This window comes from Leisingera sp. NJS201, assembly GCF_004535885.1.
Taxonomy (GTDB): Bacteria; Pseudomonadota; Alphaproteobacteria; order Rhodobacterales; family Rhodobacteraceae; genus Leisingera.
Map to the genome: position 1 here is coordinate 318664 of NZ_CP038234.1, position 55413 is coordinate 374076.

The window sequence follows — 55413 nt, forward strand, 5'->3', positions numbered from 1 at the left end:
GTAGCTGATGATCGCTTCATCCATGCGGTCGCCACCAACCCGGACTGAGCGGGCATAGACGATATCGCCCAAGGACAGAACCGCCACCTCGGTGGTGCCGCCGCCGATGTCGACAACCATGTTGCCGGTCGGGTCGGTGATCGGCATGCCTGCACCGATGGCTGCGGCAATCGGCTCGGCAATCAGCCCGGCGCGGCGCGCACCAGCGGACAAAACCGACTGGCGGATCGCACGCTTTTCAACCGGAGTGGCGCCATGCGGCACGCAGACGATGATCTTGGGCTTGGAGAAGGTCGAGCGTTTATGCACCTTGCGGATGAAATGCTTGATCATTTCTTCGGCAGTGTCGAAATCGGCAATCACGCCTTCGCGCATCGGGCGGATCGCCTCGATCGAGCCGGGGGTGCGGCCCAGCATCAGCTTGGCGTCTTCGCCCACGGCCAGCACCTTCTTGACGCCATCCTTGACGTGATAGGCCACCACCGACGGTTCGGAAAGGATGACACCGCGGCCCTTGACGTAAACCAGCGTGTTCGCAGTGCCGAGGTCGATGGCCATGTCCGAAGAGAACAGACCGCCCAAGTTTCCGAAAAGCGCCATATAGAAGGGATCCTGTGAGTGCTGTCATTTTTACCTTAGGCGACTCCCGGTGGGGCCGCCAGCACCAACCTTATAAGCGGCAGTGCAGTGCCGCGAAAGGGCGTATTATGGTGAAACAGCGCCTTTCCGCCAAGTCCACGGCGTCATTACAGGCCCCGTCCAAGCGGTCAGGCCAGGATGGGCGCAGAAGCCCGCCTGGGCGGGCAGCAGCGGGATCAGGTCAACTGGAGAAAATCCGCTTCATTTCAGTGTCAAAATGCGACCAGGTCAGGCTGGCGCTGTTGCCGGCATAACCCTCATAATAGGATTTGCCGCTGGAGGTCGGCAGCCCGGCCCAGATCTTGGCCAGGTTCAGCATGAAGGTCTTGCGCGGCATTTCTGCCTGCAGGAAGGCACTGTAGCCGGCTTCTTCGATCAGCTGATGCGCCAGCTGATCCTGCAGTTCGGGCGAAAAGCGGGCCTGCGGTTTCACACCCTGATGCTTGACCAGCCGCCGGAAGGTTGCGGGGATCAGCTGGTAGCGCCCGATGGCATGGGGCTGTCCCGGCGTTGCTTTGATCCAGGCGTTGATCTCGGCAACGGTCATCTGCGTGGGTTTCTTTGGCGGCTTGCGTTTGGCGCCGTGCTGCACGGCATCATAATTTGCCTTGCCCGCCTCGGCGCTGGCGATCAGCGTCAGCAGGCGGCTTACGCTTGGCGGCGCGCTGAGAAGCGGGGCGAACAGGCTGCCGCCGCTGCGGCCGCGGAACAGGCTGGCGGCTCCGGGATCAAGCGAGACCGCGCCGCGCCCGGGATCTGCACCAGGCAGCGTATCGGGTAAAATGCTGGCCAGCGCCTGAGGCGCCGGACCCGGCGCTGCGCCGGGCTGGGGGGCAGAAGCCTTGTGCAGGAAGAACTGGTTGCCAACCAGCGAATACCCCTGTGCGCTGACGGCCCCTGCGGCGCACAGCAGCATAGCCAGAAATGTAAGGAAGAGGGCAACGGCGCTCGTTCTGAGGGGCATAGGGACCTGCATTCTGCGGTATCTCGACTGGCTGCAGTCTGCCCCATCGGGGTTGAGATTCCGTTTATCCTGCGTCCGCTGCCCCTTCCGCCCTGCGGCATTTGCCGCTAGAGGGGGCCTATGCTCTCTTATCAGCACATATACCACGCCGGGAATCTGGCCGATGTCCAAAAGCATGCGCTGCTTGCCTGGATGCTGGCCTATCTCACCCGCAAGGACAAACCGCTCAGTTATATTGAGACTCATGCAGGCCGGGGTCTCTATCGGCTGGACGCGGCTGAGGCGGTCAAGACCGGCGAGGCGGAGCAGGGCATCACCCGCATTCTGGCGGACCAGGGCCTGGCAGCGGATCACCCGCTGCACCACGCCCTGACGGAAACCCGCAATCGGCATGGCGGGGCTGCCTATCCAGGGTCGCCGCTGGTTGCAGCCGCTTTGCTGCGCCCGGGCGACGCGATGCATTTTGCCGAACTGCACCCGCAGGAACATGCCGCCCTGCGCGCCGCGCTGAGACCCTGGAAAGCCAAGGTGCATCAGCAAGACGGGTTTGAGCTGGCCATGTCACTGGCGCCGCCAACACCCCGCCGCGGCCTCATGCTGATTGACCCCAGTTACGAGATCAAAACCGACTATGCCCGCATTCCCGGCATCATCGGCCAGCTGCACAAGAAGTGGAATGTGGGGATCATCGCCTTGTGGTATCCGATCCTAAAGGACGGTGCGCACCGGCAGATGCTGACAGCGCTGGAGGCGCAAGACCTGCCTGGTGCCCTTCGCCATGAGGTTTCCTTTCCGCCGGTCCGTGACGGGCACCGGATGATTGGCAGCGGCATGTTTGTGGTGAATGCTCCCTTTGGCATCGAAGAAGAAGCTGCCCGGCTGTCGGCGCTGTTTGAGGGGATTTCCCGCAAGTAACCGCGCACCACCCGATCTGTCCGGCCAGAGGTTTCGCATAGAACAAGAAAGGGCGCCGCAGCGGGCGCCCTTTGTTTGTTCTGTCCGGCCAGCAGTGGCTTAGGCGAGGTCTTTATAGGAAATCTCGCGGGTGTCAGCGCCTTCGCCAACCCGGCCACGGCGCACGATCAGGCGGTTCAGCGCGTTCACATAGGCCTTGGCAGACGCCACCACCGTATCGGTATTGGCGCTTTCGCCGGTGGCGATGATGCCGTCTTCTTCCAGCCGCACCGACACTGTTGCCTGCGCATCGGTGCCTTCGGTCACCGCATGCACCTGATAAAGCTGCAGACGGGCAGAGTTCGGGTGGATCATGCGGATCGCCTTGAAGGTCGCATCAACCGGGCCGTCGCCCTCAGCCGTCTCGGTGACGTCCTTGCCGTCGATCTCCATCTCGACTGTAGATTCTGCCGGGCCGCCGGTGCCGCAGACCACTTTCATGGAAACGATCTTGAGGTAGTCGTTCTCGGCGTCTACCCCGGTGCGCATCAGCGCGATGAGGTCGTCGTCAAACACCTCTTTCTTGCGGTCGGCCAGTTCCTTGAAGCGGACAAAGACATCCTTCAGCTGGTTGTCGCCAACTTCATAGCCAAGATGCTCCAGCTTATCACGCAGCGCGGCGCGGCCGGAATGTTTGCCAAGCGGCAGCGAAGTGCCGGAGAGGCCCACATCCTCGGGCCGCATAATTTCAAAGTTTTCGCGGTTCTTCAGCATGCCGTCCTGGTGGATGCCCGACTCGTGCGCAAAGGCGTTCTTGCCGACAATCGCCTTGTTCGGCTGCACCACAAAGCCGGAGACAGTCGAAACCCGGCGCGAGATATGCATGATCTTGGTGGTGTCGATGCCGGTGTGCCAGGGCATGATGTCATTGCGCGTCTTCAGCGCCATCACCACCTCTTCCAGCGCGGTGTTGCCGGCACGCTCGCCCAGGCCGTTGATGGTGCATTCGATCTGGCGCGCACCACCCGCAACCGCGGCCAGTGCATTGGCGGTCGCCATGCCCAGATCGTTGTGGCAATGGGTGGCAAAGATCACCTCGTCAGCACCGGGCACGGTTTCGATCAGGCGTTTGATCAGGTCGGCCGACTCCATCGGCGCGGTATAGCCCACAGTGTCGGGGATGTTGATGGTGGTGGCGCCGGCCTTGATCGCGATCTCGATCACCCGGCACAGGTAGTCCCACTCGGTCCGGGTCGCATCCATCGGCGACCACTGCACGTTGTCCACCAGATTGCGGGCGTGAGTGACTGTCTCATGGATCTTGTCGGCCATCTCATCCATTGTGAGGTTCGGGATGGCGCGGTGCAGGGCCGAGGTGCCGATAAAGGTATGGATGCGCGGCTGCGCGGCCTTGCGCACGGCCTCGGCGCAGCGGTCGATATCCTTAAAACTGGCGCGTGCCAGGCCGCAGATCACCGAATTCTTGGAGCGTTCCGCAATCTCGGACACCGCGCGGAAATCGCCCTCAGACGCAATCGGGAAGCCGGCCTCGATGATGTCCACGCCCATATCGTCCAGAAGCCCGGCAATCTCCAGCTTCTCGTCATGGGTCATGGTGGCGCCGGGGCTTTGTTCGCCGTCGCGCAGGGTTGTGTCGAAAATGACAACACGGGATTTGTCGCCGGAATTTGCGCCGGCAGTCGGGGAATTATTGGTCATGTCGGTATCTCTTGTCTCTGTCCTAAGCCCTTTGGGGCATCATAAGCCTATCGTGGCGCGCGTGCGGCAATCCTCTGAGCGGGCGCGCCGGAAGGGCACGCTCAGAGGCGGGCTAGGATCAGTAGGGCGCGCAGAGCGGCACCGCGGGACGCGGTGGCGGCAAGGGGGATATCTGCGCAAATGGTCATGCAGGGATTTATACAGAGGCAATGGTAAATGAAAAGCCCATAGGCAGAGAATTTCAGCTTTGTGCCACGATCCGGCGCAGCGCTCCAATTTGGCCGGGCAGGGCATCGGGCTGGCTTTGGCAAAATCCGATCAGCAGCCCCTGGGATTGCTTGGCCGGATCATGCGGCGACAAAGGCCGGACGGCGTAGCCCGCTTTGGCAGCATTGCGGCAGATCCGCGTGTCACTTTGTCCGTCTGCCAAGTGAAAGGCGATCTGCATCCCGGCATTGTGGCGCCGGAAGGAACCCAAATCCTCAGGCCATGCGGCCAGCGCCTCTGCCGCGGCAGCATAACGTTCGGCATAAAGCCTGCGGGCGCGGCGGATGTGGCGGTCGTACTGCCCCGAGGCCATGAACTCGGCCAGGGGCCGCTGTGCGGTGATCGCGGCGCCTGCACTGGGGTGGATGAACCGGGCGCGGAACTGCGGCACCAGCGCGGGCGGCAGGATCGCATATCCCAGCCGCAAAGCGTGGGAGAATGTCTTGGAAAAGGTGCCCGCATAGATGCAGCGCCCTTCGCGGTCGAGCGCGGCCATGGCGGGAACCGGCTGCCCGGCATAGCGGAACTCACTGTCGAAATCATCCTCGATAATCCAGCCGTCCCGGTCCTTGGCCGCTTGCAGAAAGGCCTGCCGCTGCGGAACGGGCAGGGTGCCGCCGAGGGGAAACTGATGCGACGGGGTCAGCAGCGTGACCTTGGCCATCTGCGGCGGCACTTCCGCGCCGCGTTCCCCGGCCCGCAGCCAGCGCACCTCCCAGCCGCGCGACAGGGCAAACCGCTGCGTCGGGGTGAAACCGGGTGCCTCCAGCGCGATGTCTTCGCCGCCAACCAGGAAATCCATCGTCAGCTCCAGCGCTTCGCGGGCGCCGCTGGTGACCAGAACCTGTTCGGCACTGCAGTCGATCCCGCGCCAGCGGGCGGCATATGCAGCAATCTCGCGGCGCAGCTCAGGATCGCCAAAAGCATCTTCCTGGTGACTGAGGCTAAGCGGATCCATCCTTGCCACACGTGAAACACAGCGCGCCCAGGACCGCGCCGGAAACACCGCCGGATCCGGCGCGCCGGGCAGCAGCATCCCCGGGGCCGGCGCTGTCACCGTCGGCAGAGGCCGGGACGGGGCCGCCGGCGGGCGGATCGGGGCGACATCGCAGACAAAGATCCCCGCGCCGCGCCGGGGTTCGGCGAACCCCTCGGCCACCAATTGATCATAGGCCGTCACCACAGTGGACCGTGCCACCCCCAGATCCTGCGCCAGCGCCCGCGATGACGGCAGCCGGGCGCCGATAGCCAGGCTGCCTTCACTGATCCGCCCGCGCAGTGCGGTGACGATCTGCTGATACAACGGTTCAGCATTTTCACCGGAGAGCATACCGGACAGATCAATCATAGTGGACTGCTCATTTTGCAAGGAACTGGAGCTTAATCATAGGCCAATTTGCGCATAGCTGTCGTGAAAAGACAATTAGCAACAAGAGATCAGCCGATGAGCCAGTCCGAAGTGGAAACCGCCTTGAAATCCGAACGCAGCCGTCTGCGCCGCGCGCATGAACGCGGGGTATACGACCGCGAAGCCGTGTATCAGGTGCTGGATGCCATGCCGCTTGGCCATATAGGCTATCAGATCGATGGCAGCACATCGGTTCTGCCGACGCTGCAATGGCGCGAGGGCGATCACGTCTATTGGCACGGTTCCGCAGCCAGCCGCGCCATCCGCGCGATGGAAGGGGCCGAGGTCTGCCTGACCGTCACCTGCATGGATGGTTATGTGCTGGCGCGCTCGGCCTTTCACCACTCGGTCAATTTCCGCTCTGCCATGCTGTTTGGGGTGGCTGAGAAAGTGACGGATGAAGACGCCAAGGCTGCTAGCCTCAAGACGATGGTGGACCACATCTTCCCCGGCCGCTGGGAGGCTTTGCGCCCGATGACCAGCCAGGAGCTGAAAGCAACAGCCCTGCTGCGAATGCCGATCGAGGAAGGCGCCGCCAAGGTCCGGTCCGGCCCGCCCAAGGACGACGAGGAGGATTACGCGCTGCCGATCTGGGCCGGGGTGGTGCCGATGGCATTGGAGCTGAAACCGCCGCAGCCGGACCCTGCCAATCTGGAAGGCGTGGCGATGCCCGACCACCTGAGCCGCATCCGCATCGGCTGAAACGAAAAGGCGCGCCACTTCGGCGCGCCTGAATTCCGGTCCGGAAATCCCGCCTGGCTTACTCGGTCTGCGCGGCGTCCCCGGCCTCGCGGCTCACCAGCGCGCCGTTTTCCCAGGTGCCGTCCGCCTGCTGGCCGCTGGCGTATTTCATCGTGCCCGGCCCCTGCCGCTTGCCGTTGACAAAGCTGCCCTCATAGACGTCGCCGTTGGCATAGGTCGCGACACCGTCGCCAAAGATCTTACCCTCTTGCCAGCTGCCCTCGTAGACGAAGCCGTCGGGCATTTCGATCTTGCCCTGACCGTGCCGCTGGCTGTCCGCAAACGCACCAGTATAGACCGAGCCGTCGGCATAGGTCACCTTGGCGTCGCCATGGCGCTGCCCGTTCTGCCAGCCGCCCTCATAGCGGTAACCGTCGGCATAGGTCATAACACCCTGGCCGTGGTTCTTGGCATTCTGGAAATCCCCGGTATAGGTGATGCCGTTGGGATAGGTCGCGGTGCCTTTGCCTTCGATCACGCCGGCCATCCAAGCGCCTTGGTAGGTAGAGCCGTCGGGATAGGTGATCTTGCCCTGGCCCTCAGCCAGGTCGTCCCGGAAGTCACCCTCATAAACCGACCCGTCCGGATAGACCGCTTTGCCTTTGCCTTCGATCTGTCCCTTCACCCATTCGCCGGTATAGGTGTAGCCGTCTTTCTCGGTGAAAGTGCCCATGCCGTGGCGCTGATCGTCCAGGAAATCGCCGGCGAAGACATCGCCGTTGGCATAGGTCTGCTTGCCGGTGCCATGACGGCGGCCGTTTTGCAGCTCGCCTTCGTAGATATCGCCGTTGGGCTGCATCAGGCGGCCGGTGCCATGCATTTGGCTTGCGGCCCATTCGCCCTCGTAGACCAGCCCGTCCGAGGTCTCCAGCTTGCCTTGGCCCTGCAACTGGCCGTCAGCCACAGCGCCCGCGTAAACAGTGCCCTCGCCGTAGGTGATCTTGGCCTGTCCTTGCTGGCGGCCCGCAACCCAATCGCCATCATAGGAATAGCCGTCGGGGGAGGACATTGCGCCCTTGCCGTGCCGCTTACCATCGGCAAAGCTGCCGTGATACCGCACGCCGCTGGCATAGACCGAGGTGCCGTCGCCGTGGATTTGCCCATCCTGCCAGCCGCCCTCATAGGTGCTGCCGTCGGCGCGGGTCAGTTTGCCCAGCCCGTGCGGCTTGCCTTGCGCAAACCCGCCCTCATAGACCGAGCCGTCCGGAAAGCGCGCCACGCCTTGGCCGCGCACTTCACCATCGACCCATTCACCGGTGTATTCATAACCGCTTGGCAGCTTGTAAGTGCCGGTGCCATGCTGCAGCCCGCCCCTGAAGGTGCCTTGGTAGACACCGCCGATTTCGTCCTGAGTGGTTATGACGTCACTCTCCTGGGCCAGCGCCGGTGCGGCCAGTGCCAGAAGTGTGGTAAGCGCGAATGCGGTGCCGAAACGGGTCATTGAAACCTCTGCCTGCCCAGGAATTACGGTGCTGCTGCCATAGTGGGTTGCTCGCCCGGAAACTAAGCTACCGCAGGCGGGGCCGCAATGTCTTTTACCCGGCCTCCGCGCCTTGCTCTTTTACTTGGCGGTCAATCTGGTAAATGGCTCTGAGTGAGTTTTGCAAAGGGCCCAAGCAGCATGGCAGACCGTTTCCGCGTGACACTGGCGCAGCTGAACCCAACCGTGGGCGATCTGGCGGGCAATGCCGCCAAGGCCAAAGCCGCCTGGGAGGAGGGCCGCACCGCCGGCGCCGATCTGGTGGCGCTGCCGGAAATGTTCATCACCGGCTACAACACCCAGGATCTGGTGATGAAACCGGCCTTTCATACGGCGGCCATCGCCGAAGTTGAAAGGCTGGCAGCAGACTGTGCCGATGGTCCCGCGCTGGCAATCGGCGGCCCCTGGATCGAGGGCGGGCGGCTCTATAATGCCTACCTGATCCTCAAGGGCGGCAAGATCGCATCGCGCAGCCTCAAGCACCACCTGCCCAATGAAACTGTGTTCGACGAGGTGCGGATTTTTGATGCCGGCCCCTTGGGCGGCCCCTATGCAGTCGGCAACACCCGTATCGGCTCGCCTATCTGCGAGGATGGCTGGCACGAGGATGTCGCGGAAACCCTTGCCGAAACCGGTGCCGAATTTCTGCTGATCCCCAACGGCTCGCCCTATTTCCGCAACAAGATGGAGGTGCGTTTCAACCACATGGTGGCGCGCGCGGTCGAAACCCATTTGCCGGTGATCTACCTCAACATGGTCGGCGGCCAGGACGATCAGGTGTTTGATGGCGGCTCATTTGTGCTGAACCCGGGCGGCGCCCTGGCGCTGCAGATGCCGGTGTTTGACGAGGCTTATGCCCATCTCGACCTGGAGCGCACCGAAGACGGCTGGCGCGCGGTGGAGGGCGAGAAGGCACATCTGCCGGACGCGTGGGAACAGGATTACCGGGTGATGGTCGAATCCTTGCGCGACTACATGGGCAAGACCGGCTTCAAAAAGGTGCTGCTGGGGCTGTCCGGCGGTGTCGATTCGGCGATTGTCGCGGCAATTGCGGTGGACGCGTTGGGTGCCGAGAATGTCCGCTGCGTGATGCTGCCTTCGGAATACACCAGCCGGGAATCGCTGGAGGATGCCGAAGCCGTCGCAAAGGCGCTGGGCGTTCATTACGACTACGTGCCGATCTCCGAAGGCCGCGAAGCGATCACCAGCACGCTGGCGCCGCTGTTCGCAGGCATGGAACCGGACCTGACCGAAGAAAACATCCAATCCCGCCTGCGCGGGCTGCTGCTGATGGCGATGTCCAACAAGTTCGGGGAAATGCTGCTGACCACCGGCAATAAATCCGAAGTCGCGGTGGGCTATGCCACCATCTACGGCGACATGAACGGCGGCTATAATCCGATCAAGGACATGTACAAAACCCGGGTGTTTGAGACCTGCCGCTGGCGCAACGCCAATCACCGCCCCTGGATGAAGGGCCCGGAGGGTGAGGTGATCCGCCCCAATGTGATCGACAAGCCGCCCAGTGCCGAGCTGCGCGAGGACCAGAAGGACAGCGACAGCCTGCCGGACTACCCGGAGCTGGACGCGATCCTGGATATCCTGGTCGATCAGGACGGTTCAATCTCCGATTGTGTTGCCGCCGGTTTCGACCGGGATGTCACCAAACGGGTCGAGCATCTGGTTTATATCAGCGAATACAAACGCTTCCAGTCCGCGCCCGGCGCCCGCCTGACCCCAAGCGCGTTCTGGCTGGACCGGCGCTATCCGATCGTGAACCGCTGGCGCGACCCGTCCTGATCCAAGCACTAACCCCTTGAGGGCGTAGATTTTTTTACGGTATCCAGGCCGTCGCTAGACCCTTGCCCGGCGCCGGCAACGCTCTGATATGCGGCGGAAAAATCACAATGCCGGAAACCAGCACAAGGCGCGCGCCTGCATGCTGGACCGGCGATTCCGCAGCGGGCATAGATGCCTGCATGCCCGGACCAAAGCTGCCTCATTTTCAATCCGATCTGGCCTTGCCCAAGGCCGTCGACGCCGTTGTGATCGGCGGCGGCATCATTGGCACAACGACGGCATTGGAGCTGGCTGAACGCGGACATTCCGTGCTGTTGTGCGAAAAAGGCCAGATTGCAGCAGAACAAAGCTCGCGCAACTGGGGGTGGGTGCGGATGTCCTGCCGCGATCCCCGCGAAATTCCGCTGATGGCCGAGGCGCTCAGGCTCTGGGAAGGGCTTGCAAAGCGCACCGGCAAAGACACAGGATTTACCCGCTCCGGTATCCTTTACACCGCGGAGACCGGCAAGCGAGAGGCACAGCTGGTGCGATGGCTGCGCAATCTTGACAACTGGGGGCAGGACGCCCGTATGATCCGCAGCAATCAGATCGAGAAGCTGATGCCGGGCCACCAGACCAAGACCCGCAGCGGGCTGCTGACGCCGATGGACGGGCGTGCAGAACCGCAATTGGCCACCCATGCTATCGCCACCGCAGCGCAGGCCGCCGGCGCCAGGATTATGACCGAATGCGCGGTACGCAGTGTTGAAACCGCCGCAGGCCGTATCAGCGGCGTGATGACAGAACGCGGCCGCGTGGCCTGTTCCACGGTGGTGGTGGCCGGAGGTGCCTGGTCGCGGCTGTTCCTGGGCAATGCCGGTATCAACCTGCCGCAGCTCAAGGTTCTGAACTCGGTCCTGCGCACCTCGCCGGTGCAGGGCGGGCCGGAAACAGCCATCCGTGCCGCCAACCTTGGCCTGCGCAAGCGCGCAGACGGCGGTTACACCGTGGCCGATGCCCATGAGAACATCGTCGATATCGTGCCCGACAGTTTCCGGCTGGGCTGGAAATTCCTGCCCAGCTACCGGCAGGAATGGCGGGCGCTGCAGTTCCGCCTGTCAGACCGCTGGCGCGAAGAGGCGGCGCAGGCCCGCCGCTGGCAGCCGAACCAGACCACCCCGTTTGAACTGTGCCGGGTGCTGGACCCTGCGCCGTCGCAAAAGGCGCTGAAAAGCGGCTGGGCAACGGCGCAAAGGGCATTCCCAGTGCTGCAAGGCGCCGATGTGGTGCAAAGCTGGGGCGGGCTGATCGATGTCACTCCGGATGCGATTCCAGTGATCTCGCAGGCCGATGGGCTGCCGGGGCTGTTCATTGCCACTGGTTTCTCCGGCCATGGTTTTGGCATTGGACCGGCGGCAGGCAGGCTGGCCGCCGATCTGGTGACCGGCGACGCACCTGTGGTGGATCCGCATGATTTCCGCCTGTCCCGGTTTACAGACGGCAGCAGATACGGGCCGCAAACCGGCTATTGAACCGGGCCGCTCAGCCCATCAGCTGATAACTGACCGGCACATAGCGGAAACCCTCGCCGCGCGTTTCGACAAAACCGGCGGCGGGGAAGGGCATGTGGTAGCCGATCATCGGCACCTTGTCGGCGGCCAGCATCCCCAGCACCCGGCGGCGCGACGCGCTGGCAGCCTCGGGATCGGCATCAAAACTGAACGCCCAATCCGGCCGGGCAAAGCTGTAAACATAATGGTTGGCCAGATCCGCCGTCAGCAACAGCTGCCGACCGCCGCTTTCCAGCATGAAACCCATATGTCCCGGCGTGTGGCCAAAACTTGCCATCGCAGTGACCCCCGGTGCGATACCGGCGCCATCGTCAATGAACGTGGTCTTCTCTGCCAACGGCGTCACATTGCTGGCTACCAGATCGCCAACACGGTTGCCCGCCTCCATCTTGGACCAGAAATTATACTCGGCAGATCCCATGATATAGCGGGCATTGGCAAAGGTGGGCGCACCGTCTGTCATCAGCCCGCCGATGTGGTCTGGGTGCATATGGGTGATCACAACCACATTGATCTGGTCCGGGGTAACTCCGGCTGCGGCCAGCGCTTTGGCGATGCCGCCCGCACCTAGGCCGGTATCAAACAGCACCAGCTCTGCCCCGGTATCCACCAGCGTAGGCGTGAAGTAGAATTGCAGTGTTTCGGCTGAGACAAAGTTCTCAGCCGAAACCTCGGCAAACTCCGCATCGCTGGCCGCGGCACCAAACAGCGGTTTTGGCCCGTCACGCAAGGATGAGGCATCCAGCAGCGTGGTGACCGGCATCTCGCCCAGCATGAATGTATGGGCAATGGGTGCTTCGGCGCGGCCACCGTGGGCGCCGGCCAAAAGCGGTGTTGCAGCAGCGGCAAGGGGCAGGGCGGCGGCACCGGCCAGGGCCGCACGGCGGGACAGGGGAACAGTCATTAGGGAACCTCCAAGTTGCATTGGACTGCCCGCATCCTAGCGCCGCGGCGGCAGAGGGCTGTAAACAATCCCGTGATGCGGGTTAGGATGCAGGCAGGAGGGCCCCCGCCATGAGCCAGAACAAGACCGTCCCGACCGGAGCAAGCGTTGCAGATTTCCTTGCCACGGTTGAACCAGAGCGCAAGGCGGCGGAAGCACAAGAGCTGGATGCCCTGTTCCGCCAAACCACCGGTTTTATGCCGCAGATGTGGGGGCCTTCCATCATCGGTTACGGGCGCTACCACTACCGCTATGCCACGGGACGCAAAGGAGACTTCCTCGCCACCGGCTTCTCGCCACGCAAGGCGCGCCACTCGATCTACATCATGCCGGGCTATCAGGACTATGGCACCATCCTTGCACGCCTGGGCAAGCACAAGCTGGGCAGAAGCTGCCTTTATGTGAACAAGCTGGCCGATATCGATCTGGAAGTCCTGGCTGAACTGATCCGCACCGGCCTGAAAGACCTCAACGCAATCTGGCCGGTGCAGCCAAGCTGACCCGCGCTTTCCTCTTGCCCCAAATATCCCCGCCGGAGGCACGCGCCGCGAGGCGCGTTAACCCTGCTGAAACTGGACAATCCGCCGCCCATGTGACAAGGCATCGGCAACAGGAGAACCGTGATGACCACCACCCGTTTTGCCCCGTCGCCGACCGGCTATATCCACGTCGGCAACCTGCGCACCGCGCTGATGAACTACCTGATCGCCCGCAAGGCCGGCGGCACTTTCATCCTGCGCATCGACGACACCGACCCGGAGCGGTCCAAGGAAGAATACGTCGATGCCATCAAGCAGGACCTGGAATGGCTGGGCCTGACCTGGGACAAGGTGGAGCGCCAGTCCGAGCGTCTCGACCGCTATGTCGCAGCCGCGGACAAGCTGCGCGAAATCGGCCGTTTCTATGAGGCGTTCGAGACCCCGGTCGAGCTGGACCTGAAGCGCAAGAAACAGCTGAACATGGGCAAGCCGCCGGTCTATGACCGCGCTGCGCTGGCATTGTCAGAGGACGAAAAAGCCGCATTGCGCGCCGAGCGCGGCGATGGCGTCTGGCGCTTCAAGCTGGATCATCAGCGCATCGAATGGCCTGACGGCATTCTGGGCGATATCTCCATCGACGCGGCTTCGGTCTCGGACCCGGTGCTGATCCGCGGTGACGGCCAGTTCCTGTACACGCTGGCCTCGGTTGTCGATGACACCGAAATGGGCGTGACCAATGTGGTGCGCGGCTCGGACCATGTGACCAACACTGCCACCCAGATCCAGATCATCGAAGCGTTGGGCGGTACCGTACCGTCCTTTGCCCACCACTCGCTGCTGACCGGCCCGCAGGGCGAGGCGCTGTCCAAACGTTTGGGCACGCTGGCGCTGCGCGACCTGCGTGAAGCCGGGGTGCAGCCGATGGCGCTGCTGTCCTTGATGGCCCGCCTTGGCTCTTCCGATCCGGTGGAGCTGCGTTCGGAATTGGCCGAGCTGATCGATGGCTTCGACATCAACCGCTTTGGGGCAGCCCCCACCAAATTCGATGTCGAGGATCTCTATCCGTTGACTGCCCGCTACTTGCAGTCGCTGCCGCTGGAGGCGGTGCAAAGCCATGTAGACGCGCTGGGCGTGCCTGCCGCGAAACAGGCAGCCTTTTGGGATGTGGCCAAGGAAAACATCACCACGCTGAAGGATCTGGCGGGCTGGTGGGAGCTGTGCCGCGACGGTGCCGAGCCGCTGGTAGCCGACGAGGACAAGGCGTTCATCGCCGAAGCGATGGCGCTGCTGCCGGAAGGTCCGTATGACGCGGACAGCTGGAAGAACTGGACCACCGCAGTGAAAGAGGCGACGGGCCGCAAGGGCAAAGGCCTGTTCATGCCGCTGCGCAAGGCGGTCACCGGCATGGAGCGCGGCCCGGACATGTCGGCGCTTCTGGCGTTGATGGAAACTGTCCGCGCCCGCGGCTGATTGAGGTTCGCCTGAATTTAAAAAATAGGCGGCGCTTCAGGGTGCCGCCTATTTGCTATCCGGGGCTCCCGCCCGCCGGACCGGCATCAAAGATGCCGTGCCGCCGGTTGGGCCCGGCGCCGCGCGGAGGCGCGGCGCTGCACCGCTCCCCTTGGGGAGCGGTGCCATACCCAACTGTGCAAAGCGTATATTTCATGCGCCGGAACAGACGGGAGCACACCCTTTTGCCAGTCACAAGCCGCTCAGCCCCAGCTGCCATCCTTCAGTTCCCGGCACATTTCCCTGGCGGCTTTGGCCATATCCGGGTTCGGATGCTCGCCAAGCGCGTCCAGGGATTTTCCCATCCAGCGCATGACTGATGGGGCATCACTGCCGCAGCGGGCAATCGGGGGAAAGGCGCAGGCCAGCAGATGCTGTGCGGTGACCGGCGGGATGCAGACATTGGGATAGGCAGCCTTGCGGGCGTCGCTGGTCTCATCCGCGGGCGTGTTCTCCCACAGCAACCGTTCCAGCCGGCCCATGACTTCAACCGCGGTACCGGGATCATTGACACCGGGCGACAGCGCCTTTTGCGCGGTCTCTGCCAGCAATGTCAGGCCGAAAGACGGGTCCTGATCAAAGCTGCGTACATCCCCGATGTCGATCGCAGCTGAAGCCGCCTTGCAGAAGTCATTGTCCCCGGCGGTGGCCCAGGCCACCGGCTGGCCGCGCAGAATGTATTCGCCGGGTGCGCGCGCCAGGGTGATCTGCGTGCCGGCTTCCTCAGCCAGATCGTTCAACCGGGTCAGCCCGGCAAAGCGGACAAAACCGCTCTTGGCGGCTGGGATATCAACGGCGTCGCCGGGTTTAGCCTCTTCACGTGCGCACAGCCCGCCCAGACAGGGTTTTTCCATCCGCGCGCGCAGGCTGGCGCGGGTGCGGATTTCGATCAGCCGCAGGGTGTGGTCCATGCTCCCAAGGCTCGACAGGTGATCAATCCAGCGCAGGATGGCACCGACGATCAGAATCACCACGATGATGGTCAAGCCAAAGACCACCAGCGCGCCTTCCGGCGTGTAATAGCGGGCCCGGAACAGGATCACCGCGCTCAGCGAATAGATGAATCCGCCCACAAAGGTTGCCAGAACCCGGTGGGTGACGGTGTCTTCCAGCAGCAGCCGGTAGACCCGCGGCGTCGCCATCGAGGCGGCGGTGCGGTAGGCGCTGACCATGACGTTGAGCGAAAAGGTGGTGACTGCCAGCATGCCCGACGCCAGGATCGTCAGCACCGGCAGCACTGCCTCGCGTCCGAAATCCTCGCTCAGACTGTCCGGCAGCAGCGGTTTCGCCAGCGGCGCCAGCAGCAAAGCCAACAAGGAAAAAAGGGAAATCAGAACAACTCTGAACCAGAGTTGCCGTGCAATCCGGCCGAGGTGCAGCAGCGCCTTTTCTATCATGACCCTGAGACTATCCGGCGGGAACCTGTACTGTCGATCAGTTCATCAAACAATTTACGCTCGGCCACTGAAACCGGCTGGTGGCGCGGATAGCGCGGCGCGGCGCGGTCGTTCAGAACCGGGGCGTCCCAGCCATCGGTGGTTGCAACAAAGCCGTGCAGCCCGGCCTCGCCAAAGACCTGCAAATAGCCCAGCAGCACCACATCAAGATAGCTCAGCAGGATAGGGTGCCGCGCGGTGATGCCATTTTTGTTTTCCGCGGCAACGGCATAGACTGAAATTTCCGGCGCCCCGCCCAGCCCGTGCTGCACTGCACCTGATGCAGGCAGCCGATCATAGGCGAACTCGCGTTCATCCAGTGCTGCCCAGTCTGCTCCGGGCACTTCGGCAATCAGCCCGTCAATTTCGCTGTCTGCGCAGGGCACCGCCGACAGGAAGGCGACCTCGCGCAGGGCGGTATGAACCCAGGCCCGCCGCCAGCCGCGCAGCCGTGCCGGTGCCGCCCCGCCATAGGCATGCGTTGCAGTGTTCACCAGGCTGCCGTAGCCAAAGAAATATGGGGCTGTCATCCGCTCTGCCTATCGTTCGTGTTTCCGGTTATTGATGTATGTCAAACCGCTTTTTGCCGCCATGTGCAATAAGCGATGCACCATAGCTGCGGGAGCGACCCATGCGGATTACCAAAAGGACCAACATTGCCGTGCGGCTGCTGATGTATTGCGCCGCGCACAAAGACCGTCTGGTGACCAAGGCTGAGATCGCCGAATGCTGCAATATCTCGGAAAACCACTTGGCGCAGGTGATCAACCAGCTGAGCCAGCTTGGCTATCTGGCGACCCAGCGGGGGCGCAATGGCGGTATGAACCTGGGCAAGCCCGCATTGGATATCCGGATCGGCGACGTGTTCCGCGATGTCGAAGGCGGCCTGCCGATGGTGGAATGCTTTGCCGACGCGGACAACACCTGCCCGTTGACCGATGCCTGCCGTCTCAAGCTGGCACTGGCTGATGCGGCACAGGCGTTTTACACCTCGCTTGATGACATCACGCTGGAGGCATTGGTGTGCGACAACCACGACCTGTTGCGCATTTTGCAGCCGGTCTCCTGCGGCGCCCGCTAAGACCGCCGCAGCGCCGTCTATTCCCTTGCGCGCAGGATGCGGGCGGGCTTTGCCGCCAGAGGGCGCAGGGCAAAGACCAGCCCGGCCAGCAGTGTTGTCAGCACCCCGCCTGAGATCACCATCAGCGCATTCGGCCAGATCACCGCATAGCTGGTCTCGAACACATAGGCATTGATCGCCCAGGCTCCGGCAATGCCCGCCGCCAGCGCCACCAGCCCGGCGGCGGCGCCCAGCAGGGCGGACCGCAGGGCAAAGCTCAGCAGGATCTGTTTGCGCGGCGCCCCCAGGGTTTTCAGCAGTGCCGCCTCATACCGGCGCGCAGGTTCTCCAGCCGCGGCGGTGCCCAGCAGTACCAGAAACCCGGTCAGCAGCGTTGCTGCGGCGCCATAGGCGGTGGCGGCGGCCAGCTGGCGCAGAATGTCCGCCACCCGGTCGATCGCATCACGCATCCGGATCGCGGTGATATTCGGCATTTCGCGGGCCAGATCGCGCAGGATTGCGGCCTCGGCCTGCTCTTCGGCATAGACGGTGGCGATGAAACTATGCGGCGCACCGGCCAGGGCGGACTCGTTCAGGACCATCACAAACCCCATGCCCGCGGTGGAGAAATCCACATTGCGGAAGCTGGTGATGGTGCCCGTGATGTCGCGGCCCAGGATGTTCAGCGTCAGCGTGTCGCCCAAGGACAGCCCCAGTTCCTCCGCCTCCTCGGCAGCAAAGCTGATCTGCGGCGCCCCGGCGTAATCCGCAGGCCACCATTCACCGGCGGTAACCTCGGTGCTGTCAGGCCGGGCTGCGGCATAGGTGATGCCGCGGTCGCCGCGTACCACCCAGTGGTCGCCTGCAACCTCTGTGGCGGGCTGGCCGTTGATGCGGGTCAGAACCCCGCGCAGCATCGGTGCGTTCTCTACCCGGGTCACAGCCGGGTCATTCTCGACCCGCTCCAGAAACCCGGGCATCTGGCTGCGCTGGATGTCGACAAAGAAGTAACTGGGCGCCACATCCGGCAGGTTGCCCGCAATAGCGCGGCGCATGTTGCCGTCGATCTGGCCGATGGCGGCCAGCACTGTCAGGCCAAGACCCAGTGCCAGCACCGCAGGCACCGCACCGTCCCGCGCGCTGCCAATGGACGACAGCGCCCAGCGAAGGGCAGGCCGCCCCCGCGACGCGCCGGAACCGCGGCGGGCGAGAAAACCAATCCCCAGCGCCGCAACCAGCAGCACCATAAGCGCCCCCATCAGCCCGCCCGCTGTCCACAAGGTCAGCTGAGCCGAGCCGCTGAACCAGGCAGCCATCCCCACCAGTGCCCCCAATGCCAGCGCGGTCGCCAGCAGATAACGGGGCGCAGGCAGCCGGGTTTGGCTGGCAAAAGCATCCCGGAACAGCGAGGCGGCGCGGATGCGCTCGGCCCGGGCCAGCGGCCACAGGGCAAAGATGAAGGCGGTCAGCACGCCATAAATCGCCGCCTCGGCCAGTGCGGACGGATAGATTGAAAACACTGCCGGGAACGGCAGCTGCGCGGCAATCAGCGGCCCCAGCAGCATTGGCCCCAAGCCGCCCAAAACCAGGCCGATCCCCACCCCGATCAGCGTCAGCGCGCCGATCTGCAGGAAATAGGTCAGGAAAATTGTCTGCCGCTCCGCCCCCAATGTGCGCAGGGTGGCGATGGTGGCGGTCTTGGTTGCCAGATAGGCGCGCACCGCAGCAGACACGCCAACCCCGCCCACCGCCAGGCCGGACAGGCCCACCAGCACCAGAAACCCGCCGAGACGTTCCACAAATGAGGATATCCCCGGCGCGCCATTTCTTGCATCGCGCCAGCGCATGCCGGTGGTCTCAAACAGGCCCTCTGCCTCTGCCTGCAGTGCGTTCAAGTCACGGCCTGTCGGCAGTTCCATGCGGTATTTGGTGTCAAACAGTGTGCCCGGCTCCAACAGCCCGGAACCCGCCAGATCCGCTGTCCGCACCATAGTGCGCGGGCCCAGTTCAAAGCCCGAGGCCGCGGCGTCCGGCTCCAGCACGATCAGCGCCATCAGCCTGAAATCCTGCGTGCCCAGCCGGAACGTATCGCCCGGCTGCAATCCCAGCCGGTCCGCCAGTACCCGGTCCATAACACCGCCCGGCAGGCCCTTTGCGCCTGCCAAAGCGGTCTCCAAGGGTATCGGTGGCGAAAGCTGCATCGCTCCCTTCAACGGGTACAGCCCGTCCACCGCCTTCACCTGGGTCAGCCCGCGCTCCTCGCCTACAGTTGCCATCGAGCGGAACTCGGCAATCTCGGAATAGCGGACCGCATTCCGGTCCAGCCAGCCGCGCTCGTCCTCATTGGCAAAGCGGTAGGTGAAGTTCAGCTCGGCGTCGCCGCCCAGGATGGTCGCGCCTTCGCGCGACAGCCCGGTTTCAATCGACGTCCGGATTGAGCCGATGGCAGCAATCACCCCGACCCCCAGCGCCAGACAGGCCAGAAAAATGCGGAAACCTTTCAGGCCGCCGCGCAGCTCGCGCAGGGCAAAGCGCCAGGCGAGGCGGAAGGCGGCAGCATTCATTCCGCGGCCTCGCGCGCGGCGGCGTCATCCACCCGTCCGTCGCGCAGCCGGACCACCCGGTCGCAGCGGGCCGCCAGTTCCGGCGCGTGGGTCACCATCACCAGCGTGGCGCCGTACCGGTCGCGCAGACCAAACAGCAGATCCATCACTGCCTCGCCGTTGGTCTCGTCCAGATTGCCGGTGGGTTCATCAGCCAACAGGATCGCAGGCCGCGGCGCCAGTGCACGGGCCAAGGCAACGCGCTGCTGCTCACCGCCCGACATCTGCGCCGGGAAGTGGCCGGCGCGATGGCCAAGGCCAACTGCCTCCAGTTCCGCCTGGGCGCGGTCAAAAGCATCCTTGACGCCCGCCAGCTCCAGCGGCGTGGCGACATTTTCCAGCGCCGTCATGGTCGGGATCAGGTGAAAGCTTTGAAACACCACCCCCATGTTGTTGCGCCGGAACCGTGCCAGCGCGTCCTCGTCCATTGCCGTCAAATCCTGGCCAAGCGCTGTGATCGTTCCGCCGGTTGCCTGCTCCAGCCCGCCCATCAGCATCAAGAGCGAGGACTTGCCGGACCCGGACGGCCCCACCAGCCCCAACGTCTCCCCCCGCCGCACATCCAGCGAGATGCCGTGCAAAATCTCTACCGGGCCGGTATTGCTATTCAGGGTCAAAGACGCATCTAACAGATGCAGAACGGGGCTGTTATCGTTGGTCATCGGGCCTGCCTGTTGGATCCACCTATCGGATATGGAGTTTTTGCGGCGATGCACAAGATACTGGCGCTGTTGAGTTTGCTGCTTTTTTCAAACACCGCCTGGGCTGAGCCGCTGCGGATCACGGCATTGGGCGACAGTCTGGTGCAGGGTTACGGGCTGCCGCAGGACCAGGGTCTGGTGCCGCAGCTGGAGCATTGGCTGAATGAAAACGGCGCCGAAGTGGTGCTGCAGAATGCCGGTGTGTCCGGCGACACCACCGCCGGCGGGGCAGAGCGGGCGGAGTGGACGCTGTCGGACAATCCCGACGGTTTGATCGTGCTTTTGGGCGGCAACGACCTGCTGCGCGGCCTGGCGCCAGCGGCGGCACGGACCAATCTGGCCCACATCCTGCAGGAAGCCGAAACCTTGGGTATTGAAACCCTGCTGATCGGCATGAAGGCACCGGGCAATTACGGGCCGGACTACAAGACCGCTTTTGACGCGATATACCCGGACTTGGCTGCCGAATTCGATGCGGTGCTGCATCCGGATGCTTTTGCGGGCATTGCAGCAGAGGCGGGCGGCGACCCGGCAGCGGCGCAGGCCTATTTGCAGGATGACGGCATCCACCCGAATGCCCGGGGCGTTGCGCTGAATGTGGCTGCGATCGGACCGGCAGCCCTGCAGCTGGTCACGGCGATTCAACAATGAAAACAGCCCCGGCGGGCAGGGCTGTTTGAAAGCTCTCAGGCGTGATCAGAAGTTCGGATCAGGAGGCCAGTGCGATATCAACCGCGGACTCGCGGCCGTCGCGGCCAGCCTGCAGTTCGTAAGTCACTTTCTGATTGTCGGCCAGGCCGGTCAGCCCTGATCGCTCAACTGCGGAAATGTGGACAAAAATGTCCTTGCCGCCATCATCGGGTGCAATAAAGCCGTAGCCTTTGGTGGTGTTGAACCATTTGACGGTGCCAGTCGCCATCGTCGTATTCTCCTAAGTCGTCTCAATTCTCTGCCCGCGTCATGCGGCAGAACGGCAGCGGTCTGCAAAGAGTCATAACCGCGCCGGTAAGGCAACAGTGATGATACTCGCGTGACGTTGCGGTGACAGAATTGAGTAGGAATCACCCCAGGCGCAAGAAAAAATCCAAAGTGACGCCGTGTCTCCGGCAGAACCGTGCCTAAAGCACTGTCACAACCGTGCCGAGCGGAACCCGCTGATACAGATCCGTAACGTGCTCATTCATCATCCGGATGCAGCCGTTGGATACCGAGTGCCCGATGGTCTGCGGCTGGTTGGTGCCATGGATGCGGAAATAGGTGTCGATGCCGTTCTGAAACAGATACAGGGCCCGCGCTCCCAGCGGATTTTCCGGCCCGCCGGGCTGAATGTACTCATTGTCGACAAACTTGGCATAGGCCCGCGGATCGCGTTCGATCATCTCGTCGGTCGGGCGCCAGGTGGGCCAGACCTTTTTGCGTTCGATCACGGCAGTGCCGGTGAACTCCAGACCGGCCTTGCCGACACCAACGCCATAGCGCATCGCCTTGCGCTTGTCGGTGACAAAGTAAAGGTAGTAGGAGCGCGGCAGCACCAGGATCTGCCCCGGGGCAAAATCCTTGCGGATCCGGACCTCCTGCGGGGTGGGATCAAAGGGAGCGGGGTCTTTCTTGCGGGCCAGCGCAGGCAGCGGAAGCAAGGTTGCTGCGGCGGCCGCAGTACCGGTACTCAGAATTTTCCGGCGTGAAATCATGGCTAAATCTCCGGATGTCTGTTGTGTCGTCTAATCATCTTCCGGCGCGGAATGCGCTGGGTCAACGGGTTTCCGCAGACGGGCCGGCAAGTGTTGCAAGCGTAGCAGCAGCCAGGGTGCAGACGGCAATCCAGCCAAAGTACCAGAATTTCCCGGCCAACAGGTCCTCGGCGTAAGACGCGGCGAATTGCGCCTTGCCTGCTGCCGCGATGGCAAAGGCCGCGGCACCGAAGACCGCGAAACCCGCGGCTGCCAGCCAGCGTGGCAGGTGCAGCAGCCGGACGGCAAGGGCCAGCGCAAGACCGGGCAGGGCGCCCAGCCAGATCACTTTGCCCGCCCACCAGGGATGTGCCCCCAGGCCTGCGGTCAGATTCATAAAATGCGCCAGTTCGGCGGCTGCCAGAACGGCCGCAAGCGGCGGCAGGAGGCGAAGTATCTGTTGCATGCCTTTGATATTGAAGCGGCGGCCCGCAGCTTCCAGTGCTGATTACAGGTTTGTGAAGCTCCGGCGGCGTCTCTTGCGGCCTGGCAGCCGATGTCTGTATCAGGGCAGGATTGAAGCGGAGGAACCATCATGGGTGCCAAGACCCTGACCTGCCTGGCCTGTGCCCAGCTGAACCGGGTGCCGGAGGACAAGCTGGGCAAAGGCCCCAATTGCGGCAGCTGCGGCGCGGCGCTGATGCCGGGCAAGCCGGTGGACGTGGACCCGGCCACATTGCAGAAGGCGGCGCAGAATGACGATCTGCCGCTGCTGGCCGATTTCTGGGCGCCCTGGTGCGGGCCCTGCCGGACAATGGCACCGGAGTTTACCAAGGCCGCTAAGGCATTGGGCAGCAAGGCGCGGCTGGTCAAGCTGAACACCCAGGACCACCCGTCCACAGGCGCGCGATACCGCATCCGCGGCATCCCGACCCTGGTCGCCTTTGAACGCGGCAAAGAGAAAAAGCGCCAGGCCGGCGCGATGCGGCAAGGCCAGATCGTCAGCTGGCTGCGCAGCTAGGCGCGGTTGCCGTAGGCTTGTCCGATGACCGGCTGCGACTGCAGCCAGCAGCGCAGGGAAAGAACAGCGATAACCAGCACGGTCGCGCCCAGCCCGGCTGCCGGATACAGCAGCAGGCTCAGCCACAGCGGCAGCGCGGCCACAAAAAACCCAAACGCCGTGGCGCACATTCCGGTGATCATGCCTGCGAACAGTCCAGCCCAAACCATGGCAACTCCTTCTCCGGGAGCAATCTAGCCTGACCGCCCCAGTGTCTCTCAAGACTATCTTGCGGGCAATTTTGCTTAAAAAAGGTTTAAAATGTGTCAATAGGCTGGGCAGAGCTGCGCGAAAGGGTGGTGCAGGCCTATTTTGAGGTCAGCGCCACGCCGTCCTTGGCCTTGGGCATCTTGCCCTTGCCCTTCTGCAGCACATGGGTCAGCTCATGCGCCAGCAGGTCGGTATCCTTGGCGAATGCAGGCTTCATCACATAGATGTTGTTGCCGACGGTAAAGGCTTTGGCTTTCAGTTCCTTGCAGACGTCCTTGGCATTGCCGCCGACATGCACCCTGACCTTGCCCAGATTACCGCCGAAATGCGCCTCCAGCCCTTTGCGCAGATCGCCGGGCAGTTTCTTCTCGGACGTGCCTTCGGGTTCGGTCTTAAGCTTTTTGCGCTTGGCCTGCTTGCCGCCAAGCGCCTCGACCTGTGCCTTCACTTCTTCCGGTTTCAGGGCCATGGGATTCATCTCCAATGCATAAATCAACAATTGGCGCACAGAGCGCCTGAGGCGATGGTAGCGCGGAGTTGCGGAAAGACGAAACAGAGAGGAGGCCGTTGATGACGCTCCCTCATTGACGGTTCAGCCACGCATCATCAAGCATCATAATGGCTGTTCAGGGGGCGGGAGGCCAATCTCCCGGGTCCGCCCAGGCAGCCGCTGTCGCAGCTGTTTGATCCCGCGGTATGATGGTGCGGTCCTCTCGGTGGAAGGGAAGCAAGCACTAGCCCACCTGGCACTTTCCCCGTGACACAGGGTGTGCATCAAAACCCCTAAAGTGTGCAAGGTTATGCTTCATTGGCAACTAAAGGAATTGGCGATCCCTGAAGGACTCGAACCCTCAACCTGCTGATTAGAAGTCAGCTGCTCTATCCAGTTGAGCTAAGGGACCGCTTGGCGCCAGTTATGACAGGCGGGTGCCAAGGGTCAAGCCGCTGCGCGCAAGTCCAGGTGCATGAATACTGACCACGGGTCCGCTGCGTAGTCCCCAAAGGGCGCGCATTGCTTAAAACCAAGGGATTCATACAGCCTGCGCGAAGGCAGAAAATCATCGGTGGAGCCAGTCTCCAGAAAGAGGCCTGTGGCCTCTTCTTTGCGGGAAAGCTGCAGCAGGAATTCCAGCATTGCGCGTCCTGCTCCGCTGCCGCGGGCCTCGGACACCGTGTGCATGGACTTCAATTCGCGTGCGCCGCCTTCCAGCAGTTTCAGCGCCCCCATGGCAACCGGTTTGCCGCCCCGGCGCAGCAGAAAGAACTGTACATCAGGACCTTCAAGGCCGCTTGTATCCAGCGCGTGACAGCTTTCTTCCGGCGATTGTGCCGCCATTTGCGAAAGATGCCGCCGGATCAGGGCTGAAGCTTCCGGTCCGGCCGGGTCTTCCGGGCTGATCTCAAAGCGGGGCATAATGTGCTGCACCTCCTGCTCTTGGGGATGTGTATAGAATTTCTGCAATCTGTCTCAGGCACAAGACAGCTACCCTTTACCCCTCAGTGTCAAGATATGACGGCACCTTGCCATCGCATTGAAAACGGCCCGGAGGTGCGGCACGTTTGGCATGGCTGCCGGTGTTTTTCAGACGCAGAGCCGCAACAGTGCTGCGGATCAGGTGCCGGGGATAGGGAATTCGACAATCCGCCAATAGCGGTCAACCATATCGACTAGTTGCAAAAAATCACGCCCTGCTGTTTCCTTCACGATATAGCCTGCTGCATTCAATTCATAGGCAGCTTCGATGTCCTGCTCGTGGCTTGAGGTCGTCAGGAAGAATACCACTGACCTGCTGAGTTCAGGATCTGCGCGCAATTCCTGGACCAGCTCGATGCCGCTCATCCGCGGCATCTTGATATCAACCAGCAGCACATAGGGCTGTTGGACCTTGTCCTTGCCGCCCGTCCCGCGGAGGTAATCCAGCGCCTCAAGCCCGTCGATCGCGCGTGTGATCTCATTTGCGATTTTGACTTTCTTGAATGCCCGCTCAACGGCCTTGGCGTCCCCGTGGTCATCATCCACCAGAATGATGTTCAGATCCTTATGAGAGGTCTGCCCGCCGCTGTTCATTCTCATCATACTTTGGCTATCCTTTGTTTGGGCAGGCCGGCTTGGGCCAAGTGAACCGGAATGCGCAGCCTTCGCCCGGCGAAGACTGCAAAGAGATTTTGCCGCCCGCATTTTCCACGTGTTTCTTGACGATCGCCAGGCCGATACCGCTGCCTTCGACCACGTCGCGCGACTTCAGTGTTTGAAACATCTTGAAAATCTGCTCGTGAAACTGCGGATCAATACCGGGACCGTCATCGGCGACCGTAATGGCATACATGCCGGCGTCGTGTTCCAGCAGCACGTCAACCACGCCTGTGCTGGTTTCGTTGTGCTTGATCGCGTTGGAGATCAGGTTGGCCAAGATCTGCTTCAACGGCATGTTCGGAAGCTGGATGGCGGCGAAACCGGGGTCGGTATTGATGGTGACCCCCTTTGGCTGGTCGACCAGCATCAGTACTTCATCCATCAAATCGCTGCCTGGCATCAGCTGTAGATATCTGGCGTCCGTCTTGCGCCCGGCACGGGAATACTCGTGCAAGTCGTCCAGCAGTTGTTCCATCCTCGAAATCCGGGACTGGATGAGCTGCAGGTTTTCCCGGCTCTCATCGTCCAAGGCGTCGGCGAGATCCTCCTCCAGCCAGCTGGAGGCGTTTCCGATAACCCGCAGAGGCGCCCGCAGATCATGGGAGGCAATATAGGCGAAATCGTCCAGATCCTGGTTCGAACGGGACAAATCACTGATGAACTGCTCGCGCTCCGCTTCTGTTCGGATATGTCGCGGACAATACCGCTGAACAGATGGTGGCCGCCGACCCGGACTTCGCTGACAGACAATTCTAGCGGGAAGACACTGCCGTCTTTGCGTTGTCCCTGAACCTCACGGATAGTGCCAATGATTTTCCTTTGTCCGGTCCTGAGGTAGTTGCGGAGGTAGCTATCATGCTCGGAATGGTAAGGATCCGGCATCAGACATTTGATGTTCCGGCCAATGACGTCACCGGCCGCATATCCGAAAATACACTCGCAGGCGCGGTTGTAGCTCAAAATTGCCCCTTCGGTGCTGATGCTTATCATCCCTTCGACTGTGTTGTCCTGGATGGCGGCAAGCTCAGTCGTTTTCTGCACCAGCGAAAGCTGGGCTGCTTTCTGCTGGCGAACGATGAAGGCAAGCGCCCAAAGCGCCAATACAGTTAGTGCCCGGTTGGTCAGGACGATCCATTCATTGACCCCGACACGCGGAAACAGCAGATAGCCAAGAATCGTCAGCACAGTGGTAGCTGCCGCATACTTGTAGGCCGTGTTCGGATTATCATCCCAAAGAGCGCACAGGACAACGGCCACATAGATAAGGCCGCCCGCAATCCCAAGCGGCGTCAGCAGATCGAAGATAAAACCGGCGCCAACGAGCAGGGCTGCAGTGCCGTGCGTCAGGTACCGGATGCGATTGCCACGGAGTGGCTGGGAGGCGTCCATTTGTCTTGAAAATGTCATCCTTGGGGCTTTCTGCTGCTGCGCAAGCGGACCAAAGCCTGCTTACTGATCGCTGGTATTCCCTGCTGCGCGCTGCATACGGGCCGGCATTTTTGACCAGATTACACTCTTTAGAGATTTCAGCAATAGGTGCGCAACTCTAAGTTGCTGATTGCAGACAGGCTGCTTGCTGGGCGCTTCTTAGGCTCTGGCACATAACCAAAAAGTAACCGTTGCAGCCGGGTCGATGGCAAAGAGGACACGGGCTGCTCCCCGATGCCTGGGCAGTTTCGAGCACAAATTTGGCTACTCTCTGCTCTTGCCGATCGGGCAGCGCTTGAACTTTTGCCGCTTTGGTTTGCCACCCTCGGCGTCCGGCAGTCTGGATATCCCGCGCCGCTGCAAGCAACGATGCTATGAATGAGACTGCCAGCGCCGCCGGTTCGAGAGAGCATTTGAATCGCGGCAGGTGCGGGATCGCGGGCTGTAGAGCGCAGCCGTATCATCAGAGCCGTGGCGCCTCACCCGATTGATCTCTCCGGGAAATTATGTGCATCAAGGCTGTCATGGTTTGCAAGCTGCCGCATATCCGCCCGGGCCAAAGCGTCGGGCTTCTGGGAGGGTCCTTTGATCCGCCGCACCGCGGCCATGCGGCGATTTCCCATGCGGCCCTGCGGCGGTTCGGACTGGATCACCTGTTCTGGCTGGTGTCCCCGGGCAACCCATTGAAAGCGCGCCAGCCGGCCGCCCTGCGGCGGCGGATCGCAGCGTCGCAAGACCTGATCCAGCACCCGCGCATCCACATCAGCGGCATCGAGGCGGATCTCGGCACCCGCTACACCGCCCAGACTTTGCGCCACCTGCGCCGCCGCCATCCGGGCGTGCGCTTTGTTTGGCTGATGGGGGCGGACAACCTGACCCATTTCCATCGCTGGAAAGACTGGCAGCAGATCCTGGACACAGTGCCGGTGGGGGTGCTGGCACGGCCGAACGACCGGATCTCAGCGCGGTTTTCCCCCGCAGCGCGCTTTGCCCGGCAGTCAATGCTGAAAGGCTGCCAGAGCCATTTGCTGGCGCGGGCAACGGCTCCGGCCTGGTGTTTTGTCAACGTGCCGATGGTGGATGTCAGCTCAACCGAAATCCGGGCCCGCGGCGAATGGTCAGCGGCGGAGCACGGCTGAGGCCAGACCGGCGGACAGCACCACCGCCAGCCCGGCCCAGGTCCAGGCATCGGGCAGCTGGCTGAAGACGGCCCAGCCGAGGCTGACAGCGGCGACCAGCTGGAAATAGACCATTGGCGCCAGTTTCACCGCCTGCACCCGGCCATAGGCAAACAGCAGCAGCAGATTGCCGGTCATTGAAAACGCCGCGCTGCCCACCGTCAGTGCGGCGGTCGAGGGCGAAAACTCCGGCAGGCTGCCGAGGCCCAGAGGCAGCATCAGGATGGCGGAAAGCAGCAGCTGGGTCAGGCTCAGCTCCAACGGCGACCCCAGATGCGCCAGCCAGCGCGAACTGGTCAGGAAACCGCCATAGAAACATCCTGCCAGCACCGCCCACAGCAGGTTGATGGAGCCTCCCAGGCCAGGCCGCACCACCATCAGCACGCCGAGGAATCCAAGTCCCATCAGCAGGCTGCGCAGCAATGTCGCCTGTTCCCGCAAAAGCAGGACCGACAGCACATAGCTGATTACCGGACCGACAAAGAAGGCGGCAAAGACATTGGCCAGCGGCTCGGTCGCGAGCGCCAGCTGGATCGAAAAGATGCCGCCGGTCAGCAGTCCGGCCCGCAGCCACAGCCGCCAATCGCCCAGCAGCGCATAGGCCCGGCGCGGCACAAACGGCAGGATCAGCGCGGTGCCGATGGCAAACCGCGACCAGGCGACAAACGCCGGTGTGGCCAGCCCGCCGCCCGTCAGCAGCTTCCCGCACAGATCGCCCGCAGGGATCATTGACATGGCCACGAACATAAGGATGACTGCTTGCAACATGCTGCCAGCGGTAGCAGGACTTCCCACCGGGAAAAACCCCGGATCCTGCGGCGGATTGCCGTGGAAACGGGATTGAAGAAGAGCAGGTCCTGACACTAAAAATGAATAAGATGACTTCACGCCGGACATTCCTCCTTTCCGGGCTTGCCGCTTTGGCGGGTTCCTCAGCGCTGGCCAATGCGCCGGCGGTATCGCTGCGGCCCGTGGCGCGCCGCGTCAGCTCTCTTGCGGCCGGAGCGGACGGGCTCAAGGCGCTATTGGCGCGGGCCAATCTGCCGGGCCAGGCGGTCTGTGCGGTGGCCGATGTGAAAACCGGCAAGCTGCTGGAATCTTCGGGCCGGGCTGAAGCCCTGCCGCCTGCCAGCGTCGCCAAGGCGCTTACCGCGCTGTATGCGCTGGATGTACTGGGTGCGGATCACCGGTTCGAGACCCGCATACTGGCGACCGGCGGTGTCGCGGGCGGCGTGGTCAAGGGCGACCTGATCCTGGCCGGCGGCGGCGACCCTATGCTCAACACCGATCATCTGGCACTGCTGGCCAAGGCGTTGAAAAACGCCGGCGTGCGCGAGGTGCGGGGCAGATTCCTGGTCTGGGACAGCAGCCTGCCTGCGGTCAGAACCATCGATCCGGGCCAGCCCGACCATGTCGGCTATTCCCCGCCGTGTCCGGCATCGCGCTGAACTTCAACCGGGTGCATTTCGAATGGAAACGCGCGTCCGGCGGCGGCTGGGCGATCACCATGGACGCAAGGACAGAGAAATACCGTCCCGAAGTGGTCAATGCGCAGATGAAAATCGCCTCGCGCTCGGGGCCGGTCTATACCTATGCCGAAAAAGGGGGCGTCGATCACTGGACTGTCGCCGGCAAGGCGCTGGGCAAGGGCGGATCGCGCTGGCTGCCGGTCCGCAACCCTGCGGCCTATGCCGGCGATGTGTTCCGCACCCTGGCACGGGCAAACGGGATCAAGCTGGACAAGGCAAAACCCGCCAAATCCTTGCCCCAGTCGCAACTGCTGGCCAGGCATCACAGCCCGCCGCTGGACATGATGCTCAAGGCGATGCTGAAATACTCCAACAACCTGATGGCCGAGATGATCGGCATGTCCGCCACCGCCGCACGCGGCAGCCGGCCTGCTTCGCTCAAGGCCTCCGCCGCCGAAATGAACCGCTGGGCTGCCGGAAAATACGGCATGTCCGGCACCAGGCTGGTGGATCATTCCGGCCTTGGCGAGGCGTCGCGGATGACGCCGGGGGATCTGACCGGTGCATTGGTTGCGGCCTACAAGGCGGGCCGGCTCAAGCCGCTTTTGAAACCCTTCCGGATGCGTGATGCCAAGGGCGGTATCGTCAAGGGCCACCCGATCAAGGTTGCTGCCAAGACCGGCACGCTTAATTTTGTCTCGGGCCTGGGCGGTTTCATGACCGCTGCGGACGGGACGGTACTGGCCTTTGCCATTTTCACTGCTGACCAGAAAACGCGTGCCCGCATCCCCCGCGCACAGCGTGAACGCCCCAAGGGCGCGCGCGGCTGGAACCGCCGCGCCAAGAAGCTGCAACAGCAACTGATCGAACGATGGGGCGCGGTCTACGGCAGCTGACCCGGGTCTGGGACAGGCGGGATTGGTCTGGGCATATTGCCAAAATCTGGACGTTTTGTCCGGTCCGGTTGCATGGCAAACCTGCGCAGGACGGCGGCGCAAGCTGCCGCGGAACTGCTTAGAAAAGGATGCCTGCCATGACCGGTCTCACCAACGAACACGGCCAGCCCATCGGTGCGCCGCTGCCGGACTGGCGCGGGGCCCGGCACCCCGGCCACACCGGCATGGCTGGGCAATACTGCCGGGTTGAGCCATTGAACGCGGACCGCCACACCGCGGATCTGTTTGCGGCTTTCCAGCAGGACCGAACCGATGCGATATGGACCTATGTGCCCTATGGCCCCTTTGAGACGCCGGCTGGACTGCGGGCCTGGGTGCAGGCGGTCAGCGGCGTGGAGGCGCAGCCCTGCTTCGCGGTCATCAACGGGGACAGCGGCAAGGCCGAAGGCATTGCCAGCTATATGCGCATTCAGCCCGCCCACGGCGTGATCGAGGTTGGCGGCATCACCTTTGCCCCGGCGCTGCAGCGGACGCGGGCGGCGACCGAGGCGATCTATCTGATGATGGCACGGGTGTTTAATGATTTGGGCTGCCGCCGCTTTGAATGGAAATGCGACGCCTTGAATGCGCCGTCCTGCCGCGCGGCAGAGCGTTTCGGTTTCACCTATGAAGGTCTGTTCCGCCAGGCCATTGTGTATAAGGGCCGCAACCGCGATACCGCTTGGTATTCAGTGTTGGATGTTGAGTGGCCCAAGCTTGAAGCCGCCTATCAGGCGTGGCTTGATCCAGCAAACTTCGGTGGCCAAGGACAGCAGAAGCAAAGCCTCCGCACTTTGATCGCAGTAGCCAGACGGACGGGCTGATACCGCAGGACCCTGAGCAGCCAGTCCCGCCCGCGCTTGGCTGCTTATACTTCACCAGGTCAAAAGTCCGGAAAACCGCACGGTGGCAGCAATTTCCGCCACGCTGGCCGACCCGGCACCGGGTTCTTCTTCTGGCTGAAAATATCCGGGGGGAGGCCGCAAGGCCGGGGGCAGCGCCCCCTTCCGCCGTTCAGATCATACGTCGTTCAGACCATGTGCCGCGCCCGTGCCCCGCGTTCGATGGCCGCGGCATGCAGCCGGTCGATGTTCAGCTCATAGCGGACCTCCGCCAGGAACTCGAGCTCGGTTTCGCCCAGGATCCCGTCAGCAGCCGCCACATCGCAGGACAGCGCATAAGCGGTTTCAAACAGCCGCTCCGGCAGATCGCCGCGGATGAGGCCGAACAGCGCCGCCAGACCGTCTTCCTGTTCAAACAGGTCCAGAACCGTCTGCGAGACCCGCGTCACCCGGTCGATGTCGTAATCGGCAAACACCGGCAGCATGTTGACCGCGGACTGGATTTTCACCAGCTCGGCGGTGCGGATATTTTCGTCCGAGGCAGAAACCGCTACCATCAGCGCCACCAGACAGTCCTGCGGGGACATCGGGTGCGGGGTTTGCTCACTCATGGACGGAATCCTTCTTTGCGCAATATTGATCCGGCCACGATAGGTAGGCCTGCGGCGAGGTTCAACAACAGGCTGCGGCTGCGCGGAGTTTTTATCTGCTCTGCGGCGGCAAAAGACGGCGCTGCCCGGCCAGTGATTATTGACTCATGCTGCATCAGCACAATAGAGGAAAGGGCTGGATGCATGGGGCATCCGCACTGATCTTGCGGCCCCTGGAAAACCGGAAATGACGCCGCCGATGGAGAACACAAATGTCTGATGTGCGCGAAGAAGCTCTCAAGAGCAAAGCCTGGCCGTTTGAAGAGGCCCGCCGGGTTCTCAAACGTTACGCCAAGGGCGCGCCGGAAAAGGGCTATGTTCTTTTTGAGACCGGCTATGGCCCCTCGGGCCTGCCGCATATCGGCACCTTTGGCGAAGTCGCCCGCACCACCATGATCAAGACCGCGTTTGAACTGATCTCGGACATTCCAACCAAACTGATCTGCTTCTCGGATGACCTTGACGGGATGCGCAAGGTGCCGGGCAATGTGCCCAACGCCGACAGCCTGCATGAGCATCTGCAAAAGCCGCTGACCTCGGTGCCGGATCCGTTTGGCACCCACGAAAGCTTCGGCCACCACAACAACGCCATGCTGCGCCGCTTCCTTGATACCTTCGGATTCGAGTATGAGTTTTACTCGGCGCAGGAGTTCTACAAATCCGGCCAGTTCGACGAGGTGCTGAAACGCGCCGTCGACAAATACGACGACGTCATGGCGATCATGCTGAAGTCCCTGCGCGAAGAGCGCCGCCAAACCTATTCGATCTTCCTGCCGATCCATCCGGAAACCGGCCGCGTCCTGTACGTGCCGATGAAAAAGGTCTGCGCCGAGACCTACACCGTCACCTTTGACGACGAAGACGGCAAGGAATGGACCCTGCCGGTCACCGGCGGCAACGTGAAGCTGCAGTGGAAGCCGGACTTTGGCGCCCGCTGGGCGGCGCTGGAAGTCGATTTTGAGATGTACGGCAAGGACCATTCCACCAATACCCCTATCTATGATGGCATCTGCCGGGTGCTGGGCCACCGCGCACCGGAGCATTTCACCTATGAGCTGTTCCTGGATTCCAATGGCCAGAAAATTTCCAAGACCTCTGGCAACGGCATCTCAATCGACGAATGGCTGACCTATGCCTCGACCGAGAGTCTTGCGTATTTCATGTACCAGAAGCCGAAGACCGCCAAGCGGATGCATTTCGACGTGATCCCCAAGGCGGTCGACGAATACCACCAGCAGCTGCGCGCCTACCATGGCCAGGACCTGAAGGGTCAGCTGAACAACCCGGTCTGGCACATCCACGGCGGTGACGTGCCGCAGTCGGATATGGTGGTGCCGTTCTCGATGCTGCTGAACCTCGCTTCGGCCTCCAGCGCCGAGGACAAGGCAACGATGTGGGGCTTCATTAACAAATACGCGCCTGATGCGACCCCGGAAAGCAATCCCGCGATGGATCAGGCGGCAGGTTTTGCCGTGGCATATTTCAACGACTTCGTAAAACCCGCCAAAGTATTCCGCCTGCCCACCGACCAGGAGCGTGCAGCGCTGCAGGATCTGGCGGATGCACTAAAAACACCGGAGGCCGCCCTGGCAGCCATCGCCAAGAAAAACGAGCTGGCCGGCAATGATGATGAGCTGCCCGAGGCTGATTTCGCGGATGAGGAATTCCTGCAGTCCGTGGTTTTTGCCATCGGCAAGATCCACGGCTTCGAGCCGCTGCGCGCCTGGTTCTCGGCGATCTACGAGGTGCTGCTGGGGGCCTCCCAAGGCCCCCGTTTCGGCGGCTTCATCGCGCTTTACGGCGTCGCGGACACCATCGCGCTGATTGAGCAGGCGCTGGCGGGCGAGCTGGCGTAAGCTTTCGAGCAATCGTGATCAGCAATGGCGCGGGTTTCCGCGCCCTTTTCTTTTTCAGCCATGCGCGGCGGTCTGCGGCCTTGTCCCGCGCTATGCGTCAGCTCCGTCAAAAAACTTTTTGACGCTACGTCACTTTGCCCTAACTGGAGTCAAACGGACCGGGAGGGGCAGATGCGCAGTGTTCTGTTTGCGGGGGTAAGTGTTTTTCTTCTGGCCTTCCCGGCAATAGCTCAAAGGGAGCCGGTCACAGCTGTGATCGGCTCTCAGATTTCTGCCTTCCTGAACAATGATACCGAAACCGCTTTCTCCTACGCTTCGCCGTTGATCCGGCGCATTTTCGGCACCCCGGACCACTTTGCCGCGATGGTGCGCCAGGGCTACCCGATGGTCTGGCGGCCTGCCGAAGTGCGCTATCTGGACTTGCGCGAAGTGGCAGGCAGCCATTGGCAGCGGGTGATGATCACTGACACAAAGGGCCGCGTGCACCTCTTGGATTACCAAATGGTTAAGCCTGGAAGTGAATGGAAAATCAACGCGGTACAGTTATTGAACGGGCATGCTGAAGGCGCCTAGGCCCAGGCCTGCGCACGCACCGCTGGGCGGAATTTAACGCGGCATCTGTAAACCCTTTTCCCTGAACGCGACATGCTCAGCAGGAAAAGGAACTCTCATGAACAAGGCAATCACCGAAGGTTTGCAGCTGATGCCGCCAGCATTTGCGGATGGTCTGGACGTCTGGTCCAGCGGCGACGGCACTCCCGGATCAGACACCTATGACGGCGCCGCCAATGCAGTCTTTGTGGCGGCGGATGCTGATTTCGGCGGCTGCCTGGAGATGCAGAAGACTGAGAACACCCAGAAGCTGCGCTTCATGGGTCAGACGCCGTTGCAACCGGGCTGCTATCTGCAGATCAAGGTTCGTGTCAAAGCAGTGAGCGGCGCGCTGCCTGCGGTCCGCGTTGCAGGCTGGGCGGGGGCCAGCGGCGGCAGCCATATCGGCGGTGTGACTGAGACTGCGCCGCAGGTCTCGTTGACCGCCTATGGCCAAGTGGTGGATGTCACCGGCATTGTCGGCAGCGGTAGCCGCGGCGGCGTGGACATGCCCTGGGGGCGCAATGCGGCCTACGGCCATTTCGGCCTCGACCTGACTGGTGCCAACGGCGGCGTGGTGCGGATCGACGACATTGAGATCACCGACATCACCAGCGCCTTTGTGCGGGATATGCTAAGCGTGGTGGACGTCACCGACTATGGTGCGGTGGGCAATGGCAGCTTTGATTGCACGGCGGCCTTTGAAGCGGCGGACGCGGCAGCAGACGGGCGGCGCATCCTGGTGCCAGCAGGGGATTTCCGCCTGAGCAGCACCGTTTCACTGAACCACCAGGCCGTGTTCGAAGGCACCGTTTCCATGCCGGACAGTCAGATGCTGTTGCTGACAAAGAACTTCGATTTCCCCGCATATGCGGCGGCATTCGGCAATGAGGAGCTGGGGTTCAAAAAGGCGTTTCAGGCGCTGATCAATAACGCAGATCACGAATCCCTGGATCTGAAGGGCCGCAAGATCACCGTCACCGGGCCGATCGACATGCAAGCCGCAGTCCCGAACAAAAGCTCTTATGCGACCCGCCGGGTGATCCGCAACGGCCAATTGGAGGCCGCCAGCAATGCGGCCTGGGACACCGGTACGGTGACCTCGCAGGCAACCTACAGTGCCTCGGACTCCAAGAAGCTGACCAATGTTGCGAACATCGCGAATATTGCAGTTGGCTCGTTGGTTGAAGGCGCCGGAGTGGGCCGCGAGATTTATGTGAAATCCAAAAACACCGGTGCCGGAGAGCTGACCCTCAGCGGGGCGCTATATGATGCCGAAGGCACCCAGACGTTCACCTTCCGCGACTTCAAATACCTGGTGGATTTCAGCGGCTTCAGTTCGCTCAGCAAGTTTGGCATGGAAGGCATCGAATTCCAGTGCAATTCCCGCTGCAGCGCAGTGCGGCTGGCGCCGACCGGGTCGGTGAATTCGTTCGACAGCTGTTTCTTTTCACGCCCAAAGGACCGCGGCATCACGTCGGCCGGAACCGGCTGCCAGGGTATTCTGGTCGACAATTGCCAGTTCCTGTCAGCTGAGGACCCGCTGGACGTTCCAGACCGGGTCAGCATCGGCCTTAACGTCAATTCCAACGACGCCAAGCTGCGCAGCAACCGGGCCACAAGGTTCCGCCATTTCGCGCTGCTGGCGGGCGGCAACAATACGGTAACCGGAAATCACTTCTTTCAGGGCGACAGCATCGCCAACGGCGTGCGCACAGCAGGTCTGGTGCTGGCCTCCAACAACTGCACCTCAACCGTGTCGGACAACTACATCGACAATTGCTTTATCGAATGGACCAACGAGCGGGACGCAACACCTGATTTCACCGGCGGGTTTTCATTCAGCGCCTTGTCAGTGAGTGCCAATGTGTTCCTGTCCGGCGATGTCGCACCGTGGTTCAGCTACATCGTCGTCAAACCCTACGGCAGCGGCCATTTCCTGAACGGGCTTTCTGTCACCGGCAATAAATTCCGCTCGCTGCAGGGCAGCATTGACCGGGCGGAGCGCGTGGATACCAGTTTTTCGGATCTGGATTTTAGCCGGTCCAAAAACGTCGATTTCAGCGGCAACATGTATCATAATGTCACGGCGCAAACCGCCAATCCGCTGCGGGTGCGGCATGATCAATCTTCGGCCTCAACCTCCTGGCCGGTGCGGGCCGAAGGGCTGCTGCCGTTCCAAGGGTTCGCCCGCTATGTCGACAGCGTGGTGCCGCTGGGCGCGCTGAAAAGCAGCGGCAACAGCACCCGCTACATTGTTCCGTATACCGAAGCGCAGCAGGGCCCGGACAACGACGAGATCAGGCTGCGCTGGGGTGAAGCCGTCAAGGGCGAAGTTCAGGTCATCATGCGGATGGACAGCTAACCAGTGCCGCCGGAGTGCTGAAGATCGGTGGCGGCAAGGCGGAAGGCCTTGCCAAAGCCGCCGTTCAGATGCGCCCCCGTCACAGTAAACCGCACAAAGGTGAAATCAGCCAGTTGCAGATACAGCTTGGCCTTCGGCTGGCGGCGCAGGTAATGCGCGGCCAGCACTTCATGCTCCGGGTCCTGGCGGCTGATGAAACGCGCCCGGCACATCAGGCTCAGGCGCGGATGGGCTAGCGGATCGCCTTTGCCTCCCGGCTCTCCGACAAGCAGCGAACAGGCCGGCCGCTGACGCAGCGCAGCCGTGTGCAGCGCCAGGCCGGAGATCAGGCTGACAGGATCCCCCTGCGGATCCAGTCCGAAAGCCACCCGTGTGACCAGCGGACTGCCATCCTCCAGCAGCACGCCAAGGGCGGCAAAGCGGGCGCTTGCCATCAGGCTTTGGGCCAAAGCGCGGGCGTCGTCATCTGCGGGGCGGACCGGGTCGGGCATCGTCATTTCTGGTTTCCTTGAAAGGCTTCAGAACCTTTGCCACACCCCCATCTCCAGACCAAGGCTGCGCCGGCCTGTGTTGCGGTATTCCAGCCCCAGGATCAGCTCGCGGCTGCCGTCCAGCGGATAGCGCAGCGCCGGGGTCAGCGCATAGGAAAACCGGCCGCCGCCCGGTTTGGACGTCTCGACCTGCAGCATTGGTGCGACTTTTCCAGGCCGGTTCAGACCGATGGTGGCGTCCAGTTTCCAGGCCGCATCAAATCCGCTGTTGCGCAGCTCGTATGCGGTATCGACCGCCAGCCAGCCGGTGCTTTGGCCGGTCTCAAAACTGCGCCCGTAAGACAGTGTTGTCTTTTGCATCATTTGCCAAAGACCCTGGTAATGATTGCCGCCGACCCCTGTCTCAACCGCCAGCCGGAAACGGGGACCGGCGTGCAGCTGCGATCGGGCAAACATCAGCGCGTGGCCGGAGCCAGCCGAGCTTTGGTTCAGGTCAATGCCGAGGGTGAGCTTGGAGGTAATGCCAAATGCGCCATAATAGCTCAGCTCTTGGGCGCCTTCATCACCGGTTTGCCGGTAGGTGGCGCTGGCGGAAGCAAACCCCCTGCCTGGCTTCTCCAGCCATGCACCGCCAGCCACCGGCTGGGCCAGCGTCAGGGCAAGACAAATGGCACAGGCAGGTTTCATCCCAAAACCCTCAGAACACTGCGGTAAGAGTTTCGACTTATGGTTAAGGTTGTATTAAATTTTGACTTTACACGAAATGATTGCCGTCCCAAAAAAGGTGGTGCGCTTCATGCGCGAACGGGCGTAGGCTGGGGGAATTCAACGGAGGGGCCAATGCCGAAAATAGCAAAAACCGCTGATATCCAAACCGTTATCACCACATTTGAGATGACGCCGGGGACCTGTCAGGACCTTTTGGAGGCGCTGCAGGATGCCTACGCGGACTTCATCTCGAAACAGCCCGGCTTTGTTGCGGCGGGACTGCATGTGAATGACGCGCAGACCCGTATCGCCAATTACTCGCAATGGCGCCGCCGCGAGGATTTCATGGCAATGCTGCGCAGTCCCGAGATGCGCGAGCGCAACCGCAAGATCAATGAACTGTGCCGCAGTTTTGAGCCGGTGATGTATGACGTGGCAGAGGTGTTCGGCACCTAAGCTTTTGCCAGTTCCACCCAAAACGGCGCCTGCTTTGACCCCGGTCATGGCGGGACGCCACCGGCAGGGCTATCATTGACAGGAACATCAACCGACGGAGGTTTGCTATGTACCACAATGTCCTGGTGCCGATTTCATTCGATCCCGAACGGGACGTGACCGGGCCGCTGAAAGTGGCGCGGCTGCTGTCCGCCCCCGGCGCCAACGTGACGCTGCTGCATGTGATCGAGCAGGTCCCGGCCTATGCGATTTCCTACATTCCGGCAGATTTCATGGACGGCACCCGCAGCGCGCTGCAGGCCGAGCTGGACGGGCTGGCCAAGACCCTGCCCAATGCCCGCGGAGAACTGGTTGAGGGCCATTCCGGCCGCACCATTCTGGACTGGGCCGAGCAGAACCAGCCGGACCTGATCATCCTCGCCTCGCACCGCCCGTCAATGCAGGATCTGCTGTGGGGATCGACCTCGGGCCATGTGGTGCGCCACGCTGCTTGTGCGGTGCATGTGGTGCGCTGACGCCGCCCCGGTCAGGCCGGGACCGCCGCCTTTAGCAACCTCCAGGCCAGCCGGATCGCCGCCCCCGGCAGCAAGGCTGAGCGCAGCAGAACCTTGTTGGAATTCACCGCTTCGGCGATACGGGCATAGTGCACCTGCTTGTCCGCAGGCGAGCGCAGCAGGATGGTTTCGGCCTGCTGCATCGCCCGCTCGGTCTGCCGCTTGATCTGCGGCACAGCAGCTGGTTTTACCGCACGGTACAGATTCAACCCCTTGCGCTTTGGCTTTTGCGCCGGGTCCAGATTGCTGTTGACCGCCTGGGTCAGCGTATCCTGCACCAGGACCAGCGCCTTGGTTGCTTCGGCATAGGCATGGTTGCCGCCCAGCTGCTGAACCGCCAGTTTATAGGTGTGGCGGTAGCAGTCGTATTTGTAGACCTTCGGCAAGGTCCCGCAGCGGTCAAAACCGCGCGTCAATGTGGTGACAACGTTTTTTGTTGCCCGCGAGCTCAGCCCGCTGCGCTGGCCGCCGCCGCTGCTGCTTGCGCCGCTGTCCCGGCTGCCGCCGCCGCCGCCTTCGCCGCCAAAGGCAGGGGTGCTGGCGAGGATCAGGGTCAGAACTCCGGCCTGAATGGTTTTGCTGCTCAAGTGTGCCTCCGCGGTTTTTGCTGTGATTTTTGGTCAGCTTACCACGGGTCAGCCCCGTGTGAATGGGCGGAATCCCGCAATTATCGCGAATTTACGGCACTGTTGTCTTGTGCCGGGCTGCGGCGCTGCCCACCTGAGTTGCTGGAGTTGTTTAAGGAGACGCAGATGCAGTGCCCGATTGACGGAACCCAGCTGGTCATGAGCGACCGCGCCGGGGTGGAAATTGATTATTGCCCGAAATGCCGCGGCGTGTGGCTGGACCGGGGCGAGCTGGACAAGATCATCGAGCGCTCCGCCCAGCCAGTGCAGACCGCCCCGCAGCAGCCGCAGCGGAATGACGACCGGGGCGGCGATTATGATCCGCGCTACGGCAAGAAACCCTATAAGAAGAAAAAGAAGAATTTTCTGGAAGATCTGTTCGACTTCTGACCCGCATCAGGCGCCGCCCCGGTGACGCGGGGGCGGCAGGCCATTGGCTCAGGGGCGCTAATGCATGGTGCAGAAGGATCCGTGTTTGGCATCCTTCATCAGAGTGTCGAAATCATCCCCCTTCATTTCCACCAATGTTTTGTGGTCGCCGGCCTCGAACCAGACTTTGTCCAGGCCGCTGAGGCTGTCGTCAATGACCGTCGGCACATGATAGGCTTGGCCCACGCAGGGGGCGGCACCAGGGTCGCAATCGTCAAAGACCTGGTTCAGCTCATATTCCGGCGCCAGGCCAAGGCGGCGGTCCATCATTGATTGCAGCGCGTGCAGATCAACCGTCTGATTGGAGGGCACCACGGCAAGCACCGGGCCTTCCTCCATGTGGATAAGCACCGATTTTGCCAGATGGTCCCCGGCACATGGGCGCTTTCGGCGCATTCGGCGGACGTGGCGGTATAGGGATGGCGGACCGTGCCGAACGGCAGGCCTTGTGCCTCCAGATGATGTTTCAGGCGTGAGGCGATCATCAAAGGGTCCTCCTGTGTTAGGAAAGGCCCCCGGCCGCTGTGGCGCAGGTCTGGAATGCCGCCGGTGGGTTTGTGATCCTGGAAAGGGCGGCATCGTCAGGTCTGGGCGCAGCCAGCGGCAAGCCGGGGCGCCCCGAAGTTTCCGGTGCCATCCAGTCTGCGGCAGGAGGGGTGAGTCGGGCAAGAGGCAGGTGTTCCTGCCCCGGCGCGCACGCTGGTTCCTGCCCTCTGCATCCCTCATTGCCCCGCCGCCGCCCATCCGCTATCACACCAGCCAGCTAGAATTCCCCCATCATGGAGCAGTCACATGGCCGCCTATCAGTACGTCTACCACATGCAGGGTGTCTCCAAGACCTACCCCGGTGGCAAGAAATGCTTTGAAAACATCCACCTGTCTTTTCTCCCCGGTGTGAAAATCGGTGTGGTCGGCGTCAACGGCGCCGGTAAGTCCACCCTGATGAAGATCATGGCCGGTCTTGATACCGATTTCACCGGTGAAGCCTGGTCTGCCGAAGGTGCCAAAGTCGGCTATCTGCCGCAGGAGCCGAAGCTGGACGAGAGCCTGACTGTGCGGGAAAACGTCATGCTGGGCGTCAAGGCCAAGAAGGACAAGGTCGACCGCTTCAATCAGATCGCGGTCGAAATGGCCGAAAACTACACCGACGAGCTGATGGAAGAGATGACCGCGCTGCAAGACAGCATTGATGCGGAAAACCTCTGGGATCTGGACAGCCAGATCGACATCTCGATGGAGGCGCTGCGCTGCCCGCCGGATGATGCCGAGATTGCCAACCTGTCGGGCGGTGAACGCCGCCGCGTAGCCCTGTGCAAGCTGCTGCTGGAAGCGCCGGAAATGCTGCTGCTCGATGAGCCGACCAACCACCTGGACGCCGAGACCATCGCCTGGCTGCAGCAGCACCTGATCGACTACAAGGGCACCATCCTCTGCGTCACCCACGACCGCTATTTTCTGGACGATATCACCAGCTGGATCCTGGAGCTGGACCGCGGCCGCGGCATTCCCTACGAGGGCAATTACTCTGCCTGGCTGGAGCAAAAGGCCAAACGCCTGCAGCAGGAAGCGCGCGAAGACAAATCCAAGCAGAAGACGCTGGAGCGCGAGCTGGAATGGATGCGTCAGGGCGCCAAGGCGCGTCAGGCGAAATCCAAAGCCCGGATCAACGCCTATAACGATCTGGCCGGCCAGTCCGAGCGTGAAAAGCTGACCCGCGCCCAGATCGTCATTCCCAACGGCCCGCGTCTGGGATCCAAGGTGATCGACGTCGAAGGCATCTCCAAACACTACGGCGACAAGCAGCTGGTGGAGGGCCTGTCCTTTGATCTGCCCCCCGGCGGCATTGTCGGCGTCATCGGCCCCAACGGCGCCGGTAAATCAACACTGTTCCGTATGCTGACCGGCCAGGAGCAGCCCGATGCGGGCACCGTCACTTATGGTGACACCGTGAAACTGTCCTATGTCGATCAGTCGCGCGATGACCTGAAAGACAATGAAACCGTCTGGGAAGCGATTTCCGGCGGCTCCGAGATCATCCAGCTGGGCGATGCGCAGGTCAATTCCCGCGCCTATTGCTCTTCGTTCAACTTCAAAGGCGGCGATCAGCAGAAACCGCTGAATCTGCTGTCGGGCGGTGAACGCAACCGGGTCCATATGGCGCGGCTGCTGAAAGAGGGCGGCAACGTGCTGCTGCTCGATGAGCCGACCAACGACCTGGACGTGGAAACCCTGCGGGCACTGGAAGACGCGCTGGTGGATTTCGCCGGCTGCGCTGTGGTGATCTCGCACGACCGTTTCTTCCTCGACCGGATCTGCACCCATATGCTGGCGTTTGAAGGCGACGCGCATGTGGAGTGGTTCGAAGGCAACTTCGAGGACTACGAGGAAGACAAGAAGCGCCGTCTGGGAGCCGACGCGCTGGAGCCCAAGCGCCTGAAGCACAAGAAGTTTGTGCGGTGATATGCACGAACGGGGCGGCCAATTGGCCGCCCTTATTCGTTGTGGCTAAAGCAAGTGGTAAGCCTGGGCGCGCGCAGGTTTCTGGTGTCTGCCAGCCTGCGCCTAAAGGGCAGGTCGGGCAAGGGTGCGCGCGGCGGCGTGCGTGGCAGGTGTGAATGAAAGGGGGGGGGCTGCGAAACCTTGTTTGTTGATAGATGGTTAACGGATTTGCGGTGTTTTTGCGGAGGAGTTGCACGGCTAACCCGTGCATCGCGCCCGACTCGCCCCCGCCGCACCAAAGGTGCGCCGACTATGGATGGCACGCCTTCGGCGTGACAGAGGGAGCGAACGCCCGCCCTCGGGATCGGACGCTGGGTTTGCCGGATTGGAACGCACCGGAGTGCCGCAAGAAGCCGCGTGATAATTGAAAATTCTAAACGTCATTCTTGCGTCGACTTTCCCAGTCCCATTTGCACAAATAGTATTCAATGGATTCTAGGAGAATTTGAGCCTCTCGCGGATCGTGGCGGGTTGACAAATTTCCAGGCAGATTGATCGCTTCTTTGACAACTTCAACAGTATCACGCAAGGCATCTAATAAGAAATCTTCGTAGTATCCTGCAAGCATCGGCCTTGGATGAGAAAAGTAGTCACGCATTTCCTTTATTCGAACTAGGCCTCTGGTAGGAGATGGAAGTTCTCCGGTTGTATCTCTTGGTATTGCAGCGCCCGATGGCAAGGCAGCTCGTTTAAGGAGAATGCCCAAGCCAGCTATGCTTTGGTTTAGCGATTTATTGTTTAACTCCCTAAACTCAGACGATCTTGAATCCAAACCGGCCCGATAAAACTCAGCAACCTCTTTTTCGAAGGCATCCTTGAAAATTCCGAAGCCATCGGTTTGTGTAAGTTTTTCAATGAGGAGCGCATAAAGTGCGTCATGGATACCAATGACAATCCACCTTACGTTTGCTTCATCTTTCTGACGTTGCCGGATGTTTTGATCTACTAACTGCAGACAGCTTACGAAGTGTATTCCTTCAACGTATGTGAAAATGGGCGACATCTAATACACCATTGTTGTTGCTGGAAAATAACTAGCCGCCCACTGAGGGCAGTCAAAGCCTTGTGGTGAAATTCCAGGCCTCACGAAAACTTCTTCTGCGACTTGCCCCGGTAGGCCCGCGTCCCGGCCTTGCCCGCGGTTGAACGCCCACGCGACTTGACCGCCGCTTCGGATGCCGCCTCCACCGCCGATTGCCGGGCCAGCGGGTCGTCGGAGATGGCGAGGTCCACCGCCTCCAGCCGTTTCACTTCGTCGCGCAGGCGGGCGGCTTCTTCGAACTCCAGGTTCTCGGCGGCCTTGCGCATCTGGTCACGCAAGCCGTTCAGATGCGCCTCCAGATTGGCGCCGTGCATCGGCTTGTCGATCTGGGCGGTGACGCGACTCATGTCGGTGTCGCCGGCATAAAGCCCGGCCAGCACGTCCTCGACGTTTTTCTTGACGGTCTCAGGCGTGATGCCGTGCTCGGTGTTATAGGCGATCTGCTTGTCGCGGCGGCGGTCGGTTTCCCCCAGCGCGCGCTCCATCGAGCCGGTGATGCGGTCGGCGTACATGATGACGCGGCCGTCGGCGTTGCGGGCGGCGCGGCCGATGGTCTGGATCAGCGAGGTTTCAGACCGCAGAAAGCCCTCCTTGTCGGCGTCCAGAATGGCGACCAGCCCGCATTCGGGAATATCAAGCCCCTCGCGCAGCAGGTTGATGCCGATCAGCACGTCAAAGGCGCCAAGGCGCAAATCACGCAGGATTTCAATGCGTTCCAGCGTGTCGATGTCGGAATGCATGTAGCGGACCTTGATCCCCTGTTCGTGCAGGTATTCGGTCAGATCCTCGGCCATGCGTTTGGTCAGCGTGGTCACAAGCGTGCGGAACCCGTCAGCAGTGACGCGGCGCACCTCGTCCAGCAGATCGTCCACCTGCATGTCGACGGGGCGGATTTCGACCTGCGGATCCAGCAGGCCGGTGGGGCGGATCACCTGTTCGGCAAAGACACCGCTGGACTGTTCAAGCTCCCATTTCGACGGGGTGGCAGAGACAAACACCGATTGCGGGCGCATGGCGTCCCATTCCTCAAACTTCAGCGGGCGGTTGTCCATGCACGACGGCAGGCGGAAGCCGTGTTCGGCCAATGTCATCTTGCGCCGGTGGTCGCCCTTGTACATGCCGCCGATCTGCGGCACCGAGACATGGCTTTCGTCGGCAAAAACAATGGCATTGTCGGGGATGAATTCAAATAGGGTGGGGGCGGCTCACCCGGTGCGCGGCCGGTCAGATAGCGGGAGTAGTTCTCGATCCCGTTGCAGTGGCCTGTCGCCTCGAGCATTTCGATATCGAAGTTGCAGCGCTGTTCCAGCCGCTGGGCCTCCAGCAGCTTGCCCTCGCCGACCAGGTTTTCCAGCCGCATCTTCAGCTCGTTCTTGATCGAGATCACGGCCTGGTTCAGCGTCGGTTTCGGCGTCACATAGTGGGAGTTCGCATAGACGCGGATCTGGTCGAAGCTGCCGGTCTTTTCACCCGTCAACGGGTCGAATTCGGTGATCGCCTCCAGTTCCTCGCCGAAGAAGGACAGCTTCCAGGCGCGGTCTTCCAGGTGGGCGGGGAAGATTTCCAGCGTGTCGCCGCGGACCCGGAAGGAGCCGCGCTGAAACGCTTGATCGTTGCGCTTGTACTGCTGGGCGACGAGGTCGGCCATGATCTGGCGCTGGTCGTAGATTTCTCCGGCTTTGAGGTCCTGGGTCATCGCCGAGTAGGTCTCAACCGAGCCGATGCCGTAGATGCAGGAGACAGACGCGATGATGATCACGTCATCGCGTTCCAACAGGGCACGGGTGGCGGAGTGGCGCATCCGGTCGATCTGCTCGTTAATCTGGCTTTCCTTCTCGATGTAGGTATCCGAGCGGGGAACATAGGCCTCGGGCTGGTAGTAGTCGTAGAAGGAGACGAAGTATTCGACCGAGTTTTCCGGGAAGAAGCCCTTGAATTCGCCGTACAATTGCGCGGCGAGGGTTTTGTTCGGGGCGAGGATGATGGCGGGGCGCTGGGTTTCCTCGATCACCTTGGCCATGGTGAAGGTCTTGCCGGTGCCGGTGGCGCCCAGCAGCACCTGGTTGCGCTCGCCGTCCAGCACGCCCTCGGACAGTTCGCGGATCGCAGTGGGCTGGTCGCCGGCGGGCTGAAACGGGGTATGCATCACAAACCGCTTGCCGCCTTCCAGCTTGGGCCGCTGCTGCGGTGCCCGCTGGGTCATCATCGGCATGGTCTTATCGGAATGGGCATAGGGCATCAGGCGACTCCGTTGGCGGCTGGCGCTGATTTTGGTCTGTTTTTGTTCCGGTGCAAGGGGGCAGGGCGGGGTTTCGCCGGAATGCAGCCTGTTTTTGTCAGCTGCGCGCAGGACGATGGAATTTGCCAAGCAGTTCCGCCAGCCGCCGTGCTTCGCCCGGGCTGAAACGGCTGCCGACTGCCTGCTGCATGGCATCGGCGTAAACCGCCCAGATGCGGGCGCGCATGGCGGCGCCGTCCGGCGTGATCACCAGTGTCTGGCCGCGCCCGTCGCCGTTGCAGGTCTGGCGTTCCAGCAGGCCCGCCTTGGCCAGCCGCTCCGCCAGGCGCGAGACGCCGTATTGCGGCAGCAGCAGTTTTTCCTGCAGCTCAAAAGGGCGCAGACCGGTGCCGCCGGCGCACTCAAGCTCCCACAGCAGATCGTACCAGTCCAGGCCCGGCAGGCCCGCCTGTTTCAATGCAGCCTCCACTGTGGCGAGGATGGATTTATGGGCGCGGGCCAGCGGCAGCCAGATGCCGAACGGGTCAGGTGTTTCCATGCGGGAAATTTAAATGCATATGCATTGATATGCAAGGGCGGGCCACCCATCTGATGTGCATGCAATTGCATTAAGTGAGGATCCCATGACTGACTTGCATCTGATCAGCCACCATCTGTGCCCCTATGTGCAACGCGCAGTGATTGTGCTGCGTGAAAAAGCCATCCCGCACCGGCGCACCTATATCGATCTGGCGGACAAGCCCGAATGGTTCCGATCGCTGTCGCCGCTGGGCCGGGTGCCGGTGCTGGAAACCGGCGGGCGGGTGTTGTTTGAAAGCCAGGTGATTGCCGAATACCTGGATGAAGCCACGCCCGGCAGCCTGCACCCCGCCGATCCGCTGGAGCGGGCGCGGCACCGGGCCTGGATCGCATTCGGCTCCGAGACGCTGGCGGACATCGGCAAACTGTACAGTGCCGCGGATGAGGCGGCATTTGCCGCGGCTGCCAGAGATCTGCGCATCCGGCTTGCGCGGATTGCGCCGGAGGTGGAGGGGCCTTTCTTTGCCGGAGAAACATTCCGCCTGGTGGATGGCGTCTGGGGCACCATCTTCCGGTATTTTGAGACATTTGAGGCCATTGGGGATTTCGGACTGATGCCGGAGGCCGCGCATATGGCAGCGTGGCGGGCTGCTGTCATGGCGCGGCCCTCGGTGCAAGAGGCGCCGCCGCAGGGGTATCCGGCCCGGCTGATGGAATTCCTGTGCGCGCGGCAATCCCATCTGGGCGGGCTGGCGCGGGCGGCCTGTGGCACGGCAGCAAACCCCGGCTAATCCTGTGCAAATGGCACCTTGCCGCAGCGCCGTATCCGGCGCATAAAAGCGCTGGACGAAGACTCGAAGCGGGAGACAGCCCATGCAAGCGCGGATTTACCGGCCGGCACGCAATGCCATGACCTCTGGCATGGCCAAGACGCGGAAATGGGTGCTGGAATATGCGCCTGCCTCGGCCCGTGAAGTGGATCCGCTGATGGGCTGGACCTCCTCCGGTGACACCCAGAGCCAGGTCAAATTGCGGTTCGAGAGCAAGGAGGCGGCACTGGAATATGCCAAGGACCACGGCATCGAAGCGCAGGTGGCCGAGCCCAAGGAACGCAAGCCCAACATCCGCCCGGGCGGCTATGGCGACAACTTCGCCACCAACCGCCGCGGTCCTTGGACACACTGAAGGTTGTAAATCTTCCACGAGTTCCCACCGTTTCGGCACGAGTTCTCACCAAGATCTACATATAGGGCGCCCGGCGGGCGCCTTTTCTATATCTGGGCTGGTGCATAGTGGCAGAGGCTGACTGCATTGCGGAAACAGAGAACAGACTCCCTCGTTTTGCTGTGCATACATACTCGGGGCTGGGTAACTTCATGCCCGGCGATGGAGGCTGCGGCCACTTTCTGTAGCTGTGAAAAGTTAGAGTTTTGCATCAACCTGCTCAAAGGCGGCAGTCAGTTAAAAGCGGCATAGCCGCGGATTGTGGCCCTAAGGATGCTGCAAGAGCGAAAGTAACTATGCATCTCAGCTAAAACGGCCATACAAAATTACAGGCACACTACGGACAAAACGGTGGTTAGCACCAGTGGCAGCGGAGCGCAGGGAACGGCTTTGCAAGGTTTGCGGCGCAGTTGTGCAATGTGTCGGTTCTTGGAGATACTGAGCTACCCCCTGAATTTCGGACACTGACGTAAGCTGCGATTTGCTGTCTGCTGATCTTCGACGAAGAGGAGATCAGAGATGTCGAAACGGAAGAACCATTCGCCCGATTTCAAAGCGAAAGTCGCGCTTGAGGCTCTGAAGGGCGAGCGGACTGTTGCTGAGCTGGCGAGCCAGTTTGGCGTTCACCCAACGATGATCCACAGCTGGAAGCGGGCTCTTCTGGAGGGCGCGTCCGGCGTGTTCAAGCGCGGCGGCAGGAAGCCCCAGGAGATTGACGAAGAACAGGTCAAAGAGCTGCACGCCAAGATTGGGGAGCTGGCCGTTGCCAACGATTTTTTGTCACGAAAGCTCAAACCGTGGATCGGCAAGTGAGGAGGAAAATGATCGAGCCTGCCAATGCCAATCTGCCCATTAGCAAGCAGTGCAAGCTGCTGTCGATCTCGCGGTCGTCGTTCTATTATCAGCCCAAAGGCGAGACGGCTCTGAACCTGATGCTGATGCGCCGGATCGACGAACAGTTCCTGGAAACGCCGTTCTTCGGTGTGCGGCAGATGACTTGGCATCTGCGCAATGAAGGTCATTTGGTGAACGAAAAGCGGATCAGGCGGCTGATGAGGGTGATGGGGCTCATGCCGATCTACCAGAAGCCCAACACCCGCTGCCCGGCAGCACATGCAAAGCATGTGCGAGAGGGGGCAGGGCTGCGAAGGGGCACAAGACCTACCCCTATCTGCTGCGTGGTCTGCGGGTGGGGCGCCCGAACCAGGTCTGGGCGGCAGACATCACCTATCTGCCAATGCGCAAGGGGTTCCTGTATCTGGTGGCGATCATTGACTGGCACACGCGCAAGGTGCTGGCCTGGCGCATCTCGAACACGCTGGAAGCGGACTTCTGTGTCGAGGCGCTGAACGAGGCCATCCACAAGTTCGGCCCGCCCGAGATCATGAATACAGATCAGGGCAGCCAGTTCACGTCCTTCGCCTGGACGGACAGGCTGTGGCGATCCGGTGTGCGCATCTCGATGGATGGCAAAGGCCGGTTCCTCGATAACATCTTCGTCGAGCGGCTTTGGCGGAGCCTGAAATACGAATGCGTCTACTTGCATGCTTGGGAGACCGGATCAGAGGCGAAGGTCGGCGTCGGAAAGTGGATCGAGTTCTACAACCGAAAACGCCCACATTCCGCCCTTGGCGGCAAACCCCCGGCCGTGGTCTATTGGCTGAGAAAGCACAAAACCCAACCCGATCAGCAGGAGCAGAGAGTAGCTTAAATTACGCCAGAACCTGTCCAACAATTGGGGAGTAGCTCACTCCCCCTTTCCCCTCCGAACTTAGGCGACGCGGATGATCTCGGCGGTGCCTAGTGCGTTGAAGCGGTTGATGAGTGCGATGCGGATGTGGATTTCGGCGGTTTGGCGGTCGGGGTCTCTTGCGGCAATGCGCTCGCCGAATGCCTTTAAACAGCGCATCTTTGCCTCGATCCGGCTCCGGACGTGGTATCCTGTCCAGCGCTTCCAGAAGGCTCGACCGTAGCGTCGGGTGGCTCGCAGAGTTTCGTTTCTGACCTGCGCAGCCGGACAATCTTCTTTCCACAACCGACCATTCTTGCGGATCGGGATGATCGGGGCCGCGTCGCGTTCGAGGATCGCGGCATGGCAGCGTCGCGTGTCATAGGCACCATCGGCGATCACGGTGCCGATGTCTTCGTCCTCGGGGAACTGACCCAACAAGTCCGGCAGGACCGGGCTGTCGCCGTCGCGGCCGGGGGTGAATTCGACGGCACGGATGCCGGACGTGGCAGCATCCATCGCAAGATGAACCTTGCGCCCCTCTCATTGATTGCTTTGCAATCAACTGCCGGGCAGTGATTGGCGCCGCCCCTGAACGCCGTGCTTGCGGGCCTGCCACTCACCATCGCCAAGGAACTTGATCCCGGTGCTGTCCGCTGCCCGGCAGTGCATCACGCAGTGATGTCACGAGAGGGGACCAGCAGGTTCAGCGGCCCGTCGGCGCGGCGATATGGGATCTGGACGGCCAGCGTTCGATGGGCTTACGCGGCCCCGCTGGGGCCACGGTCCCAACTCACTCTGTCGGCGGCACAGCGTAGAGAAATCCGGAACGGGCCAATCCAGACCCGCCAGGTGCAAAAGGCTGGTGACCATCCCGACGGTCTGCCGGAGTGGCAGCTTGAACAGAACCTTGATCGACAGGCAGAACTGGATCGCCGCATCCGGGAAAACCGCAGGGCGGCCGGGGCTGCCATCATGCGGCGCGAGCCAGGTCATCTCTTTGTCCAACCAGATCAGAAGCGACCCGCGCTTTCTGAGCGCATCATTGTAGCTGGACCAATTCGTCGTACGGTAGCGGGCAGGTGCGGGCTTGCTCATCTGCCCCGTCTAACCGCATGGATTCGTGATGTGAATCCTTAGCACTCAGAGTCCTGCAACAACGCCGTGACGCGGCAGCAGCGGTACTTCGCCCAGTTCCTGCCGCGGACGCCGGAGCACAGGTTCGTCGCCGGAGAGACCCATCACTACCTCGGGCGCCAGTACCGGCTGTATGAGCACAACGCCGCCTTGTGCTTCATCTATCTGAATTGGGTGGTGCAGGAAATCGAGCGCAACCGCGGTGAGATCGACTATGGTCAGCTGATGCCCTGGCACGGCCCGGTCGGCCGGATCGACGGCTGACAGGCTATCGCCGCGCAGCAAACGGGGGGCACGCATTCTCACACAGCTGAAATCCCATGCGGGATTCCGGCCCCCAGCCTGTTCGGACAGGCTCCGAGTGAAACGTGCCAGTCTTCATAGCCTTAATCCGTGGTGCCCTGCGCCGACGTGCTCGGGTTTAGGCAGAAACCGGAACAAGTTCAGCGGCAAGCTCCAGTACAAACCCGCTAACCGCTTCCCGGGCTTGGTCCTGGGATTTCTTCCCGCGCAGCTTGCGGGCAAGCGCTGAACCACGGGTTGAGGTTTCCTGCGCCAGCAGCAGCACGGCAATTTCCCGCAGCTGATGCATGGCCAGATCAGCCTCGTCCCGCCCCAGAAACCCTTCAAGCTCAGCCGGCGCGGCACATTCGGCCAGCAGGCGTTTCAGAGCCGGTCCATTCTTTGTCACCTCGGCCCAGGCAATGCAGATGTCGGTCATGCCGGCCATCTCGAAGTGAAAATCCGCAATCGGCAAACCAGCAGTCTGCCTGGAGTAGCCAGCCTGCCGCTCGACCCGGAGATCCCGCCGCGCCGGGTCATAGGATATTTTGAGTCCATCGATTGTCACATCCGATGCAATTAGGTGCCCAAAGCGCTTGCGCAGACTGAGCGCTTCGGCGAACAGCACAAGCTGCAGAAGGCCGGCCTGCGGCAGGTCGCAGGAAATGCGCTGGATGCCGCTGCGGCCGGCGTGTTTGTAATTGAGCGCGAGCCGGGCACCGCCGTTCTCCCGCGCCTCCATTGAAAAAATCTGTGCAGGCATGGAGCGGGTTATATGGAAGGCTGCCGGACCTTCAAGTTGCGGCCGACAAAGTTCTGCGGGGCTAGGCGGTCATGCGCCTAAGGTAAGGCAGCACATGGAAGGGACGCATCTGCAACGTGGCGTCCTTGGCCGTTCGAGTATGGTTCAGAGCGTGGAGCTGCCGGTCAGGCTGGATCTCTCGGTCTGGGAAGAGCAATTTCGGGGCGTTTTCCCCGAGCAATGCCACGCAAGATTCGCTGAAAACTGACCTCGGAGGTGCTGGTTTCCACTGCGCCCTTGCCCGATTGCTGACCATAAGCGCTTGCAAAGGAACAGATATTCCCAAGGTGCATAGCTCCAATGTGCAGGTTGCATACCCTATGCGATATCGGCATTTCACAGACGCCGCGTCACCGGATAGCGTTCACGCCATAATCACAGGGGAGTATGCCTAATGACGAAATTTGTCAGAAGCCTGGCGGCCGCAGCCGTTGTGGCGGCGATGGCACCGGTTGCCTATGCCGAGACCACAGTGCGCGTTGCCTATGACGCTGACCCGGTTTCACTGGATCCGCATGAACAGCTGTCCGGCGGCACGCTGCAGCTGTCGCACATGGTCTTTGACCCGCTGGTGCGCTGGACCCAGGACCTGCAGTTCGAACCGCGCCTGGCCGAAAGCTGGGAACAGATCGACGGCACCACCATGCGCTTCAAGCTGCGCAGCGGCGTCACCTTCCACAGCGGCAACGCGCTGACCGCCAAGGACGTGGACTGGACCTTTGACCGGCTGAAGGAAAGCGACGATTTCAAAGCGATTTTCGCGCCCTTCACCGATGTTGAAGTTGTCGATGACATGACCTTCGACCTCAAAACCTCGGAGCCTTATCCGCTGGTCCTGCACACCGCGACTTACATCTTTCCGATGGACAGCGCCTATTATTCCGGCACCACTGCCGACGGCAAGGAAAAGGCCGAGATCGTCAAGCACGGCGACAGCTTTGCCTCCCGCAACGTCTCGGGCACCGGACCGTTCATTGTTTCCGAGCGTGAACAGGGCGTGCGCGTGGTGTTCGACCGCTACGCCGATTACTGGGATGCAGATGCCGGCAACGTCGACAAGATCGTGCTGACCCCGATCAAGGAAGACCCGACCCGGGTGGCCGCGTTGCTGTCCGGCGATGTTGATTTCATTGCACCGGTTCCGCCGACCGACCTGAAGCGCGTGGCGGATGCCCAGGGTGTCGACCTGATCACCATGCCCGGCACCCGCATCATCACCTTCCAGATGAACCAGAACCGGGTTGAGGCCTTCAAGGACGCCCGCGTCCGCAAGGCGATCGACTATGCGGTGAACAACTCCGGCATCGTCGACCGTATCATGCGCGGCTTCGGCACTGTTGGCGCACAGGCCAGCCCGGCCGGCTACCTGGGCTACAGCGAGGATTTCGCACCGCGCTTTGACCTGGAGAAAGCCAAGTCGCTGATGGCTGAGGCAGGTTATGCCGACGGCTTCTCGATCACCATGATGGCGCCGAACAACCGCTATGTGAACGACGACAAGATCGCACAAGCGGTGGCCTCGATGCTGGCGCAGATCAACATCAAAGTGGATCTGCAGACCATGCCCAAGGCGCAGTACTGGCCGACGTTTGACGAGCGCGCAGCGGACATGATGATGATCGGCTGGCACGCGGATACCGAAGATTCCGCCAATTTCCACCAGTTCCTGACCGCCTGCCCGGACGAAGCAACCGGCAATGGCCAGTACAATTCCGGCAACTACTGCAACCCGGAAGCCGACGCGCTGATGAACGCCGCCAACGCGGAAACAGACCCGGCCAAGCGTACGGAACTGCTGCAGAAGCTGGAAGGCATCCTGTATGATGAGGCCGCGTTTATTCCGCTGCACTGGCAGAACCTGGCATGGGGCGCCAAGTCCGGCATGAACGCAGGCGACATCGTGAATGCGCTGAACTTCCCCTATTTCGGCGACCTGATCGTCGAAACCGGCAGCTAAGCCGTTGATCTGACCCGGGCCGGTCTCCTCCGGCCGGCCCGGGCTACCAATACAACAAGCGGCCGCCAAAGCCGTGTATGCAGAACCCGCGGTTCCCTTGAACACGGTGTTTTACGCTGTAACCAAACTCTACAAAGGTCAGGACGATGTTTGCCTATCTCGCCAAGCGAGTGATCCAGGCGATTGCCGTGATGTTCGTCATCTCGCTGATTGCCTTTGCCATCCAGGGCAACCTGGGCGACCCGCTGCGCGAGCTGGTCGGGCAGTCGGTCTCGGAAGAAGTACGTCAGCAGCTGCGCGATGAGCTGGGTCTGAACGACAGCTTTGTGACGCAATACCTGCGGTTTGCGGGCAATGCGCTGCAGGGCGATCTGGGCACCTCCTATTTCTTCAAGGAGCCGGCGCTGGACGTGATCCTGAAGAAGCTGCCGGCAACGCTGGAGCTGGTGTTCGGCGCGACGCTGATCATCGTCGGCTTCTCAGTGCCGCTGGGTGTCTATACCGCAATCAAACCCAATTCGATCCTGAGCCGTATTATTATGGGCCTGTCGATCATCGGCATTTCGATCCCGGTGTTCCTGACAGCGATCCTGATGATCTTTGTGTTCTCGGTGGAATACGGCTGGCTGCCCTCCTACGGGCGCGGTGATACCGTGCAGGTCTGGGGCTATTGGCAGACCAACTTTGCCACTGCCGATGGCTGGCTTCACATCATCCTGCCGTCGATTGCGCTGGCCTCGATCATGCTGCCGTTGTTTGTCCGCCTGATCCGGGCCGAGATGATGGAAGTGCTGCAATCGGAATACGTCAAATACGCCAAGGCAAAGGGCATCAGCCCGTGGCGGATCTATTTTGTCCATGCCTTGAAGAACACGCTGCTGCCGGTGATTACCGTGGGCGGCGTGCAGATCGGCACTATGGTGGCCTATACCATCCTGACCGAGACGGTGTTCCAGTGGCCGGGCATGGGCTTCATGTTCCTTGAGGCGGTGAACCGTGTCGATACCCCGCTGATCGTGGCTTATCTGATTGTTGTCGGCTTCATCTTTGTGGTCACCAACACCATTGTCGATCTGATCTATGGCCTGGTGAACCCGACCGTGAATATTGCGAGGATGGGCGCATGAGCACCGAAACGCTTTCCCCGAAATCCGAACCGTCGCGCTGGTCCAAGGCCTGGAATTCCAACATGGGCTACAGTTTCCGCCGCAACCCGGTGGCGATGGTCAGCATGATCATCTTCCTGGTGATTGCCGGAGCTGCCTTTCTGGCCCCGCTGATCGCGCCCTTTGACCCGTACGATCCGGGGTCCATTGATATCATGAACTCGGAGTATCCGCCGGCCTGGGTCAGCGGTTCACTGCCTGAATTCATGCTGGGCACCGATGATCAGGGCCGCGATCTGTGGTCGACCATCCTGTATGGCACCCGGCTGTCGCTGCTGATCGGTATCTGCGCGGTTGCGCTGCAGGCCTTTCTGGGCATCTCCATCGGGCTGGTGGCCGGCTATGTCGGCGGCCGCCTGGACAGCCTGCTGATGCGGCTGGCAGACATCCAGCTGTCGTTCTCGACCCTGATGGTGGCGATCATCTTTCTGGCAGTGACCCAGGCGATGTTCGGGACTGATACCTTCAACCGCTATGCTGTCGTGTTCCTGATTGCCGTCATTGGCGTCGCGGAATGGCCGCAATATGCCCGCACCGTGCGCGCCACCGTGCTGGCCGAGAAGAAAAAGGAATATGTCGACAGCGCCCGCGTGCTGGGTTTTGGCCCGCTGCGGATCATGGTGCGGCACATCCTGCCGAACTCGCTGTCGCCGATCTTTGTGATCTCTACCGTGCAGGTCGCTAATGCGATCATCTCCGAGGCCTCGCTCAGCTTCCTGGGGCTGGGGATGCCGCCCAGCCAGCCGTCGCTGGGCTCGCTGATTTCCTCGGGGTTTGATTACATCTTCTCGGGCAGCTGGTGGATCACCGCCATCCCCGGCGTGGTGCTGGTGGTTCTGGTCCTGGTTATTAATCTGCTGGGCGACTGGATGCGCGATGTCCTGAACCCGAAACTTTACAAGGGGTAACGCGATGAGCCTTCTTTCCGTTCGCGACCTGACCGTGAAATTCGCCATGCGCGACGAGACGGTC

52 protein-coding genes, 1 tRNA gene and 7 pseudogenes (2 of these 60 cut by a window edge) are annotated in these 55413 nt (G+C 61.7%); 27 read left to right on the forward strand and 33 right to left on the reverse strand.

The annotated features are described in order from the left end of the window. Positions 1-600, reverse strand: partial view of a rod shape-determining protein gene (locus ETW23_RS01560; RefSeq protein ID WP_027257685.1) — the 5' portion only. Its footprint begins 447 nt before the window's first position; the window shows 600 of its 1047 coding nt (coding positions 1-600); its start codon is at positions 598-600; its stop codon lies beyond the left edge, outside the window. A gap of 220 nt (positions 601-820) precedes the next feature. After that, positions 821-1603: a hypothetical protein gene (locus ETW23_RS01565; RefSeq protein WP_134828906.1), complete on the reverse strand. Its 783-nt coding sequence runs from the start codon at positions 1601-1603 to the stop codon at positions 821-823. Between the two features lie 120 nt (positions 1604-1723). Between ETW23_RS01565 and ETW23_RS01570 the strand changes: the two genes are divergently transcribed. Continuing rightward, positions 1724-2518, forward strand: a complete 795-nt coding sequence (locus ETW23_RS01570) for a 23S rRNA (adenine(2030)-N(6))-methyltransferase RlmJ (protein ID WP_134828907.1) — start codon at positions 1724-1726, stop codon at positions 2516-2518. 99 nt (positions 2519-2617) lie between these two features. Here ETW23_RS01570 and ETW23_RS01575 read toward each other — a convergent pair whose 3' ends face one another. Both ETW23_RS01575 and ETW23_RS01580 read right to left on the reverse strand, forming a co-directional pair. Continuing rightward, positions 2618-4216 (reverse strand): 2-isopropylmalate synthase, encoded by a 1599-nt coding sequence (locus tag ETW23_RS01575; protein ID WP_129369533.1) that lies wholly within the window; start codon positions 4214-4216, stop codon positions 2618-2620. A gap of 241 nt (positions 4217-4457) precedes the next feature. Beyond that, positions 4458-5831 carry a PLP-dependent aminotransferase family protein gene (locus ETW23_RS01580; protein ID WP_134828908.1) on the reverse strand — a complete coding sequence of 458 codons (1374 nt, stop codon included), beginning with the start codon at positions 5829-5831 and terminating at the stop codon, positions 4458-4460. Between the two features lie 96 nt (positions 5832-5927). Between ETW23_RS01580 and ETW23_RS01585 the strand changes: the two genes are divergently transcribed. Beyond that, entirely contained in the window at positions 5928-6593 is a 666-nt protein-coding gene (locus ETW23_RS01585; protein ID WP_134828909.1) for a pyridoxamine 5'-phosphate oxidase family protein, read from the forward strand. Positions 6594-6651: 58 nt separating this feature from the next. Here the strand turns inward: ETW23_RS01585 and ETW23_RS01590 are convergent, their stop codons facing one another. Beyond that, positions 6652-8073, reverse strand: coding sequence for an MORN repeat-containing protein (locus tag ETW23_RS01590; protein ID WP_134828910.1), 1422 nt, complete (start codon positions 8071-8073; stop codon positions 6652-6654). Positions 8074-8253: 180 nt separating this feature from the next. Between ETW23_RS01590 and ETW23_RS01595 the strand changes: the two genes are divergently transcribed. Together ETW23_RS01595 and ETW23_RS01600 are read left to right on the forward strand one after the other, a co-directional pair. After that, positions 8254-9912 (forward strand): NAD+ synthase, encoded by a 1659-nt coding sequence (locus tag ETW23_RS01595; RefSeq protein ID WP_134828911.1) that lies wholly within the window; start codon positions 8254-8256, stop codon positions 9910-9912. Between the two features lie 179 nt (positions 9913-10091). After that, a complete protein-coding gene (locus tag ETW23_RS01600; protein WP_134828912.1) occupies positions 10092-11423 on the forward strand; it encodes an FAD-binding oxidoreductase in 1332 nt (443 codons plus the stop codon). A gap of 10 nt (positions 11424-11433) precedes the next feature. On the opposite strand, the gene ETW23_RS01605 is transcribed toward ETW23_RS01600, so the two are convergent. Then, on the reverse strand, positions 11434-12366 hold the full coding sequence (locus ETW23_RS01605; protein ID WP_134828913.1) for an MBL fold metallo-hydrolase: 933 nt from the start codon (positions 12364-12366) through the stop codon (positions 11434-11436). 110 nt (positions 12367-12476) lie between these two features. On the opposite strand from ETW23_RS01605, the gene ETW23_RS01610 reads away from it, so the two are divergent. Both ETW23_RS01610 and gltX read left to right on the forward strand, forming a co-directional pair. Further along, positions 12477-12905 carry a DUF1801 domain-containing protein gene (locus tag ETW23_RS01610; protein WP_134828914.1) on the forward strand — a complete coding sequence of 143 codons (429 nt, stop codon included), beginning with the start codon at positions 12477-12479 and terminating at the stop codon, positions 12903-12905. Between the two features lie 123 nt (positions 12906-13028). Further along, positions 13029-14354, forward strand: a complete 1326-nt coding sequence (gene gltX, locus ETW23_RS01615) for a glutamate--tRNA ligase (protein WP_134828915.1) — start codon at positions 13029-13031, stop codon at positions 14352-14354. A gap of 242 nt (positions 14355-14596) precedes the next feature. On the opposite strand, the gene ETW23_RS01620 is transcribed toward gltX, so the two are convergent. Further along, the gene (locus tag ETW23_RS01620) at positions 14597-15790 is read right to left on the reverse strand and encodes a DUF2254 domain-containing protein (RefSeq protein ID WP_134828916.1); all 1194 of its coding nucleotides are present in this window, start codon (positions 15788-15790) and stop codon (positions 14597-14599) included. Beyond that, positions 15787-16359 (reverse strand): gamma-glutamylcyclotransferase family protein, encoded by a 573-nt coding sequence (locus ETW23_RS01625; protein WP_134828917.1) that lies wholly within the window; start codon positions 16357-16359, stop codon positions 15787-15789. The genes ETW23_RS01620 and ETW23_RS01625 overlap by 4 nt, the downstream gene beginning before the upstream one ends. Before the next feature lie 101 nt (positions 16360-16460). Here ETW23_RS01625 and ETW23_RS01630 point away from each other — a divergent pair, with 101 nt between their 5' ends. Then, positions 16461-16910, forward strand: coding sequence for an Rrf2 family transcriptional regulator (locus tag ETW23_RS01630; RefSeq protein ID WP_129369544.1), 450 nt, complete (start codon positions 16461-16463; stop codon positions 16908-16910). 17 nt (positions 16911-16927) lie between these two features. Here ETW23_RS01630 and ETW23_RS01635 read toward each other — a convergent pair whose 3' ends face one another. Then, complete coding sequence (locus ETW23_RS01635) at positions 16928-19453, reverse strand: ABC transporter permease (RefSeq protein WP_134828918.1); 2526 nt, start codon at positions 19451-19453, stop codon at positions 16928-16930. Further along, entirely contained in the window at positions 19450-20154 is a 705-nt protein-coding gene (locus ETW23_RS01640; RefSeq protein ID WP_129369546.1) for an ABC transporter ATP-binding protein, read from the reverse strand. Before ETW23_RS01640 ends, ETW23_RS01635 begins: the two co-directional genes overlap by 4 nt. A gap of 48 nt (positions 20155-20202) precedes the next feature. Here ETW23_RS01640 and ETW23_RS01645 point away from each other — a divergent pair, with 48 nt between their 5' ends. Further along, on the forward strand, positions 20203-20844 hold the full coding sequence (locus tag ETW23_RS01645) for an arylesterase (RefSeq protein WP_134828919.1): 642 nt from the start codon (positions 20203-20205) through the stop codon (positions 20842-20844). A gap of 58 nt (positions 20845-20902) precedes the next feature. On the opposite strand, the gene ETW23_RS01650 is transcribed toward ETW23_RS01645, so the two are convergent. The 3 genes from ETW23_RS01650 to ETW23_RS01660 all read right to left on the reverse strand — a co-directional run bounded on the left by ETW23_RS01650 (position 20903) and on the right by ETW23_RS01660 (position 22260). After that, the gene (locus ETW23_RS01650; protein ID WP_024088679.1) at positions 20903-21112 is read right to left on the reverse strand and encodes a cold-shock protein; all 210 of its coding nucleotides are present in this window, start codon (positions 21110-21112) and stop codon (positions 20903-20905) included. A 199-nt stretch (positions 21113-21311) separates the two neighbouring features. Next, positions 21312-21884: a L,D-transpeptidase gene (locus ETW23_RS01655; RefSeq protein WP_129369548.1), complete on the reverse strand. Its 573-nt coding sequence runs from the start codon at positions 21882-21884 to the stop codon at positions 21312-21314. A gap of 61 nt (positions 21885-21945) precedes the next feature. Further along, positions 21946-22260: a hypothetical protein gene (locus ETW23_RS01660; protein ID WP_134828920.1), complete on the reverse strand. Its 315-nt coding sequence runs from the start codon at positions 22258-22260 to the stop codon at positions 21946-21948. Between the two features lie 198 nt (positions 22261-22458). Between ETW23_RS01660 and trxC the strand changes: the two genes are divergently transcribed. Next, positions 22459-22884, forward strand: a complete 426-nt coding sequence (gene trxC, locus ETW23_RS01665; RefSeq protein WP_134828921.1) for a thioredoxin TrxC — start codon at positions 22459-22461, stop codon at positions 22882-22884. Here the strand turns inward: trxC and ETW23_RS01670 are convergent. The 9 genes and pseudogenes from ETW23_RS01670 to ETW23_RS01700 form a co-directional block, all read right to left on the reverse strand. Then, positions 22881-23093 carry a hypothetical protein gene (locus ETW23_RS01670; RefSeq protein WP_129369551.1) on the reverse strand — a complete coding sequence of 71 codons (213 nt, stop codon included), beginning with the start codon at positions 23091-23093 and terminating at the stop codon, positions 22881-22883. The two genes, trxC and ETW23_RS01670, sit on opposite strands and share 4 nt — an antisense overlap. 137 nt (positions 23094-23230) lie before the next feature. Then, entirely contained in the window at positions 23231-23602 is a 372-nt protein-coding gene (locus ETW23_RS01675; protein WP_129369552.1) for a DUF4157 domain-containing protein, read from the reverse strand. Between the two features lie 356 nt (positions 23603-23958). Further along, positions 23959-24035, reverse strand: a tRNA-Arg gene (locus ETW23_RS01680). 35 nt (positions 24036-24070) lie between these two features. Beyond that, positions 24071-24547: a GNAT family N-acetyltransferase gene (locus tag ETW23_RS01685; RefSeq protein WP_129372812.1), complete on the reverse strand. Its 477-nt coding sequence runs from the start codon at positions 24545-24547 to the stop codon at positions 24071-24073. Positions 24548-24745: 198 nt separating this feature from the next. Further along, positions 24746-25210, reverse strand: a complete 465-nt coding sequence (locus ETW23_RS01690; RefSeq protein WP_343328039.1) for a response regulator — start codon at positions 25208-25210, stop codon at positions 24746-24748. 7 nt (positions 25211-25217) lie between these two features. After that, positions 25218-25742 carry an ATP-binding protein gene (locus ETW23_RS25575; protein ID WP_247676839.1) on the reverse strand — a complete coding sequence of 175 codons (525 nt, stop codon included), beginning with the start codon at positions 25740-25742 and terminating at the stop codon, positions 25218-25220. Positions 25743-25757: 15 nt separating this feature from the next. Continuing rightward, positions 25758-25916: pseudogene (locus ETW23_RS25580) on the reverse strand (histidine kinase dimerization/phospho-acceptor domain-containing protein); the annotation flags it as partial. Positions 25917-25996: 80 nt separating this feature from the next. After that, a pseudogene (locus tag ETW23_RS26650) lies at positions 25997-26674 on the reverse strand (PAS domain S-box protein); the annotation flags it as partial. Between the two features lie 300 nt (positions 26675-26974). After that, a pseudogene (locus ETW23_RS01700) lies at positions 26975-27073 on the reverse strand (IS481 family transposase); the annotation flags it as partial. A 146-nt stretch (positions 27074-27219) separates the two neighbouring features. Here ETW23_RS01700 and ETW23_RS01705 point away from each other — a divergent pair. Beyond that, complete coding sequence (locus ETW23_RS01705) at positions 27220-27834, forward strand: nicotinate-nucleotide adenylyltransferase (RefSeq protein WP_254695110.1); 615 nt, start codon at positions 27220-27222, stop codon at positions 27832-27834. Here ETW23_RS01705 and ETW23_RS01710 read toward each other — a convergent pair. Beyond that, positions 27814-28620 carry a DMT family transporter gene (locus ETW23_RS01710; protein WP_205877327.1) on the reverse strand — a complete coding sequence of 269 codons (807 nt, stop codon included), beginning with the start codon at positions 28618-28620 and terminating at the stop codon, positions 27814-27816. The two genes, ETW23_RS01705 and ETW23_RS01710, sit on opposite strands and share 21 nt — an antisense overlap. A 131-nt stretch (positions 28621-28751) precedes the next feature. Between ETW23_RS01710 and dacB the strand changes: the two are divergent. Further along, positions 28752-30238: pseudogene (gene dacB, locus ETW23_RS01715) on the forward strand (D-alanyl-D-alanine carboxypeptidase/D-alanyl-D-alanine-endopeptidase). A gap of 137 nt (positions 30239-30375) precedes the next feature. Next, positions 30376-31101: a GNAT family N-acetyltransferase gene (locus ETW23_RS01720; RefSeq protein ID WP_129369557.1), complete on the forward strand. Its 726-nt coding sequence runs from the start codon at positions 30376-30378 to the stop codon at positions 31099-31101. Positions 31102-31307: 206 nt separating this feature from the next. Here ETW23_RS01720 and ETW23_RS01725 read toward each other — a convergent pair whose 3' ends face one another. Further along, positions 31308-31730 carry a tellurite resistance TerB family protein gene (locus ETW23_RS01725; RefSeq protein ID WP_027257720.1) on the reverse strand — a complete coding sequence of 141 codons (423 nt, stop codon included), beginning with the start codon at positions 31728-31730 and terminating at the stop codon, positions 31308-31310. A 251-nt stretch (positions 31731-31981) separates the two neighbouring features. Between ETW23_RS01725 and ETW23_RS01730 the strand changes: the two genes are divergently transcribed. The 3 genes from ETW23_RS01730 to ETW23_RS01740 all read left to right on the forward strand — a co-directional run bounded on the left by ETW23_RS01730 (position 31982) and on the right by ETW23_RS01740 (position 36581). After that, positions 31982-33625: a lysine--tRNA ligase gene (locus ETW23_RS01730; RefSeq protein ID WP_134828923.1), complete on the forward strand. Its 1644-nt coding sequence runs from the start codon at positions 31982-31984 to the stop codon at positions 33623-33625. Between the two features lie 24 nt (positions 33626-33649). Beyond that, positions 33650-34198: a DUF4864 domain-containing protein gene (locus ETW23_RS01735; protein WP_348773133.1), complete on the forward strand. Its 549-nt coding sequence runs from the start codon at positions 33650-33652 to the stop codon at positions 34196-34198. A 97-nt stretch (positions 34199-34295) separates the two neighbouring features. Further along, on the forward strand, positions 34296-36581 hold the full coding sequence (locus tag ETW23_RS01740; protein ID WP_134828924.1) for a glycosyl hydrolase family 28-related protein: 2286 nt from the start codon (positions 34296-34298) through the stop codon (positions 36579-36581). On the opposite strand, the gene ETW23_RS01745 is transcribed toward ETW23_RS01740, so the two are convergent. Further along, positions 36578-37072 carry a HugZ family protein gene (locus ETW23_RS01745; RefSeq protein ID WP_134831232.1) on the reverse strand — a complete coding sequence of 165 codons (495 nt, stop codon included), beginning with the start codon at positions 37070-37072 and terminating at the stop codon, positions 36578-36580. The two genes, ETW23_RS01740 and ETW23_RS01745, sit on opposite strands and share 4 nt — an antisense overlap. 27 nt (positions 37073-37099) lie before the next feature. Further along, entirely contained in the window at positions 37100-37759 is a 660-nt protein-coding gene (locus ETW23_RS01750; RefSeq protein ID WP_134828925.1) for a hypothetical protein, read from the reverse strand. A 153-nt stretch (positions 37760-37912) separates the two neighbouring features. On the opposite strand from ETW23_RS01750, the gene ETW23_RS01755 reads away from it, so the two are divergent. Together ETW23_RS01755 and ETW23_RS01760 are read left to right on the forward strand one after the other, a co-directional pair. Then, complete coding sequence (locus ETW23_RS01755) at positions 37913-38236, forward strand: antibiotic biosynthesis monooxygenase (protein ID WP_129369562.1); 324 nt, start codon at positions 37913-37915, stop codon at positions 38234-38236. Positions 38237-38343: 107 nt separating this feature from the next. Next, positions 38344-38751, forward strand: a complete 408-nt coding sequence (locus tag ETW23_RS01760) for a universal stress protein (RefSeq protein ID WP_134828926.1) — start codon at positions 38344-38346, stop codon at positions 38749-38751. 11 nt (positions 38752-38762) lie between these two features. Here the strand turns inward: ETW23_RS01760 and ETW23_RS01765 are convergent, their stop codons facing one another. Further along, positions 38763-39377 (reverse strand): hypothetical protein, encoded by a 615-nt coding sequence (locus ETW23_RS01765; protein WP_134828927.1) that lies wholly within the window; start codon positions 39375-39377, stop codon positions 38763-38765. Between the two features lie 165 nt (positions 39378-39542). On the opposite strand from ETW23_RS01765, the gene ETW23_RS01770 reads away from it, so the two are divergent. Next, a complete protein-coding gene (locus tag ETW23_RS01770) occupies positions 39543-39806 on the forward strand; it encodes a zf-TFIIB domain-containing protein (RefSeq protein ID WP_134828928.1) in 264 nt (87 codons plus the stop codon). A 57-nt stretch (positions 39807-39863) separates the two neighbouring features. Here ETW23_RS01770 and ETW23_RS01775 read toward each other — a convergent pair whose 3' ends face one another. After that, complete coding sequence (locus tag ETW23_RS01775; RefSeq protein ID WP_254695111.1) at positions 39864-40196, reverse strand: aminoacyl-tRNA deacylase; 333 nt, start codon at positions 40194-40196, stop codon at positions 39864-39866. 441 nt (positions 40197-40637) lie between these two features. Between ETW23_RS01775 and ettA the strand changes: the two genes are divergently transcribed. Then, complete coding sequence (gene ettA, locus ETW23_RS01780; protein WP_129369567.1) at positions 40638-42305, forward strand: energy-dependent translational throttle protein EttA; 1668 nt, start codon at positions 40638-40640, stop codon at positions 42303-42305. A 412-nt stretch (positions 42306-42717) separates the two neighbouring features. On the opposite strand, the gene ETW23_RS01785 is transcribed toward ettA, so the two are convergent. From ETW23_RS01785 to ETW23_RS01795, 3 genes and pseudogenes are all read right to left on the reverse strand, one after another. Then, the gene (locus tag ETW23_RS01785; protein ID WP_134828929.1) at positions 42718-43347 is read right to left on the reverse strand and encodes a hypothetical protein; all 630 of its coding nucleotides are present in this window, start codon (positions 43345-43347) and stop codon (positions 42718-42720) included. Positions 43348-43427: 80 nt separating this feature from the next. Further along, positions 43428-45625, reverse strand: a pseudogene (gene uvrB / locus ETW23_RS01790) (excinuclease ABC subunit UvrB). A 97-nt stretch (positions 45626-45722) separates the two neighbouring features. Then, entirely contained in the window at positions 45723-46163 is a 441-nt protein-coding gene (locus ETW23_RS01795; protein ID WP_134828930.1) for a MarR family winged helix-turn-helix transcriptional regulator, read from the reverse strand. An 85-nt stretch (positions 46164-46248) separates the two neighbouring features. Here ETW23_RS01795 and ETW23_RS01800 point away from each other — a divergent pair, with 85 nt between their 5' ends. From ETW23_RS01800 to ETW23_RS01810, 3 genes and pseudogenes are all read left to right on the forward strand, one after another. Continuing rightward, a complete protein-coding gene (locus ETW23_RS01800; protein ID WP_134828931.1) occupies positions 46249-46935 on the forward strand; it encodes a glutathione S-transferase family protein in 687 nt (228 codons plus the stop codon). Positions 46936-47017: 82 nt separating this feature from the next. Beyond that, complete coding sequence (locus ETW23_RS01805) at positions 47018-47329, forward strand: ETC complex I subunit (RefSeq protein WP_134828932.1); 312 nt, start codon at positions 47018-47020, stop codon at positions 47327-47329. A gap of 558 nt (positions 47330-47887) precedes the next feature. After that, positions 47888-49079: pseudogene (locus ETW23_RS01810) on the forward strand (IS3 family transposase). A 60-nt stretch (positions 49080-49139) separates the two neighbouring features. On the opposite strand, the pseudogene ETW23_RS01815 reads toward ETW23_RS01810, so the two are convergent. Then, positions 49140-50195: pseudogene (locus ETW23_RS01815) on the reverse strand (IS5 family transposase). 66 nt (positions 50196-50261) lie between these two features. Here ETW23_RS01815 and ETW23_RS25590 point away from each other — a divergent pair. Continuing rightward, positions 50262-50498 (forward strand): M48 family metallopeptidase, encoded by a 237-nt coding sequence (locus ETW23_RS25590; RefSeq protein WP_254695112.1) that lies wholly within the window; start codon positions 50262-50264, stop codon positions 50496-50498. Positions 50499-50655: 157 nt separating this feature from the next. On the opposite strand, the gene ETW23_RS01825 is transcribed toward ETW23_RS25590, so the two are convergent. Beyond that, on the reverse strand, positions 50656-51279 hold the full coding sequence (locus ETW23_RS01825; protein WP_134828933.1) for a hypothetical protein: 624 nt from the start codon (positions 51277-51279) through the stop codon (positions 50656-50658). Between the two features lie 433 nt (positions 51280-51712). Between ETW23_RS01825 and ETW23_RS01830 the strand changes: the two genes are divergently transcribed. From ETW23_RS01830 to ETW23_RS01845, 4 genes are all read left to right on the forward strand, one after another. Continuing rightward, positions 51713-53275, forward strand: coding sequence for an ABC transporter substrate-binding protein (locus ETW23_RS01830; protein ID WP_134828934.1), 1563 nt, complete (start codon positions 51713-51715; stop codon positions 53273-53275). Positions 53276-53421: 146 nt separating this feature from the next. Further along, a complete protein-coding gene (locus ETW23_RS01835; RefSeq protein WP_129372163.1) occupies positions 53422-54402 on the forward strand; it encodes an ABC transporter permease in 981 nt (326 codons plus the stop codon). After that, the gene (locus tag ETW23_RS01840; RefSeq protein WP_129372164.1) at positions 54399-55349 is read left to right on the forward strand and encodes an ABC transporter permease; all 951 of its coding nucleotides are present in this window, start codon (positions 54399-54401) and stop codon (positions 55347-55349) included. The genes ETW23_RS01835 and ETW23_RS01840 overlap by 4 nt, the downstream gene beginning before the upstream one ends. Positions 55350-55353: 4 nt before the next feature. Then, positions 55354-55413 carry the start of an ABC transporter ATP-binding protein gene (locus tag ETW23_RS01845; RefSeq protein ID WP_134828935.1) on the forward strand. Its footprint extends 936 nt past the window's final position, so the window shows 60 of its 996 coding nt (coding positions 1-60); the start codon lies at positions 55354-55356; its stop codon lies off the right edge, out of view.

Coding starts and splice junctions, on each gene's coding strand:
- ETW23_RS01750 (WP_134828925.1), bottom strand. CDS start 37,759: ATGAAACCTGCCTGTGCCATTTGTCTTGCCCTGACGCTGGCCCAGCCG.
- ETW23_RS01745 (WP_134831232.1), bottom strand. CDS start 37,072: ATGCCCGACCCGGTCCGCCCCGCAGATGACGACGCCCGCGCTTTGGCC.
- ETW23_RS01725 (WP_027257720.1), bottom strand. CDS start 31,730: ATGAGTGAGCAAACCCCGCACCCGATGTCCCCGCAGGACTGTCTGGTG.
- ETW23_RS01565 (WP_134828906.1), bottom strand. CDS start 1,603: ATGCCCCTCAGAACGAGCGCCGTTGCCCTCTTCCTTACATTTCTGGCT.
- ETW23_RS01575 (WP_129369533.1), bottom strand. CDS start 4,216: ATGACCAATAATTCCCCGACTGCCGGCGCAAATTCCGGCGACAAATCC.
- ETW23_RS01660 (WP_134828920.1), bottom strand. CDS start 22,260: ATGAATCTGACCGCAGGCCTGGGGGCACATCCCTGGTGGGCGGGCAAA.
- ETW23_RS01620 (WP_134828916.1), bottom strand. CDS start 15,790: ATGATAGAAAAGGCGCTGCTGCACCTCGGCCGGATTGCACGGCAACTC.
- ETW23_RS01655 (WP_129369548.1), bottom strand. CDS start 21,884: ATGATTTCACGCCGGAAAATTCTGAGTACCGGTACTGCGGCCGCCGCA.
- ETW23_RS01670 (WP_129369551.1), bottom strand. CDS start 23,093: ATGGTTTGGGCTGGACTGTTCGCAGGCATGATCACCGGAATGTGCGCC.
- ETW23_RS01730 (WP_134828923.1), top strand. CDS start 31,982: ATGTCTGATGTGCGCGAAGAAGCTCTCAAGAGCAAAGCCTGGCCGTTT.
- ETW23_RS01590 (WP_134828910.1), bottom strand. CDS start 8,073: ATGACCCGTTTCGGCACCGCATTCGCGCTTACCACACTTCTGGCACTG.
- ETW23_RS01710 (WP_205877327.1), bottom strand. CDS start 28,620: ATGTTCGTGGCCATGTCAATGATCCCTGCGGGCGATCTGTGCGGGAAG.
- ETW23_RS01785 (WP_134828929.1), bottom strand. CDS start 43,347: ATGTCGCCCATTTTCACATACGTTGAAGGAATACACTTCGTAAGCTGT.
- ETW23_RS01705 (WP_254695110.1), top strand. CDS start 27,220: ATGGTTTGCAAGCTGCCGCATATCCGCCCGGGCCAAAGCGTCGGGCTT.
- ETW23_RS25575 (WP_247676839.1), bottom strand. CDS start 25,742: ATGGAACAACTGCTGGACGACTTGCACGAGTATTCCCGTGCCGGGCGC.
- ETW23_RS01760 (WP_134828926.1), top strand. CDS start 38,344: ATGTACCACAATGTCCTGGTGCCGATTTCATTCGATCCCGAACGGGAC.
- ETW23_RS01600 (WP_134828912.1), top strand. CDS start 10,092: ATGCCCGGACCAAAGCTGCCTCATTTTCAATCCGATCTGGCCTTGCCC.
- ETW23_RS01835 (WP_129372163.1), top strand. CDS start 53,422: ATGTTTGCCTATCTCGCCAAGCGAGTGATCCAGGCGATTGCCGTGATG.
- ETW23_RS01735 (WP_348773133.1), top strand. CDS start 33,650: ATGGCGCGGGTTTCCGCGCCCTTTTCTTTTTCAGCCATGCGCGGCGGT.
- ETW23_RS01630 (WP_129369544.1), top strand. CDS start 16,461: ATGCGGATTACCAAAAGGACCAACATTGCCGTGCGGCTGCTGATGTAT.
- ETW23_RS01585 (WP_134828909.1), top strand. CDS start 5,928: ATGAGCCAGTCCGAAGTGGAAACCGCCTTGAAATCCGAACGCAGCCGT.
- ETW23_RS01570 (WP_134828907.1), top strand. CDS start 1,724: ATGCTCTCTTATCAGCACATATACCACGCCGGGAATCTGGCCGATGTC.
- ETW23_RS01755 (WP_129369562.1), top strand. CDS start 37,913: ATGCCGAAAATAGCAAAAACCGCTGATATCCAAACCGTTATCACCACA.
- gltX (WP_134828915.1), top strand. CDS start 13,029: ATGACCACCACCCGTTTTGCCCCGTCGCCGACCGGCTATATCCACGTC.
- ETW23_RS01645 (WP_134828919.1), top strand. CDS start 20,203: ATGCACAAGATACTGGCGCTGTTGAGTTTGCTGCTTTTTTCAAACACC.
- ettA (WP_129369567.1), top strand. CDS start 40,638: ATGGCCGCCTATCAGTACGTCTACCACATGCAGGGTGTCTCCAAGACC.
- ETW23_RS01605 (WP_134828913.1), bottom strand. CDS start 12,366: ATGACTGTTCCCCTGTCCCGCCGTGCGGCCCTGGCCGGTGCCGCCGCC.
- ETW23_RS01825 (WP_134828933.1), bottom strand. CDS start 51,279: ATGCCTGCACAGATTTTTTCAATGGAGGCGCGGGAGAACGGCGGTGCC.
- ETW23_RS01795 (WP_134828930.1), bottom strand. CDS start 46,163: ATGGAAACACCTGACCCGTTCGGCATCTGGCTGCCGCTGGCCCGCGCC.
- ETW23_RS01635 (WP_134828918.1), bottom strand. CDS start 19,453: ATGAATGCTGCCGCCTTCCGCCTCGCCTGGCGCTTTGCCCTGCGCGAG.
- ETW23_RS01640 (WP_129369546.1), bottom strand. CDS start 20,154: ATGACCAACGATAACAGCCCCGTTCTGCATCTGTTAGATGCGTCTTTG.
- ETW23_RS01610 (WP_134828914.1), top strand. CDS start 12,477: ATGAGCCAGAACAAGACCGTCCCGACCGGAGCAAGCGTTGCAGATTTC.
- ETW23_RS01595 (WP_134828911.1), top strand. CDS start 8,254: ATGGCAGACCGTTTCCGCGTGACACTGGCGCAGCTGAACCCAACCGTG.
- trxC (WP_134828921.1), top strand. CDS start 22,459: ATGGGTGCCAAGACCCTGACCTGCCTGGCCTGTGCCCAGCTGAACCGG.
- ETW23_RS01625 (WP_134828917.1), bottom strand. CDS start 16,359: ATGACAGCCCCATATTTCTTTGGCTACGGCAGCCTGGTGAACACTGCA.
- ETW23_RS01650 (WP_024088679.1), bottom strand. CDS start 21,112: ATGGCGACTGGCACCGTCAAATGGTTCAACACCACCAAAGGCTACGGC.
- ETW23_RS01830 (WP_134828934.1), top strand. CDS start 51,713: ATGACGAAATTTGTCAGAAGCCTGGCGGCCGCAGCCGTTGTGGCGGCG.
- ETW23_RS01840 (WP_129372164.1), top strand. CDS start 54,399: ATGAGCACCGAAACGCTTTCCCCGAAATCCGAACCGTCGCGCTGGTCC.
- ETW23_RS01740 (WP_134828924.1), top strand. CDS start 34,296: ATGAACAAGGCAATCACCGAAGGTTTGCAGCTGATGCCGCCAGCATTT.
- ETW23_RS01770 (WP_134828928.1), top strand. CDS start 39,543: ATGCAGTGCCCGATTGACGGAACCCAGCTGGTCATGAGCGACCGCGCC.
- ETW23_RS01675 (WP_129369552.1), bottom strand. CDS start 23,602: ATGGCCCTGAAACCGGAAGAAGTGAAGGCACAGGTCGAGGCGCTTGGC.
- ETW23_RS01690 (WP_343328039.1), bottom strand. CDS start 25,210: ATGATGAGAATGAACAGCGGCGGGCAGACCTCTCATAAGGATCTGAAC.
- ETW23_RS01580 (WP_134828908.1), bottom strand. CDS start 5,831: ATGATTGATCTGTCCGGTATGCTCTCCGGTGAAAATGCTGAACCGTTG.
- ETW23_RS01720 (WP_129369557.1), top strand. CDS start 30,376: ATGACCGGTCTCACCAACGAACACGGCCAGCCCATCGGTGCGCCGCTG.
- ETW23_RS01685 (WP_129372812.1), bottom strand. CDS start 24,547: ATGCCCCGCTTTGAGATCAGCCCGGAAGACCCGGCCGGACCGGAAGCT.
- ETW23_RS01805 (WP_134828932.1), top strand. CDS start 47,018: ATGCAAGCGCGGATTTACCGGCCGGCACGCAATGCCATGACCTCTGGC.
- ETW23_RS01800 (WP_134828931.1), top strand. CDS start 46,249: ATGACTGACTTGCATCTGATCAGCCACCATCTGTGCCCCTATGTGCAA.